Genomic DNA, 57,671 nt, shown 5'->3' on the forward strand with positions numbered 1-57,671 from the left:
TTTGTACGTCAATTCACGAATCGGATCGGGTGCCACGGCACGTCTATATCTGCCGAGATGAATGTCGATCCTCGCGGATACCTCTTCAACATCAAAAGGTTTTGTAATATAATCGTCCGCTCCCATACGTAAAACAGAGACCTTCGTTTGCTGTTCCCCTTTGGCAGAGATAATGATTACGGGGAGCTGACGATTCGGCCCTAACTGCTGAAGCATTTCTTCGCCGCTAAGCCCGGGCAGCATCAGATCGAGCAATACCATGCTCCATTCCTGCTCCGTGGCTAAATACAACAACGCTTCCGTGCCGGAATAGGCTGGTTGCGGTACATATCCGCTATGGGTTATAATTTCGCACAGTAATTTATTAATTTCATTATCATCTTCAACGACCAATATTTTTACGTGGCGGTCATCCAATTATTTCACCCCACTTGTTCAATCTAATGGTTCACACTCATAAAAATATAGTATCAACACATAGTCGTCACTAGCCATCACAGACTATCTTCTCTTTCGACAATTCTCCTGTAATTTCCTGCCCAAAAAATGGTGCAAGCACTAGAGTGTGAGATAGATGGCTCACGCAATACTCCGGAACACCCAATGCCCGCAGCTCTCGGATGCGAGTTCGCACGCGTTTCCATTGCTTCCACAGGCACATGCGGAGCCTTCGGCGGATCCATTGGTCAAACCTCTCGTAGTGGCCTTTTGCCGCTGCGAGCCGGAAATACCCGATCCAGCCGATGAGATAACAGATTAGTCGCGTAATCCGACTCTCCAGTAACATCGATCGCGTTCGGTTCATTAGCTCGCGCACCTTCTCTTTGAACCGCGAGATGCTTTGCGGGGCTAAACGAATCGTCGCTTTCTTGTCCCTTAGAAAGCTAAATCCAAGGAACTTATGGTTCCAGGGACGGTCCACCTCCAGTATCCACTAGTTAGTTGCACAAGCAAATTTATTACTTGCACAATATTAATTTAATTTATAAAAACGCAAAAGACCGAGACGAAGCTCCCGGCCTTTGATCCCTTCTTCACGGAGAAAGGGCTTTTGCTTTCCGCAAGCAATAAGTCCCCAAACGTTCTACAATCTTGCCTTTACCCGGCCTTCATCAACAACGCCTTTACGGTAAAACCGTCCGTAGGTTAATCTTCGGAGCAGGACCTCGATCCACCCCCGCTTTCCGTACCGATCCATATAATAAGCCGCAATTACGCTTGCGAGCCAAGTGACAACGGCTGTTCCGACCGCAACCAAGGTCAAACGCTCGAAATGCGCTCCTAGATTTAGTGTGAACGGCGATATGACGGCCATCCATACGATCGATTGAAACAGGTAGCCGCTTAACGACCGCTGCCCGAGCGCCGTAATAGCGCGTACGATCCGGCTTTTAACACATGCCGGGTATTGGGACATTGCATATGCGATCAATCCGAACACGGAGACATAGCCCACCCCTCCGAACGCACCGGTCGTTTCATAAAGCAATTTGATCAACGGTGCAGTATCCGCATCGGCGTGAAGAACACCAAGATTAAGCAGCCCCATCGGTAAACCGCCAATTGCAGCCGCTGCGATCCCGACCATGGCACTCCAGCTCAGAATCCGAAGATTGTTTGCGGGGTTTTCCAATATCCGCCGTTTTGCACACCAGGCACCGAGACCAATAATGACAATATTGACGGACATTAAAGCCGTATGCATTGGCCATTCGCTCAGCCTTACAGCGAGGGAGGCGGAGTAAGACGTCGACAAAGACGAAGGAGATGGGCTTGTGGCAGTCACAGCCGCTTCTGCAGACCCGTTGGCGATATTAATGGCAATCCAAATCATCAAGACCAGGCAATAGACGATTAGGACCCCCCAATACCAGAATACCAATCGATAGATACGCTCACTGCGATTCAGCAGCAGGAAGACAAACAGCAACCCTGCTATTCCGTATGCGCCAAGGATATCGCCAGAATAGAGCAATACGCCATGAATGAGACCAAAAATAAGAAGCCAACCATTTCGGCGCAGCAATATCGTGCGCACCTCAAGCGGACTTCTTCCCGCCGCCTGTTGACGCATAGCAAGCTGAATCATCCCATATCCGAACATGAAGGCGAATATGGGGAACGTCCTTGCATGAAGAAACATTAACGTGAATAAATTATAGATTCGCTCCCATCCTTGCGGAATTGGCTCGACGCCGGGAGCGGCGGCAAAGAAGATTCCTGCACAGTTTGCCAAAGCGATAAATAGAAGCATGACTCCTCTCGCCAAATCCGGCGCGAGAGCCCGATCCTGTTTTGGGACAGGTCCTAAGACCGCGTTTTTTGCAAGCAACGACTGTTCGGAGGTTTCGTTTAACATGGTTATTCCCCTTATCAATACGATAATATATTAGATGATTAAATTTTCATTCAATAATAGTTCAAAAAAAGAGCGTCGTCAATTTTAGCCAGCTCCGCCCCACCGGATTTTTATAACCGGCCCGCATACAACGGGTGTTTCCTCCGGTTAGTTCGTATCCATGATCAAATAAGCCGTCAGCATTTCTGCATTTGGGCATACAAATCGATCTTTTAACGAAAGCTTCATCACAGCTAACCCCTGCACCGTCGAGAAGAACAACAGGGTCATTTGATAGGGATCGCCGGGATGTAAATCACCCATTGACTGTCCCCTTCGAATTAGATTCGCCACTCTTTCGAATAGTTCAGAGTTGTACGTTTCTGCTATCTCCGTGTCCAAATCACCCATCAGCAAAGAGTGCGCGACTAGCACTAGATACTGCGCAGACTCCTCATTCTTATTCATTTCACTCATCATAGCGGTAGATAATTGTTTAAAAATGATGGACGGGCGTTCGTCGGCATCCAGCAAGAATTCTATCGCCTTCATTTCATGGATCGCCGTATTGACTAAATCGTAGAACAGATCCTCTTTTGTGTTATAATGCTGATACATCAATCCCGTACTGATGCCGGCTACGGCAGCAATTTCTTGAACGTTCGTCCCCCTCAAACCTTTGTGAGAGAACAACTGCAAACCAGCTGAACGAATTTTGTTTTTCGTGACGGAGCGTAAGTATTCAAACTGCTCTTTTGTTCTTGGCATATTGTCTCCCTTCCTTTTATGATTGAATATTTATTCATTATAAATTGACAACAACCGATTTGCAAACATTATTTCCACGCTGTTTCGAATTTCGGGGTCTTGTATCACCTCCTAAACCATTCTTGAAAATTTCGCCGTCACTTATGATAAGGTTCTCCGTAACACAAGTAAGGCGAAATATATGGGTACCATTCTTTCTAAAACCAATCTGATGTTTCACGTACATACATTATTGCTTCACGCATCATAAGTTTGAATAAAAATTAGAAAGATCGGGTTCATCACTTGCAGAAGAGCTTGTTGAAGGAAACGGTCCATCACGGTCGGAATGCCGAGCAGCCTTACGCCGCCTCCGGGTTTGGGGATTGCCACCCGTTTGACAGGCGTCGGTCTGTACGTTCCCGCAAGAAGTTCGGTTTTCACCGCTTCCCAGTGGGTTTTCAGGTAAGCCTGTAGATCGGCTACGGTTACGCTGTCCACGCCAGGTGCTCCTCCGTTTTGGACCACTCGCTTGTACGCGAGCCGAAGGTTATCTCCTTCGAGCATTCGCTCCAACAGATCATTTTGCCTTCACATTCCGCCTCACAGCGGACACCCTTGCTCTTGGCTAATGGTAGGCGCTTGCCAGCCCCCATTCCGGACTTTCACCGTAGAGATGATGCCCATGCTTGGCGTACATAACGAAAAACACTAAGTTGATTCTTAGTGTTTTTTTTCCTGCCCCTTTGATTTTCCCAAATGAGTTTTACCATTGTGTCTAACGGCGAAAACTCCGCCGTGGTGTTCTTTAATGCCATATTATAAGAATAAATGATCCAGGCTGGTCATGAATCTCTGGCTTTTCAGTAGCCGTTACCTTAATAAACCAAAATCCCCCTATCAAGGACAGACTTATTTTGCACTTGATTCCCTAAAATATATAACTTCTTTAAGTTTGGCAGGTTCACTAGAGGCTCTACATTTGAAATAGCATTATTCTCTAAATGAAGCTCCTCAATTTTTTGCCAATTTTTCATGAAATCTAACGACTGAAGTGAACTGTCCTGCATCGTAAAAGAGCGTAAGGCTGTCAAATTAGAAAAATAAGGCATCACCTTATCCATTTCATGCAACCAGTCACCATTACCTATTCGAAAAGATGCTTGATTCAAAGTTAAATGTTCCAACATGTTATTTGCAAATGGATTCTGATTATTTATTTGGAACCAACATTCATTACAATTTAACGTTTTTACATGCTGCAAATGGAATAATGCACTCGGTTCATCGTAAAAAGTCGTCTCATTTAAATTTAATGTTTGCAGACTTGGCAGATGATTCAAAGAACGGATACCTGTAAAGCTTCCATGCTCTATTACTGATAGTTGTTCTAACCGCGGGTGTTTCACTAAATCTGCTCCATCCAAATCTGTCCCGCCTACGTAAACAGTTAAAGATTTTAAAGCTGGCGCCTTTAACTTTGGTATGAAAGAACCAATTAATTCAGCTTTCTTTAAATTTGGCGCTACGATCGGTGATACAGTACCATTATAACCCGTTATCGCCAATTCGGTCAGTGAAGTCAAACTATTCACAGCCTCAACGGATTCCAACTTATAAAGAGAAGATAAATGCAGCTTCGTCAATGATGACTTATTCCTAAGGATCTCCAAATTCGTGATGTCAGCAGAATCAATATCGAGCGTTTGTAAGTTGGGCATATTTTGTATAAAATCCAGTGTTTTTAAATTTCTTACCAACGTAAGCTTCAGCTCTTGTAATTGACTCAGCGAATAAAACGCGCTGAAATCTGTCGCTTCATTATTGTCTATGGTTAATGACTTTAAACCAGTTAAAGAAGACAACCACTTCAAATCATTGATCATACTTAAGGACAATGATTTCAAGGACAGTTGATTCAGTAGATGAAAATCCGTGACAGACTCGTCTACATAAGTAATTTGAAGCGATTGCAGATTCGGAAACTCTAATAATAAAGCCAATTCCGAATTACTTCGAATTTGTGTGGAGAGTTCTACGATTTTAGTTTTATCGGCAAAATAATGCGCAAATGTACCAAATGATTCGTTAAAACCGCCTTTATAGCTTTTTAACCCTTGCAAATGTCGAAAGCTAACTTTCTCACTTTGAGAAACTTCGTATTCTTCCATCAGATCTAACACCGATAGTCCACTGAATGCCTCAAAGTCTTTTTGTTCTATTCTTTGTGTATTCAATATCTTATCCATCATCACATAATCGGAAATTTCAGCCTGCTTATTCGTAAATGGGTCGTCAAAGCTGTATTCAAAGTGCCACTGATCCTCACTATAGTGAGTAGACAAATAACGGATACTGGCGATTTCTTCTTCCGAAGGCATCGCTTCGCCTTTATTAAAAATATCTTTCAAAAAGAATAGAAGGACTTCGCTCTCAGGCACTGTTCGAATAGATAATGGTACATCGTCGCTGTCTTTGAATTGATTGCTGTTCAACATGAAATAGCTAACAAATGCACAAATGAGTACGAGCGGCAAAATGAACAGCAGCTTTAAATTCGGTTTGGGTTGTATTGTTGTAGGAGCTGGAGATGTTCCGTAATAATTATTAATCGTTTGGTCGACATAAAAGACGTTATTCTCCTTCAACAATAATTCCGTTCCACAATAACGACATTTGAGTGTTTGCCCTTCTTTATATTCAATTTCCGCATTACAATTTGGACAATTTAATTTAATTAATTCCACTGGCCAACTCTCCTAATATCCTTATCTGTTAAGGAAAAATCCCCCACCATACCAACAATGAATTTTTCGCCGTCACTTATAATACGGTTTTTCGTATCATCTCTAAGGCGAAATTTTGTTTCCTGCAATGCTTACCGATTGACGTATTGTCACTACTAGATCATGTACATGTAACATGCTTAAGTTATTGTATTATATTTCACCCTAAGTTTTATCAAAACTGGATCGTCTACACTAAGTTAGACAGAAAAAATAAGGGCTAGTAGAATGAAGGGAACAGATAGAGGAGCGAATCTACGATGCCAAAACCAAGACGTACCTTTACAGCCGAGTTTAAGAAGCAGATGGTCCAGCTCTACGAGAGTGGAAAATCAAGAGCGAACATCATCAAGGAATATGATCTGAGTGCTTCTGCATTTGACCGTTGGATTACACAAAGTCAGAAAACAGGTTCCTTTAAAGAAAAAAATAATCGCACAGAGGAAGAGAATGAACTCCTAGCTTTACGTAAAGAAAATCAGCGTTTGAAAATGGAGAACGATATTTTAAAGCAAGCCGCGCTGATCATGGGACGAAAGTAAATGTGATTCGCAATAATGCACAACAAGTACTCGGTATCAGCAATGTGCGAAGTCCTTTAACTACCACTAAGCAGTCTGAGCCCGCCGCTAACGAAGAAGAACAGCGGTTAGAGGATGCGATTCTAGACATCTTCGCAGCTAGTCGAAACAACTACGGAACACAAAAAATCAAGGTGGAACTAGGAAAGGGAGCCCTACTAGCCTCGCGTCGTAAGATCGGTCAGATCATGAGCAAACATGGTATGGTATCTACTTACACGGTAGCGCAGTACAAGCCTGTTAAGAGCGATTCTAATGAGGCCGTCGTAAAGAATGCGCTGCAACGCGAATTTGATCAAGACGAGCCATACGCTGTTGTCGTCAGCGATTTGACGTACGTACGAGTAGCCGGTAGTTGGCATTACGTATGCTTGTTTGTCGACCTCTTTAATCGTGAAATTATTGGGTGCAGCAGCGGTCCCAACAAGACAGCAGAGCTTGTTTACAAAGCCATAGCAAGCATCTCGGTGAGGTTAGATCGCATTCAAATGTTTCATACCGATCGTGGCAGAGAATTTGATAACAAGCTCATTTCTGAAGCGTTGACAACGTTTGGCGTTACACGTTTGCTTAGCCGAAAGGGCTGTCCCTACGATAATGCCGTTGCAGAAGCAACCCTTAAAATCTTCAAGACGGAATTCGCTAACCAAGCGCATTTCCTCACGGAGGAGCGGCTTGACGTCGAACTCCATGATTATGTCCATTGGTTTAATTACCATCGGATTCACGGAACACTAGATGATCTGACTCCTGTTCAAGCCAGGAGGATGCCCTTATAAAAGTTGTTCAGTTTTGTGTTGACAATCCATTTTTGTCCTACAGAAAAAAATTTACTGTTTTACTTTATCTCTCTGCTCGAAAATTCTTATTTTATCGTTATCCTTATGTCTTTTACTAAATTCACTTAAATACAGCATAATATTTTCTTTAAGCGGGAATTCATATATTTCCTCATCATAAGGGAGAGGTGTATCTAAGTTTAAATTATTAAACTGATGGATTTGAAAATGATATTTATGTTTTTGGGAAAGAGACATTCCCAAATCAAACCACTCTGTTGATTTTACAGAGTTTATTTTCTTTAAGTGAATTACATAGAAATAAACCGCTTCTACTTGGTAATAACTGATATGCTCCAGCCTATTAATTGCCGATTCATATAATTCGCTGGCTTTATCATCATCTGTTTCCAAAAATGCTTGCATGACTAATTTCAATCCTTGGGTATAAGGATTAGTTACTACCAGTTTATTTATTTGTTCTTTATTTATACGTCCGAGTTTAGCTTTTAAATAATTTGCTTGCAAAATTTGTAGATACTGTTTTTGATAAAGTCCATTAATATATTCATCTAATTCACTTACTTCTAATTCACCAAGATTATATGACATCTCAAAATAATAGAAAGCTTTCCTCGTAATAAATAACCTTGATAAGTTATACTGTCCAATTAAAAATAACAAATTATCATGTAATGGTGTAGTGTTATATTTATAAAAATCAACATCAAGAAGATATTCTATTATTTCAAATGCATTTTTGTATTTATAGACACTTATTACATCCAACATTAAATTCTTACCGAATTTTGTTTCCAAATTTATATTCTTAAGATTCTCCATAGGCAAAAGTGAATTTAGCTTGTTATAGGACTCCTCAAACCGGCCTTCGTAATACATTGAACTGGTAATCAGTATATCTATAAACAACTCTCCGTACTCAACATCGGTAAATCGCCCTTTTAATTTCTTTAAAGCGATATAAAAATTGGTTCTTTGTTCTAACCTTGAAAAGAAATTCTCAACAACTAAAATATATTCAAGTTTATCAGCTTTATCCGACTCTACATCCGAAATGTAGTGCATACTTTTCAGAAAATTCTCAGAATTTTTATCAAAAATATGTAAACTTTCAGTCACGGCTTCTTGGCTAAGAGTATGCAAGAAAAATATCAGTTCATAATTAAACTGATATGCTCTTTTATAATACCAAGCTTTTTCATTTGAAGTTCTATTATTAAATTGATATTCTGCAAATCTACCTAATATTGATTGCAGTCTTATAAAACCTTTATTGATTTCTATTAGAGATTTATTTTCTAGTCCATTTATCTCCTTATCAGTAATTTTATTTATATCTTTTTTATATTGGTCTTTTGCAAAGAAGGCTTTAATACTATGCATATGAATGCCATCAGGAAAAAGTGAAAGTGTCTCAAAAAGTATTTTTTCCTTAGGAGTCAACTTTTTAAATGAATATGATATTGATTGATATAATGATCTCGATCTCTCAATATTTTTATCAACTGCTCCATCAAAAATATCGCTGTAATCAGTATCAATTGTGTTAAAAAAGTCCGTTGCAAGTTCCTCTCTAAGTATGGATAGGCTCTTCCCTTTTGGAAGATTTCTTGCAACTATCTTAATTGCTAATGGGTTATTATTTAGCAAATCCTCTAGTATATCTTCTTTTAATATTTTCATATCAGTATCTTTAATTGATGTTGTATAAAATGTTTGAAAAAGCCCAAGCGCTTCCTCAGAAATAAAAGATCTTAGTTCATGCCTTTGCTCATACTCAAAACCAATCCATTCCCTTGATGTTACTACAACGGTAGAGAACTCACAAATAAAATGAATTATTTCTCTGATTTCTTCTGCATGTTCGATATAAAGCATTGGCTCGAAATTGTCCAATATAATTAGGGAGTTTGTCTTCATATTATTTTGTATGATATGCTCTTTAAAATTAATCGAGCTATCTAAACCAAAACATTGAGTGATTTTGTATTCAAATGTTTTATAGTTGTCAATAAATTCACAATCAATAAAATATACTCCATCAGGGAAATACCCCCTATTATACATCTCTAAAGCAGCTTTTTTTACTATGGTTGTCTTGCCAATTCCCCCAGATCCCTTAATTGTTAGAATTTTTTCATTCGTTTCCAAAATTTTACGAACAATATCTTCTAAATCCGTCGTTCGTCCTACAAAACTCGATAGATTTTTTGCATCAATAGATTCAGATAGCTTACTTTTGTCTTGTCGGTTAATTACTTTAATGTCTGCATTTCCTTTTTCCACCTTTTGGAGAACGAGTTTATCAGCATTATATATTATTGAATCTTGAAATTCGTCTATCTTTCCTTTACGAAAAATTTTAAACACTAGGCTATTTAAGTCAATATCCCATACATTTACTAAAGGTATCGAAATATTCTCTTGATTCCATTTTGCAACTTTATCAGTAACTACAAATAACCCCTTTAGACCTTCTTGATAAGCTAAGTTTTGCTCTAGATATAATAATGTTACAAGTTTACTTTTTAGATAATAATCCTCAATTACTATTTTGTTTTGAATTAATTTGGTAAATATAAATATATAATTATACCCTTCTAATTCCCGAAGATTCTCTTCTGAAAAATAATATAAATCAATGACTAGTGCATTTCTATTAAAACCATTAATAATTTTATCGAAATAATAATTAACTTCAGCGTCAATTGGTGAAGCAATTAATATGGCAACTTTACTTTTTTCTATACGAATGGGATCACTCTGTATATATTGACTGGCTACCACTGTATTTCCCACACTTACTTCTTGGAAAGAAAGCTTATGTTCATAAAGGCTGTCTAAAAAACCAGATAACCCCTCATCCCAATCAGTAATTATGATTGGTTCTAGATCATATTCTTGTGACATCGTTTTATCAGTAGTTACAATATAGTGTTTTTCAGATAGCCCTTTATAAACATTATTTATATATTCAAATTCACGTCTTACATATGGGTCAGTGAAACTAAAACCAATAAAAACTATTGTTTGATCAGCTATTATAGACTTTAATCTTTCTATTGCTGCACTATCATTTTTATACAGATTATGATAATCTTCTGCAAATAACACGCATTTTCGAGGATCTTCAATACAGCCATGTAGTTTTAGAATGTAATTATTATGACTTGGTAAATTAGCAATATGGAATGTGTTATCAAACTGGATTTTTTTGAATCCAGTTGCTGTTTCTAGTGCTTTATCATAATTAGTAGTGATAATTTTAGAAGATACTTTACCTAGCTTCTTATGTAAGAGTAATTTCTCACTATCATTTAATTGAACATCTATAACACGGTCTAACACCCGGTAAACATCAGCCTTTTTATGTTTAATTTTCTCTAATATCTCAATTTCCGAAAAAAAACGCATATCTAGTATTTCAATCATATTTGCGTAACTGGGCTCTTCTTTAGACAATTCCATTAAGATCTCTCTAACTAGTTCAGTCCAATTAGGAAAACCAAGAGGTCGAGAAAAACCAGAACCAATAAAGAACACTAATTTGTCGTTTTGAATAGCTTCAACAATTTTTGTCTTAATCTCCAAGTGTAGCATCCCCCTTTATGGAACTTTCTACATATTATATCAAAATCTAATTTATTATCATATGTTTCTCCATCACTTATGATACGGTTCAGCTTAACGGGGCTTTCGGCGAAAGATGCACCGCCGCGTACTACGGCCCATCTTTCCCACTAAACTAAAGCTATGTCAAAGCTTAATAGTATAGCTAAAGGCTGTCGAAGTAATCGGCAGCCTCTCTGGTGATTCATTTCTTATTAAGTTCACTATAAAGCCGAATATATTCAAATTTCATTTGCTCTACAACATATTTTTTGCTTACAAATGCGTCCTTAATGTTCAGTAAATACAAACACCTTAAATAGAAAGAAAAACATCTGTATTCATCAAACATCACAACAATTGCATCCTTATCTCGTCTCCCCCACACTGCCTTCATCACTGGTGGCTCGCTATCCCTATCTAGTCTTAGGGTGAAATATGAATCATTTACGCTTTCTCCATCCTTGTTGTACAGGTTTCTCTCATCAGTGGATAGAACAATGATTGCCGTCTCCAGATTATATATAAAGGCTAATACTAAATCGAAGTAGAGATCCAACTCTATGATTTGGGGAATGGAGTATTCATGCTCCATTTTGTTTCTTATTGTATTTAACTTTGCTAGCGATTTCGGGCTAAAAATCCCAATTGCTCCCAAGAACTCAAGCTTTTTTTCAAACTTTAGATTTCTCTTTTTTAATACGACATTTAGCCCTAATGTATAGAAAAATATATCGATCTGACAATCGACCGCTCTCTTTAAATTGGATATGCAGTTAATTAGCGACTCTATTGTTCCTATTTGGAGTTGGTTTTCAGCAAACTTTAAGTAGTCTCTAGCATACATATCTTGCTCAGGGAGATTAAACATTGACCCCCAAGAAGCGTCATCATCAAGGAACTCAATTTGTTCCTCTAGAAATCGATACAACTTATCTATTTTGTTTAATTCGTCCATAGTATCATCCCTATTCACTTTTAGTTAGTTGAGTCAGTATATGATGCGCAATTATTTACGAAGCGTATGTGTAGATAGAAATTCATGAGGTAATGGTAGAAAAATGGAGCAAGCTGCAGGTTTATCGCATGTAGCTAAAATGATTTAGTCAAACTTATGTTAGCTCCTGCAGGACTAAGAGCCGAACGACCCAAAGTGTTAATACACTGTTAGGCAAGGTTCATTAAATAAGGTGGAAATATTCGGTTATTTTATTGTATAGTTTCTTCTTAGTGAGCAATTGATTTATCACAAAAGATCGGAATTTCATTGCACTGTTTATTGATTTTTCAGCTTCTTCAAAAACTGGTGGATATCCAGCATGTGCTACCCTGTTTCTAAGTTGATATGTGTTTTTATACCATTCACCAATTGGAGTTAACGGGTTATCAGAATTCCAAACCCCTCCGATTCTACCGTGAAACTCCTTCTTTACCATTCCCATAAAAGACACATCTTCTAATTTCTTTGTAATTTCTTCTTCAGTTTTCCCTTCTGTTTCTAGTAGTTGATGAAACAATGCATGTAAGAAGGTTTCAATAAAACTTTGACTGAACAATACCGCTTCTTTATAAAATCCGTACCTAAAATTATGTCTTGCAGTCAATAAGAAGTCTTCAGATACAATAAAGGGGTTGTTCTCTTTATAAATAACACTTGTGTATCGTATTACTTCATATTGGTCTTCCTCCGAAAGTTTCTCTTTCCTATATTTAATGTTGGTATTAGTGAGGAATAAGGCTGCACTATATTCCCAAGAGTCTATAGTGATTACTCTACTTATGCTAGCAAATTCAAACATTTCTCTTGAGACTTCATGAACGTGGACGTCCTTTTTATGAAGTTTGTACGCTACAATCATCCAATTTAAACAATCTACCAAGGTATCAAAAATATTACTTAAAAATTCTTCTTCGGTTGGTAAATCACTTGAAAGTACATAAGTCATTTCAACCCGAGTCTTACAAACTTCCACGGACATAGCTTTTTTTGAGATAATGCCAGCATGGATATGCTCTGTAGTTAGCACATCTGAATAGTGAAGCGTACAAGCATCACCGTTGTCCAAGAAGATGGTGTTACATAATCCATTCTGAAAAGGCAATTCAAACGGTAGTAAAACTGGAAATTGGATTAGATATTTTGGTGTGATACCTAGGTGCAAGTACACTGGTAAAAAATCATCTGGGTAACTATTTTTATTTAGTACAAACGATGAGTCTAATTCTTGATCATTCATTCCACTCATCGGCTTTTCCCCTTTCTATGATTCGGATACCTTCCCGCCTTTGTTTCGCAACGAATGCGCTTCAAAAGTAATTGTCATCTAATATTGAGACTGGAAACAGGGCGAATGTATGGCGAACCAAACTTTCTACACTACAATTTTTCGCCGTCACTTATGGTACGGTTCCCCCCGATTTATCCGCATCGCCCGATAAATCTGCTCCACCAGCACCAGCCGCATCAGCTGGTGCGGCAGCGTCATGCGGCCAAAAGACAGCCGCATATCCGCGCGGCGCAGCAGCTCGCTCGACAGTCCGAGCGAGCCACCAATGACGAAGGCCACCTGGTTCCGCCCGTAGGTGGCCAACTTATCGAGCGAGCCCGCCAGCTGCTCGCTTGTCCACATCTCGCCGTCGATAGCCAGCGCCACGACGTACACATCCGCGCCGAGCTTGGCCAGCAGCCGCTCGCCCTCTTTCTCCCGCACCTGCTGCTCCTCAGCAGGGCTCATGTTCTCCGGTGCCTTCTCATCCGGCACCTCAATCATTTGCAGCTTGGCATACGGGCCAAGCCGCTTCACGTACTCGGCGATTCCGTCCACGAGATAGCGCTCTTTTAATTTTCCAACGGTCAATATTTGTATGTGCATGACGCGCTCCATTTCATTTTCTTCCCATCATACCATTCGATGTATAGGCATACCAATGGCGCTCGTTCTCTTTTTATCAGTCAAGGATCACCGCCACTACGGATCTTTTATACTTTTGCCTAACCTGCATATATGTTGAAAAAGCCGATCCTTAAACAGATTTCTCTGCTAAAAATCGACCTTTTATTCACCCAATCCTACAGGTAGTTTACTGATTTTCCGTACATATGCTTCCAACTCATGAAAAGAAAATCGATAAAACGATAATTGATTTACGGCTTGTTGTGTAGAATCCGGCAAATCAAGGAATTTGGAGAAGAGTCTCCCTAGTCCTTCCTGATCAGCGGAGACCCAGAATTGCACCTGCTCAATTGCGGGTTCACCGGATTTCATTAATGCGGTCAGCGCCTGCAATCCTCGTTGGAACAGTAACGTGCCTCGATACTCTTTTCGAAGAAAGGCAATCTCGATCTGACAAACATGACGGTCCTCGTAATTGTTGGCACCCGTACCATAAACAAATCCAGCTGCACCCACAATCTCGTAAGGATCATCGTTGAAGATGAGCATTGCCTTGCCGAATAGCAGCGGGCTCCCGATAAAACTAAGTTTCATGGCAAAAGAATACGGCAAATTCAGCTCTTCTTGGTACCGCAGCAGAAACTTCATATAAGCTTCATAATCCATTTCCAGTTCGCAAGGACGGAATTCGAAAGACATTATTTGAGTTGCGCTCTTAAAGAATCGTTCGCGATAATGATTTTACCTAAGCCGCTGCCTTTTTGGTTCTTGTCTATTGATGGTTTTGGTGGGATCATTCGATACTCCTCCTTTTATCCGAAAATTGGTAATCTACCACCTATTATACGATATCATATTTTTTTAGGGTATCCCTTATTTGGAATATTCCCTCAGAAAAAACCATTTCCTGTCCTATATTGCCGTCGCGCATATAGCTAAAGGCAGCGAATTTGGCATATAACCTGCACAGATACGTATTTTCCCCCAATGCGGCAAAACGCAGTTCTTTTACCTCCGGATGTTTCTCGATGATCGTATCTACGAGGCTCATCAGACTGGAGACAAACAGCCGGGTTCCCCTCCGCGGTTTATCCATAATGGCCAAGTCTATGAACGCAACGTCTTTATCCATAAAATCTCGTTCGGGCGTCCCATGATAGTAGGCTGATGCTCCCAGGATTTCGTTGTCGTCGTCCGTCACGATAAACAAATGCCCTTGCGTCAGATAGGTATAAAGCATAGACACGATGTCCAGCGTCATAAAGGAGAGATGCAGATCCCGTTTGCGCTCAAGAATGAATAAACTCACTTTACCGAACTCTTCGTCGTTATCGCAGCATTTGAACCGCTTCATCGTTAGTACTCCCTCCCGCCCCAGTGGCCTTACATTCTCTTCTCCAATGCGCGTTCTAAGGTGTTAAGAAGGGATGGATGTTCTTCTGTTAGTTGACGGAAAGCCTCCCGCCTTATGGATAACAGCATCGATGGGCCCATCGCCTTAATAGTCGCGGTTCGCGGAATACCTCTCAACAAGGCGATTTCACCGAAGTAATCACCGTCTTGCAGGATCGCTACCCGCTTATCCCCGCCCTCGGGGGAATGCTTTAACACTTCAAATTTGCCGCGGACAATAATATAAAATTTATTTCCTTCTTCCTTCTCCTGTACGATCACGTCACCTTCCTGGCACGTTTCCGTTGAAAATAGCGCAGCAACGTCTTCCAAAAGCGCAGCGGCAATCCCTTCGAAGAATGGCAGCTTAGAGAGCCTATCCGCATCGATTGTCGCATACAGCCCGTCTTGGGATAGTTGGAAACCGTTCTGTTTCTCCCATAAGCTGCGGTAGAGCCCTTGCTGATTTAATAACTCCTCGTGGTTTCCGGATTCAACGATTCGACCTGCTTGGAAAACATAGATGATATCGACGTTCACGACCGATGCCAAGCGATGGGTGACCGAAATAATCGTTTTACTGTGACGAATTTCCTGGAGCAGCTGGTTAATGTCGGCTTCCGTGGCCGGATCCAGAGCAGACGTCACCTCATCGAGCAGAAGCAGCTGCGGGTTTCTTAGTATCGCTCTTGCGATCGATAAACGCTGCCGTTCGCCTCCCGATAGAGATGCGCCTTCATGGTGAATCATCGTTTCATACCCCGCGGGCCAGCTGGCAATCGCATCATGAATTCTCGCCTGCTTGGCCGCTGCAACGACATCCTCATCCGTCAACGCTTCATTGTCCAGCCTTAAATTATCCTTTATTGTCCCGTTAAATAAGAAGGTATCCTGACTGACCAGCGTAGACAGCCTTCGAAGGGAAACCTCGCTTACGGTCCGCAGATCATGGTCATCTATCCTGACAGTCCCCTGTATGGGATCATAAAATCGGGAAAGCAGCTGCAGCATGGTGCTTTTACCTGAACCGCTTGGACCTACGAAAGCCACATACATGCCTTTTTCAATGCGCAGGCTGACGTCTTGCAATTGATAAGCTTCCGCAGTAAAGCCGAAGGTTACACCTTCCATTTGGACCGTGTTGAAGGTTGAGGGAAGCTCTTTGGGATCGGACGATTCAGGAACGTCTGGCTTGTGGCCAAATATCTCTTCGATGCGCTGGAAGCTTATTTTCGACTCGATCAGATTTGGAATTAAGAACGATAAATTGGAGCCCGCCTGGCCTATACTCATAAACAACGTGAAGAAAGCCATAAATCCGCCGACCGTCATTTGGTCATGGAATATCAAATAGCCGCCGAAGCCAATCATCGTGCCGTTCAGAATGAGCAATGCGGTTAAGGGCAATCGCTCCATCAAGGAATTGTTGACATGCAGCTTCATTCCGAATGAAAACAGATTTTGAATTTGTTTCCCTGCCCGTTCCCGGAATCGGAGCTGTTGATTGAGGCCTTTCATGGTTTTGTGCCCTTTGACCATTTCATCGATTGTATTGGAGAAGCGCTCCTGGGCTTCTTTGTAGTTCACATTCACGGCTTCGGCCCGTCCTTGCAGCAGCCATGGACCTATGAACATCAACGTAGAGCCAGCTATCATGGCTAACGTGAGCTTCCATTCGATGACGAATAACATACTGAGTCCGAGCAGGATACTAAGAGATTCTTTCAGGAACATCGGACTTGCAAAACGAATCACCCGCTCAATGGAGGACATATCCAGAGAGAAACGGGTAACGAGATCGCCAACTCTGTACCGCTCGTAGAAGGGAAGAGACTGCCGCTGCAAATGAACGAACAGCTCACCCCTGAGCTTCCGAATCACTTCACCGCTCAGCTTCCCTATTGTGTGATCTCCGAAGGCACTAACGACTATGTTTAACAATCCCCCGCTGAACAAAATAGTTAATATGAAAAGGAACGCCTGAAAATCCTTCGGCGTAAACGCATCGTCCACCAAATATTTCAGGCTTAATGGCGAAGCTACGGCATACGCGACCTCGAAACAAACACTAAATATAAAGACCACGCACATAAATCTATAGGGAGTAAAATGCCGCAGCAATTGCCGTACGAAATGCAAGGTTATCGCGCCTCCTGGGACTATGAAGATAATCGCCTTCCAGACTCCAAAACTAGTCTATCTTCTGAGCCTTTTTTACTAATTATATCAGAGCCAGGGAAGAAAGAATCAAGATTTTGTCGTATTTTTCCATGCACAGGATAACGGCAATCCCCGAAGGTATCATGCTAAAAAAACCCGGAGTTGTATCAACTCCAGGCTGCTTTCACTGATTATTTGGATTAGGCCTGCGTCATGTCACAGTAAAATCAACCGCATCGTTGATCGGCGATTCCCATCGCCAGGTAGCGCTCCTTCAGCTTCCCACCGCTACCCTCTGAATCCGCATCGGCTATACCACCAAATACTCGGCTGGCCGCTCGCACAGATCGCAGGTATCCGGTTTGGTCCACTCCGAGAACGTCGTGATCGTCAGATCGACAATATCCGGCGCATCCTCATAATCATCGACAAATTTATCAATCGCCAGCTCCACATGCTCTTTGCATACACAATACATTTACTGCTTGTCCTCCCATGGTAGATTCGGTCTTCTTCCCTGCATACGAAAGGATCAGCTTACCCATATACAGGTATCCCCGATATGGAGGACACCTTCACTGGAACTGATCCGCTTCTCGCCTATCTTCTATTTTTCCGTATTTTCACCAAGATTAAACGTGGCTGTCTTCTTCTTGCCGTCCCGGTAATACGTAATCTCAATTTCATCGCCAATCGATTTCTTCCCGTACAAGTATTTGCGAAGATCCATCGTGCTTCCGATCGCCGTCTTATCCAGCTTCACGATGACATCGTTAAACTTCAGGCCCGCTTTCTCCGCCGGTCCCACCGCCTCCAGCACAATAACGCCCGCCGTCACATCTTTGGGAAGCTTGAGATCCGCGGCCGTTGCCGGCACTTGATCCTCATCCGCAGAGGAATCTCCGTCATCAAGACCGGTATCGCCGTTTGCGTCCGGATCATCTTCTTCACTGTCACCGGTATCGCCCTGATTCCCTTTGCCCATCGATTGTTGAGCCAAATATTGATCCAGGTCCATCGTATAGACACCCAGATACGGGCGATTCACTTTGCCGTTCTCCAGCAAACTTTTTACAATCGGCAGCGCGGCATGCGTCGGAATCGCAAACCCGACCCCTTCAACGCCAAAATCGGCAACCTTCATACTGTTGATACCAACCACTTTGCCATCGAGATTGATAAGCGGTCCGCCGCTGTTGCCCTGGTTGATCGAGGCATCAATCTGTATGACCTCCTGCTCCCAATCGTAGACGCCATCCTGGCTGAGCGAGACCGGGATAATCCGTTTGGTTTTGCTGACAATACCCAGGGACAAGGAGTCGCTCAGCCCAAGCGGATTGCCGATAGCCATCACCCATTGACCGGCCTGCAGGTCATCGGATTCGCCAAACTCCGCAACCGTATCAATGTCTTTGCCGTCGATTTCCAGTACCGCCAGATCGGTAATCTGGTCTTTGCCGATAACCTTCGCATCAAGAGTCCTGCCGTCGCTCAGCACCGCTTTAAGCGCTTCGGCATCCGCCACCACATGATTATTCGTAATAATATGAGCTTTGCCCTTCACTTTCTCAAAAATAAATCCGGAACCGAGAGCAGCCTGAGCCAGCTCATTCTCGGTATCCTCATCATTCGAAGCATCACCGCTTGTATTATTTCTGAAATCAGGCAGCGACTGCTCATTGATAATGCTCACGACCGCAGGCCGGACCTTGGCCGCGGCCTGGATGGTCTTATCCATGGGATCGATGGCATTCAACGATGTAACGGGAGCGGAAGCGCCGTTCGCACCGTCCCCGGACCGGTGAAAGCCGGTCACAAGACCGAACACCAACACCACGGCAAGAGCACTAATCAGCGACGACGTTAGAGCAATACCGGTGTTGGACCAGTTCATGCCCTTCATGCCCCTTCCCTTGCGGGACGAGAAGGACTTATCTTCCCGTTTGGCCTGGCGGGTACGACGGGAGATGCGTGTGGAATAGAAATCGTCGTCGAACAAGCTCATCTATAATCGCTCCTCTCGATGCCTTCGACATCAAGATTTTTTTTCAAAGCTGGGAATGATATTGGAAGAATAGACTACAATAGATATATAGAAGTACGAATGGTTATCACGCTCTAGTAGTACAAGCGATGACGGCTAAGGTGGATATTACATCCTTCGTTATGCACGCACAATTGGTGACTATGCGTCATGTGCCGCACGACCATAACGGCTTGCGCGATGCATATACATATGCATCCCATACTCCGTTATTACCCTGTATGTACAATTAAAATCTTGAAAGGAGCGAAAAAATGATGACAAGCCCATCATTCGCAGCAAAGGAACATCTGAATCTCGCAGCCAAGCTCGCCGATCTCAAGGATGATCATTACCGCATTCTGCTTGCGCTTGGCGCTCTATCCGAGCTGCTGATCGAGAAAGGCCTGATGACAGAAGAGGAGCTTGAGCAGAAAACCGCAATGCTCGACGTTCAGCTTGATGCTCTTATCGACGCTTCACTTCATCCCATGGCGTAGGTTTATTATGATAGGTTTCCCGCAGGGGATATTCATCCTGCCGAAAGAAGAACCCGTTGCTCTCTAATATGTTATTCACCGTAAGCTTGGCCAAATCCATCAAGTTATGATCAAGGCTTAAATGAGCCAGATAGACGCGTTTCGTCCGGTCTGTGAGCAGCTGGCATAACGCTTCCCCCGCCGCTTCATTCGACAAATGTCCGATGTCGCTCAGAATCCGCCGCTTGATATTCCAGGGATAGCGCCCCATCCGCAGCATGTTGACGTCATGATTCGACTCCAGCACCAGGACATCGGAATCCTCCAGCACGAGCCTCACCTTATCGCTGACATAACCCAAATCCGTGGCCAGACCCAGCTTCTCGCCTTCATAATCGAAGGTATAGCCTACCGGCTCGGCCGCATCATGCGAGATGGCGTACGAGGTCGTTTTCATCGATCCGAAGGTTACCGACTCGCCCGTCTCGATCACGACCCGCTTCTCCGCCGCAATCTGCCCGACGTGGCGCTCCAACGCTTCCCATGTCGCCTGATTGGCGTATATCGGCAGATTGAATTTTCGCGCAAATGCGCCTAATCCTTTAATATGATCAGAATGCTCATGCGTGACGAGAATGGCATCCAGATGATGCCCGGCAACACCGCGCTCGCGCATGAGCTCCTCCATTTTCTTCGCGCTCAATCCGACATCGACCAGTACAGTCGCACTATCGCTCTGCACAATCGTTGCGTTCCCCGTTGAACCGCTGGCTAGCACTGTAAATCGAAGTCCCATAGCTTATTAAACCTGTCCTTTCCCCTGCTCCCCATCCTTCACAACGACCAAACCGCGCCTCATGTTGCATCTGAAGCACAATTTTTCACATTTCTCATCCCACTACCCTGCTCAAACCTTCGAAAATAGCAATTACCCGGACTGTGAAACGGTTTCGACTTCGGCGCTCACAGCATCCACATAATAATAGACACTATTATCCTCCAGGAGCACCCGCCAGGATGGCGACCAGAACTGCGTCTCGGAATCAAAAGGCTGCCCGTGATAGCCAAGCTTGATCTCCCGAATTACCGCCCCGTTGTGGAGGTGATTCTCAATCAGGCTGCCCAGTGCTTTCGTAGCCGGGAGCACAACCTGTTCCCGCGAATCCTCTCCGGCTACGAGCTCGATCACATCCTGCCGGTAAGCCGTGATCTTCTGGTTGCTGTAGAACAACTCCAGCTTCACATCGAACATCGGACGTCCATCCACCATCCGGTTAAATACAAATTCGATATCCTTGTCCGAGTCGAAGCCGTATAGATTCAACTCCGGAATGATGGAGCCCAAATCTTCCTGAAGCTCCTTCTTGTTGAACACAATCTTACTCTCTACCGGCTCTTCCAGCTCATGGCGCTCACCGATACCCAGCTTGTTCGTGACCCGGAATGTCAAATCCCGCAGCTTGGGCGTCTCCGATGGAATCCGTATATTCGCAGCAAATGAAATATTCTTCTGCTGCATAATAGCCAGCGTATCCGGGGGCAGAGAGCCTGCATCCGCATTCGCGCTTTGCCTTTCCTGGATGTTCAGCCACAGCTGGTACCCCAGTATGACGTTCAGCATCAAAAATGCGAATATGAGCACGCTCTTTGCCCTGCCCCAATCCATCGGTTTACCCCCTTTGCGTATCTGTTTTGTTTTTGCCTTCTTCTGCCTCACCGCTATCTGCTCCGCCAACGGGCAGTGCAGCCCCGCCCGGCTCGCCGGGCTCCGGCTTCTCGCCCAGCGATTTCATGAGCACCTCCTGGGTGCCGTCCCGCAGACGAACCACCCATACCGGCTCCAGCTTCAGCCTGTCCTCTTCCTCCGGCGAAGCCAGCATGGCAGGGTACAGGGCATTCACTTCACCCCGCCTGCTATAACGGGCCAGCTCGCTCTTCAACGTCTCTCCGCCAGGCAGCCACCTGACCTCCTGCGATTCCGCCTTCTTATCCAGTGTGATGAGCGACCTCGCATATTCAGAGACTACGCCCTGCTGCAGCCGCAGCTTCATCTCGCCAAAAATAAATGGGGAGTTAGGCACAATGGGGTAGGAGCCGTAGAACTGCGTGCTGTAATATTGCTGATAGCGGACGGTCTGCCTGTCCAGCGTTTCCGTATGCAGCAGGCGGTTCAGCCCGTCCCATCCGCCATGCTGATTGACAAACCTGATCGACTCATATACATTTTCGCTTTCACTATTGCTCTCGCCTTGGCCTGCTACGGGATCGGTATAGCTGATCCATTTGCCGTTCTGTTCTATCTGCAGGCCGCGCTTGCCGTCGGTGAAAATTTGCGAGCCGCTGCGGTCGACAATCGCCCTTGTTACGCCCGGATCGAAGAAGAGATTACGCTGCATCTGCTCCGGTGCATAAGTCTGATAGTTCACTATGGCCAACTGGGACTCAATCGGCCCGCTCGGAGTGTAAATGTCATCCTCAATCGGCTCATACGACGTTTGAAATTCCCCATAGCCGACATACATCTGAACATCCTGCGCAGTCAGGTCCGCTTTAACCGATTCATAGACCGTCATGCCATTGGCGCTGAAGAAATAGGTCCGCACCTCTTCCCGGTCGCTGTTCTTAAAGATCCAGATCCGGTTGATCACATCACCCAGAAACTGCAGATCTCCTTCGAGCTTCAGAACCTTCCCAAGCAGCTCCACCGGAACGCCGGTTCCGAAGCGCAGCTCCACGCCCAGATCGCGATCGCGCACCTCATCCCAGTTGAGCACGGAGAACGTGTTGCGCTGAAATCCTTTAAATTCCCGGCTCTGAATTTTGGTGTAGATCAGATTATAGAAATTCATCGAAGGATAAAGAACCGTATGTTTTTCTTTGCCCAGATGAAGCACAATATCTTCCGGAAAAATGAGATTCTCAAGCTTTCCTTCCTGTCCCATCGACTCTGTCGACACATAGTCCTGCTTCGATGAGGTCGTGACCCCAAGACCCGGCATACTGTAGGCCAGCAGATAGCTTTGCAGCAGACTGATCACAACAAGCGCGGCGAGCAGAGCGGTTTTGGTTTTCTCCATCATACCGGCTCACCGTCCTCTATAAGAGCCGGCAGCAATACCGTCACCGTCGTTCCCTCGTTCAGTTCGGAATCGAGCGATATCGAGCCTCCATGCGCCTTTACAATTTCCCGGGCAATAGACAGCCCAAGACCGGTACCGCCCATATTGCGTGAACGCGCCTTATCCACCCGGTAGAAACGTTCGAATATCCGGTTCAAATCCTTCTTCGGAATGCCGATTCCTGTATCCTTGACGCTGATCGCAATTGCAGCCGTATCAAGTCTGCGTGCCGAAATCACAATCTTCCCGCCATCAAGCGTATATTTTATCGCATTGGAAACCAGATTGTCGAACACCTGATCGATCTGATCCCGGTCCAGCAGAATGGTGTCGATCCCTTTTTCGACATGGACTTCCGCACGAATCGACTTGCTCCGCAGCTGAAAAGAAAACCGGTCCGCCACTTCCTCCAGCATCTCGTGAACCCCGGTCTGCTGCCGGCGCAGCGGCGCCTGATTGGAATCCAGCCGCGACAGATGCAGCAGATCGGTGACAAGGCGGATCATCCGCTCCGTCTCGTTGCGAATGACCCCGACGAACCGCTGACCCAGCTCCTGCTCCTCCATAGCCCCGTCATCCAGCGCTTCGGTATAGCTCTTGATCGTGGTCAGCGGTGTCCGCAGCTCATGCGATACATTGGCTACGAACTCGCGTCTGGACTGTTCGAGCCGCTCCTGCTCCGTCACATCCTGCAGCACCGCTATCGTGCCGGATATGCCTTTGTCGCGCCTGCGGATCGGGGTAAACGTGACACGCATCAGCTCGTCCTCATCCTCACTGCCCGGATGGATATGATGATGAATCACCGCAGCTTTTTCATTGCCGTTCAGCAGACCAGCCAGCTTCTCCTCTTCCATGCCGAACAGTTCATTCAGCCGGCAGCCCTGGCATGAATCTTCACGCAGCATTTCCTCGGCCCGCCGATTGGTGATCATCACGATCCCATGCTCGTCAGCGGCGACAACGCCGTCGCTCATATTAGCCAGAATGGAAGAGATCTTATCCTTCTCCTCTTCATTGGCCGAGAGCGCATCGCGCAGCCGCATCGTCATATCGTTGAACACCTCGGAGAGCCGTCCGATCTCGTCGTCGCCGAGCACCGGAACCTGCTGGTTGAAACGCCCCTCAGCGACCGCCGCTGCTTGACGAGTCAAACCCTTGATAGGGTTCGTAATCGTGTGCGCCAGCAGAACGCCCAAGACGCCAGTAAGCCCCAGCGCGAAGATCATGCCGGACATAAAGATCCGGTTGATGCGGTCTACCGTCTGATACAAGTCCTTCATGGAGGCCACCAGATAAACGGCCCCCACAATCTTATCGCCGTTGATTACCGGCTTGGCGATAATTTTTTTGCGGACGTTGTCTTCGTCAATAACATCCTCTTCATTGTCGCGGATCCCCTGCAGCGCCCGGCTGACGGCAAGCGAAGTGTTCTTCTTACCGATATACGACTGATGAGCCTGAACCGAGGTGGCCAATACTTTTCCCGCAGCATCCAGCACTTGAATTTCCGCTTCATTGATGCTGAACAAGCTGCGGACCAGCATATTGAGGTCTTCTTCCGTCGTCTGCTGGCCGCTTGCATCAGCTGTCTTGTCGGGCTTGCTCGCTAACGTCTGGGCCGCGAACTCCGAGAGCAGGTTAGCCTGTTCATTCATGTTCTTGGTGAAGGTACTCGTCAGCGACGTCTTCATCGTGCTGATGAAATACACGCCGATCAACTGCATCGCGATTAGAATGAGCAGCACATAAATGATAATGAGCTTCACCTGGATACTGCGGAAGAAACGTATCCCTTTCATCCGTACCCGAATCCCCCGGACTTGGGATTGCGCATCAGATAGCCCAGACCCCGCCTTGTGAGAATATAGGCCGGACGGCTCGGATCGTCCTCGATTTTCTCCCTTAGCCTTCTGATCGTGACATCGACAGTCCGCACATCCCCGAAATATTCAAATCCCCATACCGCCTGCAGCAGATGCTCCCGGGTCATCACTTTTCCGCTGTTGCGGGCCAGATAGTAGACCAGCTCATATTCGCGGTGGGTCAGATCCAAGGGCTCGTCATCCTTGTACACCACATACATATCGGTATCGATGAACAGGTTGAAAATACCCAGCCCCTGCTTCTCGTCTTCCGCAGCATGTCCGCCGGCAGTATTCCCGGATACCGTTACCTCCGCCTTCTGCCTGCGCAGATGGGCCTTCACGCGCGCCAGCAGTTCCCTTGTGCTGAACGGCTTCGTCACATAATCGTCTGCGCCCAGCTCCAGACCCAGGACCTTGTCAAGCTCCGTGTCCTTGGCGGTCAGCATGATAATGGGGGTCTGAAGACGGCTCCGCACCTCGCGGCAGACATCCATGCCGTCCTTCACCGGCAGCATCAAATCCAGCAGGATCAGATCCGGCTGTTCCTCAAAAGCCAACCGCACCGCTTCACCGCCGTCGAAAGCACAAATGACCTGGTAGCCTTCTTTCTCCAAGTTAAACTTCAGAATATCCGCTATCGGCTGTTCGTCGTCCACGACCAAAATTTTACCGTGCATTGTCACACCGCCCGTCACTATTGCTAGCCTTCTATATCGAGGGTACCAGGTTGCCCTGTGAACATTATTGTAAACTCCTTTCTATTCTATCATAGGATAGACCCCGTTCCCAAATGAAAGTTCCCTCAGGGCCACTATCCATTTACCGGGAAAAAATCAGAAAAAAAAAGCACCTCTGCGGCGTAAGAAGCCGAGGGTGCCGATGACAAAATTTCTATAAATATTTAATCGGGTTTTGCAGATTGCCGTCCTTTACGAGCTGGAAATGCAGATGCGTCCCGAAGGAGTGGCCCGTATTGCCCATAATGCCGAGCACATCGCCCTTCTCCAGCGTTTCGCCTTTTTTGACAGTGATTTTACTTAAATGTCCGTAAGTGGTTTCAAATCCGTTTTTATGGTTAATAATTACAGCATAGCCTAATCCGTTCTTCTTCCCGGCAAAGCTGACTACGCCGGTGTCGGCAGCCATAATATTCTTGCCGCCGATCATATCGATACCCTTGTGCATGCGTCCCCAACGACCGCCGAAGCTGCTGGTGACCTTATGGCCGCTAACCGGCCAAGAGAAGTTTCCGGTTCCTTCGCCGACGACCTTGGTGCCTTTCATAATAATGGCGGGGATCGTTTTCTCGAGCACCTGTTCACTGACGAGCACCTCTTTCATGAGGTACCCGTTTTGTTTGACGAGCTGATAAACCAGCGCTTTCCTGCCGCTTTTCCCTTCGCGGATCACTTTCGATTCGCCAATCTTCATATTGCTGTTCTTCTGTACTACGGTAGTCGGCTCGATCACAATGGTTTCCGTTACATTTTCGACCGTTTCTACCGTCACCTGAGGTTTGAGAACCGTCAGATCCAGTACATCCCCTTCACGGATCATATCATCCTCTATCCAAGGATTGCGCTCATAAATGACTTGGGGAGAAATATCAAATTTTGTCGCAATACAGCTGACGCAATCGCCCTTCTGGACCGTATATTTGGTGGGCGCAACAACGCCTTTGACAAGCTTCAAGTACAAGGCATTGGGGTCTGCAATCTCATCAGGCTGCACGTCCGTCTCTACCGTCGCCACCTTCTCGATAAACTTTACCGACTTCAGTGATGTGGCCGACTTTGGTGCCTCTGCGGTTTGTTTGGTGCTGAGCGAAAGTGCCTTCACTTCAAGCGTTTTGTTTTTAACTGTGTCCGGGGGCGCGTACTTGTTCTCCACCCGCTGGAGCAGCGAGTCCGCCGTGGCCTGATCTTTTACGATGCCGACGACTTTTCCGTTAACCTTGAGCTCCACCCCCACAGCATGGCTGGTAAGCAAACTCTCCAGCTTGGCTAAAGTAGCTGCCGTTTGCGGCTTAGCTTTGTAAGCGCTCTTACGTTCATAAGTGACTTCACCGGTTTCTACAACCATTTGGGCTTTGGGGTTGGCAGCCTCTATTTCAGCCTGTTTACGGCTGAGAAGCGCCTCTGCCTGATCCTGGGAGCTTAAATCGCCTATAAGCTGGCCGTCCCTGTATACTTGAACAAAATCAACGGTATTTGTTTTTATGTATTGGCTGCCGCTAAATCCTGCTAGAATCAGCAAAACCAGGGCACCTCCAATAAGTGCGAGTGGTTTTTTGTGCTTCAAAACGGTCATGATTGGCTCCTTTTCACGTTCTCGCTTTAGTCAAACGACCAAATCCGACATTGAAGTTGGTGCATGGATGGCTACGCATTACTTTACCACACGCCATGCAGGAGGATCAATCAAACCACTCTTTATCAAAAATTAATATTTTTTCAGAATATCCATCATCCGGTCGTATTCGGTCCGATCCAGATTTTGCGCAATCAGCTGCTGGAGCTCTGTCATTTCCTCGGAAGTAAGTCCACCCTCGATCAACGCTGATATCCGCTGCCACGAATCCGTCGGCAGTTTCTTCATAATGACATTAAACAGCTCCTGCTTGTCCGCGTCGCTCAGGCTGTTCTTGGCCGCATTCAATTGGTCCGTGGTCATCGCCAAGCCCTCTTTTTCCGCTTCACCCGTTTGGCCGCTGGAAGCGCCGCTGTTGCCTTTGGGACCTGTTCCGCCGCCAATGTCGGACAACGCACCGGGCTCAGATCCGAAGGCATCCACCGCAAGCGGCGTTTCTTCCTCGCCCTGGCTGCTGCCTGCCTCATTATCCGCTTCCGACTGGCTGCCACTCCCTGCGTTATCCCCTGCTCCGGCATTGCTGCTGCTGTTGCCGGTCTCAGCAACTCCTCCTGTATCACTGCCCTCATCCGTACCCGATCCGGAATCGCTGCTTGCCCCGGATCCATTCGCTGACGGATCCCCGTTCTTGCCGGTTCCTACCGGGTTATCGTTGTCCGGGCTTTGATTGCCTGATGCCGTCGTTTTCTTGGGATCCTGGTCAGCTCCCCACAATCCTCCCCATACCCCGCTCATCGCAAAAGGCGTTTGCTCCAAAGGAATACCGTACTGCTTCAGCAGGGTTTCGACATAACTATTGACGACATACCCGGTTGTCCAAATGGACAGGAAACTGACGATTAATCCCGCCGCCACCGTCCTGCCCAGCCATCCGGCCATTTTCCACATGTTTATCATCCTTCCATACATCCCGCTTTCCTATCGGAAACTAACTATGCTGGACTCTAGCGTTCCAACCTCTACTCTCCATTATGGGCAGTCCCAATAGGAACCATTCAATATGAGTGGAAAATTATTCATAATATCTTGCCTGCCAGCCGCGCTTGAACAGCCGAAACCCTGCTGCCTTCACCCGGTTGTGCGTGCATGACAGTTTGTAAGATGCTGTCAATATCCATATCATTGACGAAGTAAGAAGTATACAATTCCGTTCTTACAGTTTACTTACGGCCTCAACTAAAAGAGAAAAGAGCATGCGCTGATATTCGTTCAGCGCACGCTGTTTCTTTAATCTCCATAATTTTATTCCGAAGCAGCGTGGAGCGTTTACGTCCCTCTCGGGACACACTTCCATGTTCCGCTCGCGTGCCAACTGTCGACTTCGTCCCTGACTTACATAAGCCCATTCAACCTCCATAAGGAGTCGAATGGACTTGTTTGTTAGTTTTCTTCGATTTTCTTCAACGGTTAAACCGCCGGGCTTTCTATGACCCCACCTTCGATATCGAATCGGGAACTATGACAGTTCTTCAACCCTCTGCTACTCCTATCGGCTCACAACAAAAAGGACAGCGCCCGCAGACGTTGTCCTTTTGTTATTCGCCGTATGTTATTTTATAAATAAATGGGCTGCACTTGATTGGTTTGCTCGCGGTTGCGGCCAACCGAGAAGATCGAGATCGGAATACCGGTCAGCTCCGACACACGCTCCACATAACGGCGCGTATTCTCAGGCAGATCGGCAAGGGTTTTCACATCGGAAATATCCTCGCTCCATCCCGGAAGCTCCTCATATACCGCTTCGCACTCGGATATCAGCTTCAGACTGGCCGGATACGTGTCAATCACTTCGCCGCGCAGCTTGTAGCCGGTGCAGATTTTGACCGTTTGCAGACCCGACAGCACGTCAAGCGAGTTCAGCGAAAGGCCGGTGATGCCGCTGACGCGGCGGGCATGGCGAACCACAACGCTGTCGAACCAGCCGACACGGCGCGGACGGCCTGTTACTGTACCGTACTCATGGCCCCGCTCACGGATCCACTCGCCTGTTTCATTGTTCAGCTCAGTTGGGAACGGACCGTCGCCTACACGTGTCGTGTACGCTTTGGCTACCCCGATAACCTGCTGAATCTTCGAAGGACCAACGCCAGAGCCGATGCACACGCCGCCGGCCGTAGGGTTAGACGAAGTCACGAACGGATAGGTCCCTTGGTCGATATCCAGCATAACGCCCTGCGCGCCTTCAAACAGAATACGTTTGCCGGCATCAATGGCGTCGTTGAGCACAACCGAGGTATCCGTTACATAATGGCGGAGAATCTCGGCATAGCCCAAGTATTCCTGCAGGATGGCCTCACAGTCGAGTGGCTCGCCGCCGTATACCTGCTGAATCACCTGATTTTTCTCTTTTACAATATGGCGGAGCCGGCTCTCGAACTCCTCGGGATCCATCAGATCCGCAATTCGGATACCTGCCCGCGCTGCTTTATCCATATAACACGGACCGATCCCTTTACGGGTCGTTCCGATTTTATTATCGCCTTTGCGCTCTTCTTCCAGGCCGTCGAGTACCAGATGATAAGGCATAATGACATGGGCACGGTCGCTGATTTTCAGGTTCTCCGTGTTGAAGCCGTTTTCCTGAATATATTTAATTTCCTCAATGAGAGCAGATGGATTGATGACCATTCCGTTACCAATGACGCTCACTTTGTTTTCATTGAAAATTCCCGATGGAATCATCGTCAGCTTATATTTTTTATTGCCGATAAGAATCGTATGTCCGGCGTTGTTTCCCCCTTGATAGCGGGCAACGACGTCCGCGCCTTCCGCCAGAAAGTCAGTGATTTTCCCCTTGCCTTCGTCTCCCCACTGCGTTCCGACCACAACTACTGTTGACATAGATATACCCCCATTCGACGTAAAGCGCACATCGAAAATTACCGCCGTTGCAGGCAGCATGTTAAGTTTAGCAGGCGACTCCATCAAAGTCAATAAAATAACGAACGATTGCAGGGTTGCCTATCTGATTGTTCGGAATTGCCTCTTCTTATTCCCATAACCATCCTGTTAGGATGCCTGGCCCGGTTCCTGATGCGAACGGTCCAGACCCACGAATTTATTGTAATTTTTCAGGAACGCCAGCTCCACCGTGCCCACCGGTCCGTTCCGCTGTTTGGCGATTATAATTTCAATAATATTCTTCTTCTCGGATTCCTTATCGTAATAATCATCCCGATAGAGGAAAGCAACAATATCGGCATCCTGCTCAATCGAGCCGGATTCCCGAAGGTCAGACATCATCGGGCGCTTGTCCTGCCGCTGCTCCACGCCCCGGCTAAGCTGCGAGAGCGCGATAACCGGCACCTCCAGCTCACGGGCGATCTGCTTCAGCGTACGGGAGATTTCGGAAACCTCCTGTTGACGGTTCTCACCGGCTTTGCCGCGGCCCTGTATGAGCTGCAGGTAGTCGATCAGAATCATCCCGAGGCCCCGCTCCTTCTTCAGACGGCGGCATTTGGCGCGGATATCGGCCACGGTAATGCCTGGCGTATCATCGATAAAGATCTGAGCCTCTGACAGCGAACCAATCGCCATCGTCAGCTTCTCCCAATCGTCGCCTTCGAGAAAGCCTGTCCGCATCCGTCCCGCGTCCACATTGGCTTCTGCGCAAATCATCCGCTGAACCAGCTGCGCCGCCGACATCTCCAGACTGAAGATCGCGACCGTCTCGCGTGCCCGGACGCCTACGTTCTGTGCGATATTAAGCGCGAAGGCCGTTTTACCTACTGAGGGACGAGCCGCCACGATGATCAGATCATTCCGCTGAAAACCGGACGTCATCTTGTCCAAATCGCTGAAACCCGAGGGGATTCCGCTTGGTCCGCCTTTATTGGTGTACAGATGCTCCACTCGTTCGAACACTTCCATCAGCACATCGCGAATGGAGATGAAGCCCGTACTTGAGCGGCGATTGGACAACTCCATAATCCGCTGCTCGGCTTCATTAAGCAGCAGGCCAACATCGTCTGCCGCCGCATAGCCGTTGGATACAATCTGTGTGGCCGTCCGGATAAGCCGCCGCAGCATGGATTTCTCTTCCACAATCTGCGCGTAATAATCAACATTCGCCGCCGTTGGAACCGAATTGGCCACCTTCGACAGGTAACTGACGCCACCCATCTCCTCCAGCTGCTGCCGATCCTGCAAATAAGCCGTCAGCGTTACAAGGTCAATCGGCTGGTTCGCTTCGCCAATTTCCACCATCGCCTCATAAATGATCTGGTGCGCCGGCGAATAGAAGTCTTCACTGCGCAGCCGCTCCATGGACGTGATCAAAGCTTCCGCATTCAGCAGAATAGCGCCGATTACAGCCTGTTCCGCTTCAATATTCTGCGGCGGTACACGGTCAAACATCAGCTCATTGCTCATCTGCTTGTTGAACCCCTTTACCTGTTATTATTCCTCTGCCGCCTGAACCTTCAGCTTCGCCTTCACTTCAGGATGCACTTTAATCATCACCTGGGTTACGCCAAGCGTACGAATTGGCTCATCCAACTCGATTTTCCGTTTATCGACCTTGATGCCGTGACCGGCTTCCAGCGCTTCGGCGATTTGTTTGCTTGTAATGGCGCCAAACAACCTGCCGCCCTCGCCCGCTTTTGTTTTCACAACGACAATTAGTTCCTCCAGCTTAGCTGAAAGCGCCTTGGCATCCTCTTTTTCCTTCTCTTTGCGTTTTTGCTCCGAAGCCGTTTGCAGCTCCAACGTCTTCAGATTACCGTCCGATGCCAGCTTGGCTAGTCCCTGCGGGAGGAGAAAATTGCGTACATACCCTTCTGATAGATCTTTAACATCGCCTTTTTTGCCCTGTCCCTTAACGTCTTTCAACAAAATAATTTTCATTCGAATAACCCCTCTTCCTTATCGATATCTTGCAAGACCTGTTTGAGCCGTGCCGCCACTTCGGCAACGGTGCCTTCCTGCTGCGCCGCGGCATTGGTGAGATGACCGCCGCCGCCCATCCGCTCCATGACCACCTGAACATTCATATGCCCAAGCGACCTGGCGCTGATGCCGATCAGACCGTCCTGCCGCTGACCGATGACGAACGATGCCAGCACATCCGTCATGTTAAGCAGCGTATCCGCCGATTGGGCGATCAGCAGCTGGGAATACTGCCGGTCCTGCTCCGTGATGGCAATGGCAATATGCTCGTGCACAATCTCCGCATGTTTGATGATTTCGGCTTTCTTGATGTATTCGGCCAGATCCTCCTTCAGCATGCGCTGAACCAGCATCGAGTCGGCCCCATTTCGCCTCAGGAACGAAGCCGCCTCGAACGTCCTGGATCCCGTCCGGAGCGAGAAGCTTTTGGTATCCACCGTAATGCCTGCAAGCAGCGCGGTGGATTCGCGAACGTCCAGCATGACCCGGTCATGAATGTATTGCAGCAGCTCTGTTACCAGCTCGCAGGTGGAGGATGCGTACGGCTCCATATACACCAGAATCGCATTGTTGATAAATTCCTCGCCTCTGCGGTGATGATCGACAACGACGATCTTGTCCGTCAAGGTGAGCAGCTTGGGCTCCTTGACCATAGAGGACTTATGCGTGTCGACCACAACGGCAAGGGTGCCCCTATCCATCAGCCCCATGGCCTGCTCCGGCGTAATAAACCGTTTATAAATCCGTTCTTCTTCCTTGAGCATTTCCATCATCTTCTGAACCGCCGGATTAACGCCCTCCAGCACAATAAACGCTTCTTTGTTGAACATTTGAGCTGCTTTCAATACGCCGACAGCCGCGCCAATCGAGTCCATATCCGGCATCTTGTGACCCATGATGACGACATTTTCACTTTCCTTGATCAAATCCCGCAGCGCATGGGCCACGACCCGCGCACGAACGCGCGTCCGCTTCTCGACCGCATTGGACTTGCCGCCATAAAAGGATTGCCGCTGCCCCACCTTAACGGCAGCCTGGTCGCCGCCGCGACCAAGAGCAAAGTCCAGACTCGTCTGGGCCCACTGGCCAAGCTCCACAATACTTTCCGCACCTGCGGCGAACCCGATGCTCAGCGTCATCGGAATCTTGATTTCCGCTGACATCTCACGTACCTCGTCAAGCAGAACAAAACGCGAAAGCTCCAGCTGCTTCAAGGTCTTCTGATCGGTAATAATCAGATACCGGTCGGAGGTCAGCCGTTTCAAATACAGATGAAACTTGCTTGCCCACTCCGTAATCTCGGCTGTTGCCTTGGAGAGAAGCAGGCTGCGTTGCTGATCATCCATGCCCTGGGTAACCTCTTCCAGGTTATCCATCATGACAATCCCGAGTGCAAGCTTCTCTTCCTCATAACGTTTGGCCAGCTGCCAGCGCTGGGTGATATCGCGGATATAAAGCAAACGCTCGTCGAAGCGGAACATCAGCTCATAAACGGAGCCCCCGATCGCTGCATCAAGCGTGCCTTCCCGCTCTTTGGCCTGCGAGAGGGCGGGAAAGAATTCATCCATCGATTCGCCAATGACCGATTCCTTCTCCAGCATCCGGCTGACGAAGCTGTTATGCCATTCCACTTTATTGTCTTCGGTGTATAAAATAATCCCAAACGGCAGCTCGCTGGTGATCTCTCTGCCCGCCTTCTTGACCCTGTACGACATCGTGCCCAAATATTTTTTCAGATCCCGGCGGAAAGCCCGTTCGGCCAGCAAGGAATAGACGCCGACCCCAGCCGCAAAAACAAGACCAAGCAGGCCCCATATCCAGTCGTACCAAGCAAGCGCAATCGTGAGCACAATAATCAGCACAAATGCCCATAGCTGGTGCATTCCGTGCCATCTTTTAATTAGAAACTTCGGCATTTCATCATTCGCCCCTGTTGTCAAGGTTTCTTAAACGCTTTGCGGATCGGAAAACCGGCATCGATCACACCAATCAGACTAAGCGGCGGGAAAATAACAACTAGCGCCGACAGCAGCAGCGGCACCGCCTTGTTCCATTTGCGCTGATGGGCAACAAAGAAGAAGAAGCCAATCGCTTGAACGGAAAAGGCCAGACGCATAAGCGGAACCAAGTTAAGCAGTGTTACCGTCAGGAAGGAATCTCCTTTGTCCGGTGTAGCCATATCGAGAATGAGAACGATAAGGTAATAGAAAACAAAAATCCGCGGCAGCATCCAATCCTTGGCCGGCTGCAGCTTTGCGACCGACATCCCCATAGAGCGCAGCACCGGTCCTGCGATAGCATGTGCAATAACCGCCAGCAGGAAAGAAACCGTAATAAAGGCCATCGGAATGGAATGGATCAGCATTTGAATGTACGACTCGGTAAGCTCCGCATTCCAGCCTGCCGGAAGCAGACCCTTCGAGCTCAATTCACCTACCGTGTCCATGATCAATTGCCGGATTTCCCGCAGCAGCGAGAAGTCAAGCAGCAGATCAAACAGGATCAGCTCTAATAAGAACAACCCCAGCAGCGTCAGCAATGTCGACGTCAGCACCTTGCGGGCAGTCGCCCGTTTCAGATACATATGTCCCATGACGATAGCCGGCACAAGAAAGAACAAGCCTACAATCAGCGCCGCTGGCCCAATAATCGCAACGGCCAATGCATATACAACCAGCATATGCAGCACAAATGCGCGCCTAGACAATGTTGCATACAAAATAACTGTCGGTACCATCATTACAGCAATAATCAGCGCATTGAACAGCGGAACTGCGATCGCTAGTAATAAGAGAAGCGCCGCTGCACTCCATAAAATCGATTTTATGCCGGTTCTCAAAACCGTTCACCTCATGCTCTATGTTACTTGCATACTGCCTGAACTTTACTCCCCATTATAGCACATAACCCCAGACAACACAGAGTACTGTTGACTGGGGTCTTGCCTTTTCTTCATTCAGAGCCGCTTCTGGATGGCTGTTATGCCTATTTTCCTTACGATTCAACCGTCCAGGTATCCCCGTCATTCTCTGCCTTCAGACCCAACGATTCAAGGAAGGACAACGGCACAAATGCCCGCGTACCGATGGAAAGGAGCTCTGCTTGGGCTTTGTCTGATTTTGCGACGTAACCGCGGCTTAGCATCAGCTCTCCCTTGGCCGGCGCTTTCGCCGGATCCGCTCCGGCCGCCTTTTCATCGCTGCCTTTGACAACGTTGAACGTATGCAGTACCTTGTCCCACGTGATGCCGTATTGATGTTCGCCCAAGGCCGCCAAATCCAGATAGGTTGCATCATTAAATCGGACAAGCGGATAGCTTTGGTCCCCCCACTGAAGGGCGCCTGCCGTTTCCGTGACCCGTTCGAAGTGGCTGCGAATCGGCTCACCGAGATAGATTTGCTTATTCAGCTTGCCGTTATCCAGAGCAACTTGCCCGGCAACCAGCACGTAATTAATGCCCGCGGACATGAGATCGGGATGCTCCACCGTAGACTTGTCATTAATTGTATTGTAATCAAAAACCACGATATCCGCATCCATGCCTTTGGCGATCCGGCCTTTCTTGAGCAGCGCCGGTGCCTGCTTCTCCAGACGCTGGGCCGGTAGAAGGCTCAGTTTGGCAATACCGTCCATCAGGGACATCACATTCTGCTCGCGCACATACATACCGATGGTCCGGGCAAAAGCCCCTGATGCACGCGGATGATTGTTGAATCCGGGCTCCAGAATGGCATCGCTGCCAATCATCACATATGGCGCCTTGAACGCATCGACTATCGCCTCAGGAGGAATGGCGTATGCAACGGCCAGCTTGCCCTGCTTCTGGTACATACTGAAGGATTCTTTCGTCAGACGCTCCGTTGTACCGGCAATCTGCAGATCATTGTACGTGATCCGGAACCGTTCCTGCCAGCCCTGATCAAAACGGGCGGAGTTCAAATAGGTGCCCCAATAATTATAAGGATAGGTGCAGGCCGTAATATCGTAGCCCTGTTCCCTGGCTTTATCGATAATGGCCAGCGCTTGCGGCATCGTAAAAGTGCCGCCGGTGCTGTTGATATGATCGATATGTACGGCTGCGCCTGTTTTAATGGCATAATCAACAAGCTCCTGTGTACCCTCAAGCTCTGTCCCCGGCTCCTCCATATCGGAGTACCGGCCATGGAAATAGACCGGCACATTATATTCCTTGGCCAGTTCCATCAGCGGAATCACTTCCTCCGCCGAAATACCAGGCACATATTCCAGGCTGAAGGAAATGCCCAGCGCCCCGTCATTAAGCGCCTTCTCCGCCTGCTTGCGGATTTCCTGCACCTGGTCCGGCTGCGCTGCCACGTAACGACTCAGCTTGAACTGATTGCGCGCCTGTGTATAAAAGAAAGAAGCGCCGAAATGAACCGGCGTATGGTTCCGTTCATAATAGCTGTACCACTGCTTCGGCGTTAATGTTCCCCCATGCATGGCAATATTCGCCGTTACGCCATCCCCGATCTTCTGCCAAACCCCCAGCGGATTAGGGTCATAGGAAAGATTATCGATGAATCCGGGAGAAACGACCAGCCCCTTGGCATCGATAACCTGCTTCCCTTGGAGCGGCTTCGAGGTGACAACTCCGATTTTGCCGTCCTTGATCCCTACATTCAACCCTTCCTGATCCAGTTTGGTTTCAGGGTTGATCACACGGCCCCCGGAGATGACCGTATCATATTGGGTGCTCAAATCAGCCTCCGTCACGCCCAGCTCAAGAGCTTGCGCGGGGGTTTGCTCCTCCCCGGGCTTGCCTTCCCCCTTATTATTATCCTTATCCGTACCGCCTTTATTCCCATCCCCATTCCCGTTCTGTCCGCCGCCCTGGCTCGTCCCATCTGCCACATTGCCCGGTTTGCCTGGCGCATCCCCTTCAGACTGGACATAGGAATAAACCAAATAGCCTGCCAGGCCGATAATCAGAATCGCCGCGATGATCATAAATGCGCGGATTGGCCCCTTACTGCTCCGCCTTTGTCGATAACTCCTGCTCATTCCATTATCCTCCTGCTATATTTGCATCGTAAAAGCGCCGTCCCCCCAAGAGGACGGCGCTCGTTTACCAACTGTTTCCTCTATCCTACTATGGTTCCCGCCCCAACGCAATCGAAGGTCCTGCTGTCAGCCGGCCGCCATTTCCTCTTCATCCACCGATTTGCCGCTAACAATCACTTTCTCGCAATAATCAATAATGTCGCTGCGTCTTACGATGCCGATAAACCGGTTCATATCGTCGATGACCGGCACAAAGTTCTGTACCTTGGCCAAAGAGACCAAATCCTCCATGTTCGCATCGATGCTTACCGCTTTATTGGCCAGCCTCATTTCTACGTCGGCAAGCTTCACTTTATGTGTTTGGTCAAATGACACATTGGGATTGTTTTTCATAAACCATAACAGATCGCCTTCAGTAAGTGTGCCTGCATATCCGCCGTTGTGATCGAGAATAGGGACCGCTGTATACCGGTGATGCTCCATTCGCTCAAGCGTTTGGCGCAGTGTGGCTTCCAGCGTCATACATACAACCTCTTGCTTTGGCAGTAAGAAAAATGCGATATTCATTCGATCATTCGCCCACTTTCGTTCTTGTAAGTCTAAGACTACGGATCGATCGATCCTGGGCACTTGTAAGCCAACTTCCCTCATTATCTCTCATCTGCCGATGGTGACGCGGATGATTCCTTTGACGTCGATGAAGCTGATAACGACTCCACCGGCTTGGTTGTCTTATTCTGATATTCTTCAGGAAGAGGCAGCTGTTCCTTGTTCGTTGCCGGATTCAGCCAAGCTTGGATCAATCCAATACTGCTTGTGAGATCATCTTCATCTGCAAAAAAATACCATGTTCCGTGCTCAGCCAACCGGTGTCCTTCCCCTTTAAGCGTGTGGCTGTAAATCGTGCGATTGCCGGACTGAAGCATGTTTTTAGCTAAATCGATCATATGCTCCGGCGTCAGGTCTGTGCTGAAGTTCTGTCCCATAATATCAATGAGTTCAGGTATTTCACTCCACTGCCCTACTTGTGCGGCCTTGTTCATAATAGCATTCAAAAAAACCTGATGGCGCCCGGCCCGGCTCGTATCGCCGCCGGCATCTTCCCGGTATCTCACATAGTTCAGCGCATCCTTGCCGTTGTACGAATCCTGGCCGGCTTTAACAATAAACTTCTCATGGTCGGCTTCCTTATTTACAAGGTCTTCTGCAATCGGCAGCGAGATACCACCCATCGCATCTATGACGTCGCGGAAGCCTGTAAAGTTTATTGTAGCATAATGATCCACCTTGGCGTCAAACAACTTCTCCACGGTTTCCACGGACATCTTGGCTCCGCCAAATGCGAAAGCATGCGTGATTTTATCCTTGTACTCATTGCCGGATTTGGTTTCCTTGCCCACGATTTCCGTGTACGTGTCACGTGGAATCGAGATCATCAGAATAGCCCCGTCCGCCGGCCGGATCACGGTATAAATCATGGTATCCGAACGTCCGATTTCTTGATCGCGCTGGTCAACCCCCAGCAAGAGGAGGGAGAATGGATCTTCTTGCTTATAGACAACCGGCTCCGGTACGGGCCGCCCTTCCAACGGTTTGTAGGAAATTTCCAGTTTTTTCTCCACTTTATCGGAAAGAAAAACGTCAAACCCCCACAATGCCAGGGCCGTCCGGTTATAATAGCCGGCAATCCCGGCAACCACGACAAAAGCAAGAATGGCGATGAGCCACTTTTTTTTACGGGATTTAATTGGTTGTGTCATGTGCTTTAAGCACTCCTATTCTTTAATCTAATGAGGCCGACCGCCTGCAGGAATACTTACACCCTGGTCCGCGAGAAGAAACGGCTAGTGTTGCCCAATGCGAAAAGCTCTGGTGCTTCCTCATGAACAATAAGCAAAGGGCTGAGAAAAGTGGATTCTTATATTTTAAAGATAAACGGTTTCTTCAATATTTTAAACGATTATTTTCGACTGAAAGTTACAATTCATTTACGATTTATGAATATCTGCCTTTTTTTTCCGGGTGCTTGGCATAGTTTTGGTAGTACTAGAATACATATACACTGAGATTTTAATCGGGAAGGATGATTCATCATGTCACCGGACTCCTCTTCAACCGGGCTTGATCCAAAAATTGCCGGCCTGCTTTGTTATCTCGGCTGGTTCGTTACCGGTATATTATTTCTCATTCTCGAGAAAAAAAGCCGCTTTGTTAAATTTCATGCGATGCAATCGATTTTTATTTCTGTTGTTCTTATCGTAATCAATATTGTTCTCGGTTTTATTCCTGTACTGGGATGGCTGATCGGCCTGCTGCTTACGCCGGCAAGCCTTATATTGTGGATCGTCCTGATGCTGCTGGCTCTGCAGGGACGCTGGTTTAAACTTCCTGTTATCGGGGATTATGCAGAGGACCAGGCCGCGCGGTTTTAAGTAGCGCCACAGACGTTCATTGGGCTCTTGAAGACCGCAGTGCTATTTCCTGGGGTCGAAATGAGATCAACCTTTGCCTGGCCCTCCGTGCCCCCTTGCACCGCCTCACCTGACACTTGGCAACGAAGAGGAGCTATATAAACAAACAAAGACAGCCGCCATGAGCGACTGTCTTTGTTCAACCTATACGTTAGAGCCGGTTTCCAATCTATTCCGTTGTGTAAGGCAGCAAAGCTACTTGACGCGAACGTTTGATGGAAATTGTCAGCAGACGCTGGTACTTCGCACTTGTTCCCGTTACACGACGAGGCAGGATTTTACCGCGCTCGCTGATAAATTTACGAAGCAGATCCGTATCTTTATAGTCAATGTGTGTAATTTTGTTAGCAGTGAAGTAACATACTTTACGGCGTTTGTTACGGCCTTTGCGGCCGCCGAATTTGCGTTCTGGACGCTCATCGCCACCACTATCTCTTTGTTTGAAACTCATTGTCATCCGTCCTTTCGTTTAAAATGGCAAATCATCTTCCGATATATCGATCGGGCGTCCGTCATCTGAGAACGGATCGCGATTGTCGTTCCTCGGTGTTCCTCCGGAACGGCCTCCACCGCCTTGCGAACCGCCTCCGCCGTAGCCGCCGCCTTGATTGCCGCTACCTTGCGAGCTTCCTCCACCTTGGCTGCCGTAATTGCCGCCTCCACCGCCATCTTCGCGTGCATTTCCGCCATCCCGGTTAGGAGATTCCAGAAAACGAACGTTATCGGCAATAACTTCCGTCATATAGACGCGTTTGCCTTCGTTGTTCTCGTAGTTCCTGACTTGAATGCGGCCTTCGACCGCCGTTAAACGGCCTTTACGCAAATAATTGGCACAAGTTTCGGCCAGCTGACGCCACGTAACGATCGGGATAAAATCCGCTTCCCTCTCGCCTTGTCCACCGCTGGTAAAAGGACGATCCACTGCAAGCGTGAATTGCGTTACCGCAACTCCTGCTGGTGTATAACGCATTTCGGGGTCCTTTGTTAATCTGCCTATGAGAACAACTCGGTTCAACATCGTTTATCGCCTCCAATCGAAACAATCCTTACGCTGACGTATCGCTTAATTAGGCGACGTCTTTGACGATCAAATAACGGATAACTTCATCCGTAATCTTCATGACGCGGTCGATTTCAGCAATAACTTCAGAAGTTGCGTTGAAATGTACCAGTACATAGATACCGTCACGAATCTTATTGATCTCATACGCAAGTCGGCGTTTGCCCATCACGTCATGCTTTGTGACTTCTCCGCCGTTTCCGATGATGCCTTGGAACTTATCAGTGACTGCTTGAACAGCCTCTTGTTCCAATTCCGGACGAATGATATACATCACTTCATATTTGCGCATTTGTTTCACCTCCTCTTGGACTAGCGGCCCCCTCAACGGGAGCAAGGAGCGAGTATTAACTCGCATACCGGAGTATTATATCAAATTCAATAGGCTTCTGGCAAGCAAGCATTTGGACATTGCATTCTCCCGTATTCTTCCGTTCATGTTCTGCATGCAACATTCACACACTAATGATGTTCCGGGCACTTCACAAGAGAACGTCCGGCAAATCATGCAAGGGTGGTGCGAATGAAATGGGCGAATGGACAGAGTTCAGACCGGGTGACCGCGCTCCCAACGAAGGCACGTATATAGAGGTGGGGGAAGCATCCTTTCATATGGGGGTCAACAACCCGAAGAAGGTACATCTGGATAAAGGCGAGAAGTTTCCAGGCACTTCGAACAGTGACCGCAAGTGGAAAAGACTGCATCATTAATTGAAGCAAAAAATATCTCTAAGCCATGCATAAGAACCAGCCATGCGGAGCATTATAAGTTTTGACGGTGTAAAGAGAGGTGTGGTTCCGTTGGACCATTTGGAGCAAGGGCCGCAAGGGAATATTATCACTGAGGCTTAGAAGCAGTGGGTTGTGCCAAAGACTTTTGTCTGTAACACACATATGCCGGCTAAATACCGGCATGCCGATGTTTCTTACCAAAGCACGAAGTGCAGACGTATAACCTATTCAATGAACCACCGTCAAGGAAGAGCTCGCAAGAGCTCTTCCTTTTATGTATCTGTATAGAAAAACAAAAAAGACGATTCATCATGAACCGTCATCTGATGGTAAAGTTATGGCGGAGAGGGTGGGATTCGAACCCACGCACGCTGTGACACGCCTAACTGATTTCGAGTCAGCCCCCTTGGGCCTCTTGGGTACCTCTCCATTTGCGTCAGCGAGAATTATCATAACATGATGCACGTCCAATTGCAAGAGGTTATGTTAGCCCTTTTGATCCTCGACCGGACCGTCCTGAACCGCTGCGGACCGCAGCACTTTCTTCATGTTTTTTTCAAACTTCGACCGTGGAATTAATACGCTGTGCTTGCAGCCTACACATTTGATTCGAATATCCATCCCCATCCGGATAATCTCCATCTCATTGGTTCCGCAAGGATGCTGTTTCTTCATTTGTACAACATCGCCAAGCTCAAACTGTTTTCTCTCCATTCTCAATCTCTCCACTCTTTTTCCTTTTCGGCAGCTCATCTATGCACTTGATTATAACCGCCTTCCACCTGCTCGAACAATCCTCTTATTTCCACCTGCTCCGTCTTAAGAATCCGGCTAACCTGCATCAGTTCGTCATCGGGAAAATGAATGCACAGCGCACAGCCGGCAGTAATTTCCTTCGGGGTTGGAAACAGATCTATCTCGATATCCGCGTATTCTAGCAGCATTTCCGCTCTTAAAGCTTGTTGTGTGGAATCAAACGCAATCAGCATGACGCTGCCGCCTCCCCCGCCTAATGTTTTTCGTATTTCGCAACCCTTCGGCAAGTATAAAATGGTTGTCCCGTCCATATACTAGTAACACAGATAGACGGGAGGAGATTCTATGAAGTTAGCAGGAATGAAAGATACCCCTTTGAAGGTCCCTTATACCGAGCCGAACGTCTCCGTCATGCTCGTCAATCGATTGATGTATCTGCTTGACCGCGTTCCTTCAGACCGCAGAATGGTTGTTGTATGCGTAGGCACCGACCGCTCCACAGGGGACGCTCTGGGCCCGCTTGTCGGCGCTTCCCTAAGTAAATACCACAGCCCCTATTTCGACCTCTACGGCACGCTTGAAGAGCCGGTACATGCGATGAATCTCGATGAGACGCTTCAGGGCATAAACCGGTTTGTCCGCAAGCCTTTTATCATTGGCATTGATGCCTGCCTGGGCCAATCCGCCAGCGTTGGCTGCATTCAGGTGGGCAATGGGCCTGTTCGTCCAGGAGCCGGCGTAAATAAAGAATTGCCGCCAGTCGGTGACATCCATATTACAGGTATAGTCAACGTGGGCGGCTTCATGGAATACTTTGTCCTGCAAAACACCCGTTTGCATCTGGTTGTCCGTATGGCTGATATCATTGCGCAATGCCTGTTTTCGGCTATTGTTAAGTCCGTCCGCACCGCTTCTATTCCGGCCGCGACGCCAGACTGATCGCCTTCAGCTCCTCAGGTGTAAGCGGATAAGGAGATTCTCCCCGCTTTAAGGGCTTCACATACATATACGTCTGTTCGCGGCTGTGAAGTCCAGACATGACCATCCCGTCCTCCTGCTCATTCACGATGGCAAGCGAGAAGCTGAGATCATTGCCCCTTTCCGCAAAGGCATTATATCTGTGAAGACCGATATTGCCCTTTTTCAATTTAAGCCCCTGTTCAAAAGTCTGGAGCGCCGCTTGCAAGGCTGCGCTATGTTGCTCCTGCCGGTCCACTCTTTCCTTTATCCCTGCAATCACCTGCTCGAGATCGCTCACTCCTGTTTCTCCCATAAATTGAGTATAGCTGGCTCTGAGTTTCTTCAATCTGCCCCCGAGCCTTATCGTCACTATAAAAAGAACAAGTACGGCAAGGACCAACAAGACCGTGACTAGATCCAGCGGCCCTTGTATGATATCTTCCATCTAATCTTCGCTCCCCATCTGTCTGCCCGGCAAGAGCTAACCTGTCAGCTGTATTGCTGTCTGATTTCCTTGACCGCCTGAATGAATGTATCTACCTCATGCTTCGCTGTGAAGCAGCCTACACTTGCTCGCACAGCTCCCGTCTCTAAAGTGCCGGCAGCCTGATGCGCCAGAGGCGTGCAATGATAGCCGGAGCGAACCGCGATGTTATAGTGCTGATCCAGGACGAACGCCATCTCAGAGGGATCAATGCCCTCAAGGACAAAAGAAACAATCCCTGTCCTGGGTTCCCCTTGCCCAGGCCCCAGTATCCTTATCCGATCGACACCCTTTAGCCCCTCAATCATCTGCTGAGCCAACTGCCATTCTCTGCTGTAAATATTCGCAACTGTCTCCTGCTGAAGGTATTGCAAACCTGCTCTTAGCCCTGCCAGCCCCGGGGTGTTTTGTGTTCCAGCCTCGTAACGATCCGGCCTGACTCTCGGCTGTTCAATAGATTCCGATTGACTGCCTGTACCGCCGTGCAGCAAAGGCACCAGGTCCAAGTCATGGTGGATATACAACCCCCCGGTCCCCTGAGGCCCCAACAGCCCTTTATGGCCCGGAAACGCGAGCATGTCAATCCCCATTGCGGCAACATCAATCTCCACCAACCCGGCTGTCTGTGCTGCATCCACAAGCAGCTTCACGCCTTTTCTCCGGGTCACTTCTCCGATTTCCGCAACCGGCAGCATCGCCCCGGTGAGATTGGAGCTGTGATTGACAATGACCAATTTTGTGCGCGGCCCAATCGCCTGCTCCACTTGTTTGGCATCCAGTCCGCCCTGCTCGTCAGCTTCGATATAAGTAACCGTAATACCGCGCGTTTTCTTAAGCATCTCCAGCGGCCGCCGCACCGAATTATGCTCCACGCTGGTAGCAATAACATGATCGCCTTCTTCAACAAAGCCTTTTATCGCCGTATTCAATGCCATTGTTGTATTCATGGCAAAAGCGATATCATTCGGATTGGCAACATGAAACAACCTGGCAATCGCTTTTCGTGTATCGAATAATACTCTACTGGCTCTCACAGCCATCCCATGGCTGCCCCGCCCCGGATTTGCCGCATCATTTTCCATCGCATGGATAACGGCTTTTATGACTTCCGGCGGCTTCGGCCAAGAGGTTGCGGCGTGATCCAGGTAAATAAAAGCAGGCGTATCATTTGCAACCATCGTTGGCGTCACTCCCTCAGCATAATTGCGCGCTTTAGCCCCATCTTTCACCATTCCAGGAAGGGTCGCGCTTTTTCAATAATAGAAGCGGCAGCAGCCGTCAAAAAAGACAGCGAAAACCGCACTCCTCGGTATGTTTAATAATAGCATACTTGAGCGACCACCTCAGCCCTCAAGGTCATCGCTCAAGTATGCTATGAAGTTCAAGCTATTTTGATTATTGAAGCAATTCCAGCAGACGCTCCAGATCTTGTTTATTGTAATACAACAATTCGATTTTACCTCTGTCTTTCTGCTGCTTGATCTTCACCGTTGTTTTGAACTGTTCCCTCAACGTCTCTTCCAACTGTTCAATGTATGGATCCCGCTTGCTGGCTGCCGGTTTGGCTTTGACCTGGCTTTTCTCATCCAGCGCCTGAATCGATGCCTCCAACTCCCTTACACTCCACTCATTTGCAATTGAAAGCTTGGCCAGTTCTTTTTTACGCTCATCATTTTTTACGCCAACCAACGCTCTTGCATGGCCCATGGATAATGTTCCACGTGAAACATTTTGTTTTATTTCCTCCGGCAAAGAAAGCAGACGCAAAAAGTTGGCAATATGCGATCTGGACTTTCCAACCTTCATGGAAAGTTCTTCCTGAGTGAGACTGAACTTTTCCATTAACGCCTGATAGGCTAGCGATAGTTCAATAGCATTCAAGTCTTCACGCTGAAGATTCTCGATAAGAGCGATCTCCATAACTTGTTGATCGGAGAAATTCCTTACAACTGCAGGTATAGTGGCATTGCCGCATAGCTGGGATGCTCGGAATCGCCGCTCTCCGGCTATTATTTCGTAACCTTTAAGCACTGTCCTGACAATAATCGGTTGTATGATGCCATGCTGTTTAATGGATTCGGCAAGTTCCTTGATGGCTTCCTCATCGAATGTTTTACGGGGCTGATAGGGATTGGGACGTAGATGGGACAAAGAAATTTCAATTACTTTATCATCTTCATTAACAGAAAGCGATGGGATAAGAGCATCAAGTCCTCTACCTAGCCGCTTGCTCATACATAATCACTTCCTTCGCAAGTTCGAGATAAACCTCGGCTCCTTTGGATCTTGGATCATAAGTTATGATAGATTGTCCGTGGGAAGGAGCTTCACTCAATCTGACATTTCGCGGGATAATCGTTTGATATACCTTCTGCTGAAAATATTTCTTCACTTCTTCAATGACCTGTATGCCAAGATTTGTCCTTGCATCAAACATTGTGAGCAGCACCCCTTCGATTTGAAGCGAAGTGTTCAGATGCTTCTGGACAAGTCTCACTGTATTGAGCAGTTGGCTTAAACCCTCAAGCGCGTAATATTCACATTGTATAGGAATAATAACGGAATCAGAGGCGGTCAGCGAGTTAATGGTCAGTATCCCCAGGGATGGCGGACAATCGATCAGTATATAATCATACTGTTTCTTCACCTGAGCGAGGGATTTCTTCAGTCTCAGTTCGCGCGATATCGTTGGCACCAGTTCGATCTCCGCCCCGGCAAGTTGAATAGTAGCCGGAATAATATTCAAACCATCTATATTTGTAGGTAAAGTCGCTTCGTTAGGATGGATATCATTGATAAGCACATCATAAATACAATACGCTACATCACCTTTATTGATTCCAATTCCGCTGGTCGTATTGCCCTGGGGATCTATATCCACGAGCAAAACTCTCTTGCCGAGCGAAGCTAGACATGCACCCAAATTAACAGACGTTGTCGTCTTACCGACACCGCCCTTCTGGTTCGTTATCGCAATCGTTTTAGACAAACCTTTCACCTCTATATGGTTAGCTTGATCTTTCTTCTCAAACCCTATGCAAGTCTAGTCAACTGGACTGGTTCCGGGTTTTCGTTCTGTATAAATAGAGTAGATGTTTTTTTGAAATATCAGAAAGTATAAAATTCAGCCTATTCTTTTCTTATATTTCTGTGGGAATGTTGCGCCGCTAAAGACGGTTTTAGCCGTTTCTTCTTGTTTAGACAAAAAGGCGATGCCGCCCGATAGACACGGACGGCCATGAAACCACAATATGAATTTCATTAAACAAAAGCTGCTCAACATCAGTACAAAGTTTACCTGAAAACACACCAGTGACATTCTCATCCACTGGTAATGACATCCGTTAAGTTTCATACTCCGCAAAAAATAATTTGAACACGATCAGCGTTTCGGTATTTTTATGACAATCTCGTAATGGTCTTCATAATCTTTCTCATTGGTCTTGATTTGGAGTCCTGAGCCCGAAACCATATCGATCGATTGCCGGATTGTATTCAGAGCTAGGCGCACATCCTTGGTGAAGGAGACGCGTTTCGTCTTCCCTGCTTTCGTCACTTCCTTATAGAAAGCGACTCGTGCTTCAGTCTGTTTCACATTCAACTCTTTGGAAAGCACATCGCTCAGCACTTTCTCCTGCAATTCTTCCGTTTCAAGACCTAACATGGCTCTGGCGTGTCTTTCCGTGATTTTCCGTTCCATCAATGCAGCTTTAATCGTTTCACCAAGCCCCAGCAGCCTGATTTTGTTTGCAATCGTGGATTGGCTCTTCCCTAACCGCTGGGCTAAGCTTTCCTGGGTCAGATTATGAAGATCAATCAGCTTCTGATAGGCAATGGCTTCTTCAATAGCTGAAAGGCCTTCACGCTGAAGATTCTCTATTAATGCGATGGATGCAGCTTGAGAGTCATTAAATTCACGGACAATTGCCGGAATCGTCTCAAGACCAAGTCTTTTGACAGCGCGAAAACGGCGTTCACCCGCAATGATCTCATAGCGTTTATTGCGCACTCTCACAACAATAGGCTGGATAACCCCATGCGTCTTGATGGTCTGACTCAACTCATCAATCCGTTCATCGTCAAACACAGTCCGCGGTTGATAAGGACTGGCATCGATTTCACCAATGGCTAAATGTTTCACTTCATCCTGATTGGTGCTTTTTGAATCGGCTAAGCCGAATAATCTGGAAAATTGTTCTTTCATCGCTTCAACTACCACCCGAATTCAAAGTGCCGAGTATTGTCGTTATTTATAATTCGTCGGCTGAAAGTCGATTTCCTGCTTGACATAAGGATATTGTGATAAAAACCAACGTTAATGTTTCACGTGGAACATTATTTATACTAATGGCTGCTTGAGCGGTGTGCCGGCTTTTCGCGGATATTGTCCGGGAGTGGTTCCCTTTTTTTCGAAAATAATAATGTTCCGGTCCGCTTGCTCAAAGGGCAGCTTAAGTTGATGCGTTTCTCTCCATTGGCCCTTCAGCAAGACCAAGCTTTTCCCTGCTTCCTGAAGCTCGGCATCAGAGTTTGCGCCTTTCATCGCAGCGAACAGACCGCCGCTTCGAACAAAAGGCAAACAGAGCTCATTCAGAGCACTTAACCTGGCGACCGCTCTGGCTGTTGCCAGGTCGTAAGCGTCTCGCTGACCCGGCATGCGTGCCACATCCTCTGCCCTGCCATGAATACAGGTGAAATCCTGTAATTCAAGCTGTTCCACAACATGCTGCAAGAAATGAATGCGTTTTTTTAAAGAATCGACTATCGTCACCTTTAAATGAGGGAAACAAATTTTAAGCGGAATACTGGGGAACCCTGCTCCTGATCCAATATCCGCCAGATTGTTCATTTTGTTCATATCAAGAAAGAAAGAAAGAGTAAGCGAGTCATAAAAATGCTTCTCATACACCGCTTCTCTTTCTGTTATTCCTGTTAAATTCATTTTCTCGTTCCACTCGATGAGCAGCCGGTAATACCGGTCAAACTGCTCCAACTGACGGGCCGTGATAGATAGGCCGTTGTCATGCAGCAGCTCTGAAAACCATTTTTCCGTTTGATCCATAATTACCCCCGTGCAGCTGTTACCCTATTATAGTGTTCGAGATAGACCAGAAGAATAGAAAGGTCAGCAGGAGTTACACCCGATATCCTCGAAGCTTGCCCCAGAGAAAGCGGACGGATCTGGCTAAGCCTTTGTTTCGCTTCATTGGCGATTCCGTATACGAGAGAATAATCAATATCCTCAGGTATCCGCTTCTTTTCCATCTTTCCAAGACGCTCAACCTGGACCAACTGTTTCTCGATGTACCCGGCATATTTGATCTGAATTTCAACCTGCTCCTTCATCTCCTCCGTCAGTTCGAACGGAGATGGATTTAAGGATTCAATATGGGCATAGGTCACTTCGGGGCGCCGAATCAGCGTCAATCCGTCCGTAGCAAACTGCAAAAGCGTTGAGCCTAACCCGGTGAGTATAGGTTCAATTTCCTCCGGTTTAATTTTTACAGTTTTCAACCGTTCAATCTCTTGTTCAACCAACGCTTTCTTGCGCAGAAAACGCTCATGACGCGCTTCCGGGATCAATCCGATTTCATAACCGAGCGGTGTTAGCCGCAAATCGGCATTATCATGTCGAAGCAGCAGGCGGTACTCTGCGCGTGATGTCAGCAGACGGTACGGCTCGCTGGTTCCTTTGGTAACCAAATCATCAATGAGTACGCCGATATAACCCTGTTCGCGCCCTATGATGACCGGCTCCAGATTCTGAACTTTGCGCGCTGCGTTAATACCCGCCATTACCCCTTGCCCTGCCGCTTCCTCATATCCGGAGGTGCCGTTAATTTGCCCTGCCGTAAACAACCCTGGCACTACCTTGGTTTCAAGTGAAGGCCACAACTGGGTAGGAACAACGGCATCATATTCGATAGCGTATCCGGTACGCATCATCTCTGCCTTTTCCAGACCCGGGACCGAACGCAAAATATCCAGCTGCACATCCTCTGGCATGCTTGTCGACAGACCCTGTACATAATACTCCGATGTATTCTTCCCTTCCGGTTCCAGGAAAATCTGATGTTTCGGTTTATCCGCGAAACGAACAATTTTATCTTCAATTGATGGACAATAACGCGGCCCGGTTCCTTCAATCTTGCCGGAGAACATAGGTGCACGATGGAGATTGGCATTAATGATCCGGTGTGTTTCCTCTGAGGTATACGTCAACCAGCATGGCAGCTGCTCATTGTCGGACGATTCTGTATCGTAAGAGAAAAATTTCGGTTTCTCGTCACCTGGTTGAATTTCTGTTTTGCTAAAATCAATCGTGTCTCCATGCACCCGAGGCGGTGTACCTGTCTTGAATCTGACAAGTTCAAGGCCAAGCTCCTTCAGGCTGGTGGATAGTTTGACGGAAGGCTGCTGGTTATTAGGACCGCTCTCGTACATCAGCTCCCCCATAATAACCTTGCCGCGCAAATAGGTCCCTGTAGTTATCACAACGGCTTTTGCCCGGTAGACGGCACCTGTCTTCGAAACCACACCCACGCATGCGCCATCCTCAATAACCAATTCCTCCGCCATCCCTTGACGGAGTGTCAGACGATCGGTCTCTTCGATCGTTTTCTTCATAAAATGCTGGTACTGAAACTTATCGGCCTGCGCACGCAGTGCATGAACAGCCGGGCCCTTTCCGGTATTAAGCATCCGCATTTGGATAAATGTTTTATCAATATTGCGGCCCATTTCTCCGCCTAGCGCATCAATTTCACGAACCACATGACCTTTTGCCGGTCCGCCAATAGACGGATTGCACGGCATGAACGCCACCATATCCAGATTGATCGTCAGCAGCAGCGTCTCACAGCCCATCCGGGCGGACGCAAGTGCCGCTTCACATCCAGCATGGCCCGCTCCTACAACAATGACATCATATTGTCCTGCATCGTACCCCATCCTTGTAACCTCCTTTTTACAAAATTTATTTACCTAAACAGAACTGGGAGAATATTTGGTCAATCAGGGATTCGGATACCGAATCTCCCAGCAATTCGCCTAATTGCTCCCATGCTATTCGAACATCTATTTGCACAATATCAATCGGAATTCCGATCTCAGTCGCATTCATGGCATCAAGAAGTGATTGCTTCGCATGGCCAAGCAGAGTAATATGCCGGACATTGCTTACATAGGTTAAATCCGCCGATTCCAGCTGTCCGCTGAAAAACATGCGGCTGATCACCTGTTCAAGCTGATCCAATCCGGTTTCCTGCAGAACTGATAAACGTATAATAGAGTCCGATGGAAACAGCCTTTCAATTTCCTCCGTGTCCATCGCCTGGGGCAGGTCCGTTTTGTTCAATAGAATAACCACCTGACGGCCGCGGAGCTGCTCCATCAACAGCCGGTCATCCTCTTGCAGCGGTTCGCTTACATTGAGCATCAATAGAATCAAATCTGCATCGGCCAGCGCCGATCTTGAACGTTCCACACCAATCTTCTCGACAACATCCTCGGTTTCACGGATCCCTGCCGTATCAAGCAGCCTCAGCGGAATACCGCCGATCGTCACAAATTCCTCAATCACATCGCGGGTGGTGCCGGCGATTTCCGTTACAATAGCTTTATTCTCCTGCACCAGCGCATTGAGCAGCGAGGATTTTCCGACATTCGGTCTTCCGACAATAGCTGTCACAATGCCTTCTCTTAATATTTTGCCTTCTGCAGCGGTTTTTAGCAACAGGTTGATTTCGTCAATTGCTTCATTACTGCGTTGGCAAATATAAGCATTGGTCATCTCCGTCACGTCATGCTCCGGATAATCGATATTAACTTCAATATGCGCAAGCAGCTCCACAAGCGAGTGACGCAGAGCTTTGACCTTTCTGGAAAGGGCACCTTCCGCTTGCTTCATCGCAACGCTAAAAGCACGGTCGGACTTCGAGCGTATCAGATCGATGACCGCCTCAGCCTGCGTTAAATCAATCCGCCCGTTCAGGAAGGCCCGTTTGGTAAATTCACCGGGCTCTGCGATCCTCACGGTTCCTTCCTTGAGCAGTAGCTCCAGGACCCGCTTGACTGCCACGACCCCCCCGTGCGTGCTCAGTTCCACGACATCCTCGGCTGTAAAGGAGCGTGGTCCCCGCATCACGGTTACTAACAGCTCCTCAATGATCTCTCCGCTTGACGGATTCACTATATGTCCATAATGAACAGTATGGGAAGGAACTTCTTCAATATTCGATTTAGATCGGAACAGCTTCGCTGTTTCACGCACAGCTTCGCTTCCGCTTACCCGTATAACGGCAATGCCGCCCTCCCCGACAGCTGTCGAAATGGCGGCAATAGTATCTTCATTCATCATGGCGTATAAAGCCTCCAACTGAAACTTCTTAATCGTATCGATTGAGGAATATCGTATATAGCAAAATAAAACGAGCAATGACCGTGTGAGAGCCATTGCTGGGAATAGGATGCGTATACGGATTATTTTAGGGCAATTACAACACGTCTGTTAGGTTCATCGCCTTTACTGAACGTCTTTATTTTTGCATGATTCTGAAGCTGCGAATGAATAATTTTCCGTTCATGCGGAGACATTGGCTCAAGAACAACTTCTTTTCTTGACCGAATGACCTGCCCCGCCAAACGATCGGATAAGTCCTCCAACGTTTTGCGTCGGCGTTCCCGAAAGTCCTCGGCATCGAGTACGATACGAAGATGGTTGTCGGAGTAACGGTTAGCTACGATATTGACCAAATATTGCAAAGCATCAAGCGTTTGACCCCGGCGGCCAATGAGCATGCCCAGATCCCCGCTACCGGATAGCGAGAGGACAAGTCCATCCTTCGAATCATGACGGGCAATTTGAACAGCAAGTCCCATCGTCTCCGCCACTTCGATGACGAACCGCTGCGCTTCCGCAAGCGGATCCGTGGTTTGCTCTTTTGGCTCAGGCTCTACTACAGGCTCAGGCAGCAAAGTAAGCTCTACCCTGGCTTTTCGCACGCCAATCAATCCGAACAACCCCCTGGAGGGCTGTTCAAGTACGGACACATTCACACGGTCCGCCGTAACTTTCAATTCCGTTAATCCGTTTTGTACAGCATCTTCGATCGTTTTGCCCGATGCTACGGTTTTTTTCATTTTGCAGGTACACTCTCCTTACCCTTGGATGAGGTGCGTACGTACAGAAAATAGTTTTGCACGATCGTGTAAATGTTACTGAAAATCCAGTATAGCGGCAGCGCAGCCGGGAATGACAGCGCCATGACAAAGATCAGAACAGGGAAAATCATCATAATCCCCTGCATCATCGGCATTGCTTTTTGCTGGGATTGCATCATTTTGGACTGAACGAAAGTCGTTATGGCCGCAAGTACAGGCAGCACGTAATAAGGATCCTTCTGCCCAAGCTCCAACCACAAAAAAGTGTGTTCCCGTATGTTTTCATTCATATAGATCGAGTTATAGAGCGCAATAAAAATAGGCATCTGGACAAGCAGCGGCAAACAGCCGGCAAGCGGATTTACCTTGTGCTGCTGGAAGAGCTTCATTGTTTCTTCCTGCTGCTTTTGCGGGTTATCCTTGTTTTTTTCTTTGATTTTGGCAAGCTCAGGCTGGAGTGCCTGCATCGCTTTGGAACTGCGGTACTGCTTCAGGGTCAGTGGCAGAATGAGAGTCCGGACAATGATAACCATCAACAAAATGGAAATGCCGTATTCGCCGCCGAACCAATCGGCGAAAGTCTCAAGTGTCAGTGAAAAGTAATAAACGACATTTCGCTGCCAGAAATTCCCGTGAGCCAGCTGATCCATAGACACCGGAGTTGTGGCGGAGGAACAGCCGCTCAGCAGCAGCATCACTGCAGCTAAAGCAAAAAAGGTAAACCAAGTACGTTTCGAAATACGGGACAACATGTAAAACTCCTCTCTGAGCACCATCAAGCACGATGAACGGGCAGGTTCATCCAGCTAATTCTTTATCGTAAACTATATCACATTTTATGGCACAAAGAAACAAGCATGGCCGCTCGTAATAAAGCGATTACAACCCCTAGCGGGATATCTTGAGAAGTCCTGCCTTCTTGAGGATATGAAGCATGCTTTTCTCCAGCTCCTTTATCTTCATTCCGACAGCCGGCTTGCGGACAATAATGATGAAATCAAGCTGGACAATGAGCTTGTCCGAATTTTGTCGGACGATTTCTTTTACAAGCCTTCGCATGCGGTTGCGGACAACAGCATTGCCTATTTTTTTGCTGGCCGATACTCCAAGACGGAAAGGATCCGACTTGTATTGGCGGGACCAATAAACGACAAACTGACTATTGGCGAACGATTTGCCGTGTCGATAAATCCGGCTGAAATCTTCGCGGTTTCGTAAACGCAGCTTTCTTTGCACGGTTCTTCTTCACCGAACCTTTATGTTCAATTATTACCTATTAGAGGTCATTCTAAAAGTCCTGCCGGGCAGGACGTGTCTGTATAGAGGCTGACGGCCATCCAGCTCATAAAAACAACCGGTGATGCAAAAAAATAAAGAAACAGGGGCTCGCAATTAAAAAAAGACCACGGTAGTGGTCTTAGGCTTAGGCACTCAATACTTTTCTGCCTCTTTGACGGCGGGCGCTCAGCACTTTACGTCCATTTTTGGAAGCCATGCGTTTACGGAATCCGTGAACTTTCTTGCGCTTGCTAACATTCGGTCTAAATGTCGGTCTCATTTCTTGCACCTCCTGTTTCCTTACTCCATCAACCAGCGAAAATCTATTCCTCGCCGTTTCCACGAGCGCTGTTATCACATTCACAAGCATGAACGGCATTACAGTCGATATGAACAGAACCACGCTCATCTTTAAAAAACGCCTTTTTCAATTAAACCATGACGTCAGCCTTATGTCAATCGTTCCATGCTTGTTATATAGAAGGTTCCCGAAAACCCGGCGAAGATCGTTCTTCTTTCCGCGATATTCTTCAATATTTTACCCATGACGGCAACGGTGGACAAGCGAACGATAGGAAATCTTTTGTTGCTCGATTAATGTGGATAATTGGGAAAATAGCCCGCACATTGGAAAAAGTTAATAACATGTGGATGAAATTTTCGGGTAAATCTCGGGATATGTCGAATTCTTAACATGATATTAACAATATCTTGTGTTGTCCATAACTTTTATACACAACCTATAGAATTTGTGGATAAATTCAGCCAACTCGTTGAAAAACAAGGGTTCATTTGCTATGATAGACTTGTTTTCTGTGTGGATGACTCCATATACCCCTCAGCTTTATCAACAGCCTGTGGATAACAATGTGAACAACATTCATTCCCTTCTGATAAAATTCTTGTGTCCATCCTTCATAATGTGGACGACTGGTTCCCAATACCCGGAATTTCGACATCTTTCTGCACAGCCATGCCGACTTTCGGCGAATTGGATAAGGAGTGACAATCTGTGGATAGCCATACGCACGAAATGTGGCAACAGGTGCTGTCGATTATACAAACGAAGCTAAGCAAGCCGAGTTTTGATACTTGGTTTAAGGCAACAAAGGCTTCGTTCAGCGGCGATTCTATGGTCGTTGTGACAGCACCGACGACTTTTGCGGCCGAATGGCTCGAAAGCCGCTATACGAAGCTTGTGCGGACAACGCTGCAAGAATTTCTCGGCCGCCAGTACGACATCAAATTTGTGATTGAAGAGAATAAACCGCCGGAACCTGCCGTCGAACAGCCGCAGATCTTTCCTACCGTTCATGTCGGCCCGGAAGAAACCTTCTCTTATATGCTCAATCCCAAGTATACCTTTGATACTTTTGTAATCGGGGCAAACAACCGGTTCGCGCACGCAGCTTCCCTGGCTGTAGCCGAAGCGCCCGCCAAAGCCTATAATCCGCTTTTTCTCTACGGAGGCGTAGGACTTGGCAAAACGCATCTGATGCATGCCATCGGCCATTATATTCTGGAGCATGTTCCGAGCACCCGGGTCCTTTATTTGTCTTCAGAGAAATTCACCAATGAATTTATTAATGCGATCCGCGACAACCGCGGTGAAAGCTTCCGAACGAAATACCGCAACATTGATGTTTTGCTGATTGATGATATTCAGTTTTTGGCCGGAAAGGAACAGACCCAGGAAGAATTTTTCCACACTTTTAATGCCCTTCATGAGGAACGCAAACAAATCGTCATTTCCAGCGACCGGCCGCCCAAGGAGATTCCGACGCTTGAAGAGCGGCTTCGCTCGCGGTTTGAATGGGGATTGATAACAGATATACAACCGCCTGACCTGGAGACACGGATTGCTATATTAAGAAAAAAAGCCAAAGCGGAGCACCTTGATATCCCAAATGAGGCGATGGTCTACATTGCCAGCCAGATCGATACGAACATTCGGGAGCTTGAGGGGGCACTTATCCGTGTTGTGGCTTATTCGTCCCTAATTAACGAAGATATTTCCTCGCATCTGGCAGCAGAGGCGCTAAAGGATATTATTCCTTCCAGTCGTCCAAGGATGATCACGATGCATGATATTCAGCAGAAGGTCGGCGAGCTGTACGGGCTTAAATTGGAGGAGTTCAAGGCGCGCAAACGGACCAAGGCTGTCGCTTTTCCCCGTCAGGTGGCCATGTATCTATCTCGGGAGCTGACCGATTTCTCGCTTCCCAAGATTGGCGAAGCTTTTGGAGGACGGGACCATACAACGGTTATTCACGCCCATGAGAAAATAACGCAGCAGCTCAAAATCGATCAGGACTTGTACAAAATCGTTCAAACGCTGTCCGAAAAAATCAAGAATCACATGTAAATTTATACACAAGTGGATACTGAATTCCGCCAAGCCTATGCACAGCCTGTACACATGTGGATAGGCTTGCTTTATCAGCGCTTTGCCTACTTATCCACATATTCTTGGCCCCTACTACGACTACGACTAATAAAATAATTAAATAAACATCATCAATTAACAGCAAAAACGGAGTCTTCGACCCCCATCAAATCTGCGGATGTCCCTTTATTCCGAGGAAGCTATATTAGGAGTGAAACCAGAATGAAATTAATGATCAGAAAAGACCAGCTCAATGATGCCATCCAGCAAGTATCCAAAGCCTCTTCGGCAAGGCCTGCTATTCCTATTCTTGGAGGGATCAAATTCGACGTTGATCATCAGGGCGTCACCTTGACAGCAAGCGACACCGATATTTCGATACAAAGCTTCATTCCTGTAGAAAATGGGGAATTTGTCGTCGCTCGAATCGACAAGCCTGGCAGCGTCGTGCTGCCCGCCAAATTCTTCGTCGAAATTGTCAAAAAGCTGCCGTCGGATGAACTCGAAATCGAAGTGAAAGACAATCATCAAACGATGATCCGTTCCGGTTCTACGGATATTCAAATGATTGGGCTGGATCCGGAGGAATTTCCTGTTCTTCCGACGATCGAAGAGAAAGACACCATCTCTGTTCCCGGCGATCTGCTGAAGATGATGATCCGTCAAACGGTATTCGCTACTTCCACCAGTGAGCAAACGCCTATTCTAACGGGAACTTTATGGAATCTTGTTGAAGGACAGTTGAAATTTGTTGCGACCGACCGCCATCGTTTGGCCAGCCGTACGGCAAATGTGGAAACGGAAGCTGACTACCGCTTCTCCAATGTCGTCATCGCCGGCAAGACGCTTAACGAGCTGTCCAGGCTGATTCCCGACGATAACAGCCATGTGAATATCTTCGTCGCCGACAATCAGGTCTTGTTCAAAATTGGACATGTCCTGTTTTATTCGCGTATATTGGATGGGACTTATCCGGATACTTCTAAAATTATTCCGCAGCAGTTCAAAACAGAACTGGTTCTTAATACAAAAAAATTAACGGACTCGATTGATCGGGCCTATTTGATGTCAAGGGAAGAGAAAACGAATATCGTTCGGCTGATGACCCAGGAGGACGGCACCATCGAAGTTTCCTCCAGTTCGGCTGAACTCGGGCGTGTTACCGAACAGCTCGAAGTTAAGGAAATGAACGGCGAGCCGCTGCGTATCGCTTTCAACTCCAAATACGTGCTGGATGCCCTCAAGGTGATCGACAGCGAGTTTCTGTTCATTGGATTTAACGGAGCGATGAGCCCGATTATTTTCAA

General features: G+C 47.3%; 51 protein-coding genes, 1 tRNA gene and 3 pseudogenes (1 of these 55 running past the window's edge). 7 read left to right on the plus strand and 48 right to left on the minus strand.

The window, feature by feature from the left end; all coding sequences use genetic code 11:
* The 6 genes and pseudogenes from IEY46_RS34045 to IEY46_RS34070 form a co-directional block, all read right to left on the minus strand.
* Positions 1 to 417, minus strand: a 417-nt coding sequence (locus IEY46_RS34045; RefSeq protein ID WP_229750733.1) for a response regulator transcription factor, incomplete at its 3' end; no start/stop codon positions are given.
* Between the two features lie 169 nt (positions 418 to 586).
* A pseudogene (locus IEY46_RS34050) lies at positions 587 to 922 on the minus strand (group II intron maturase-specific domain-containing protein); the annotation flags it as partial.
* Between the two features lie 162 nt (positions 923 to 1,084).
* The gene (locus IEY46_RS34055) at positions 1,085 to 2,359 is read right to left on the minus strand and encodes a DUF418 domain-containing protein (protein ID WP_189000239.1); all 1,275 of its coding nucleotides are present in this window, start codon (positions 2,357 to 2,359) and stop codon (positions 1,085 to 1,087) included.
* 147 nt (positions 2,360 to 2,506) lie between these two features.
* Positions 2,507 to 3,106, minus strand: a complete 600-nt coding sequence (locus tag IEY46_RS34060) for a TetR/AcrR family transcriptional regulator (protein WP_189000241.1) — start codon at positions 3,104 to 3,106, stop codon at positions 2,507 to 2,509.
* A gap of 267 nt (positions 3,107 to 3,373) precedes the next feature.
* Positions 3,374 to 3,652, minus strand: a pseudogene (locus IEY46_RS34065) (group II intron reverse transcriptase/maturase); the annotation flags it as partial.
* A gap of 311 nt (positions 3,653 to 3,963) precedes the next feature.
* Positions 3,964 to 5,832, minus strand: coding sequence for a leucine-rich repeat domain-containing protein (locus IEY46_RS34070; protein WP_189000243.1), 1,869 nt, complete (start codon positions 5,830 to 5,832; stop codon positions 3,964 to 3,966).
* A 299-nt stretch (positions 5,833 to 6,131) separates the two neighbouring features.
* On the opposite strand from IEY46_RS34070, the pseudogene IEY46_RS34075 reads away from it, so the two are divergent.
* A pseudogene (locus IEY46_RS34075) lies at positions 6,132 to 7,231 on the plus strand (IS3 family transposase).
* Positions 7,232 to 7,282: 51 nt separating this feature from the next.
* Here the strand turns inward: IEY46_RS34075 and IEY46_RS34080 are convergent.
* The 9 genes from IEY46_RS34080 to IEY46_RS34120 form a co-directional block, all read right to left on the minus strand.
* The gene (locus tag IEY46_RS34080) at positions 7,283 to 10,843 is read right to left on the minus strand and encodes an SIR2 family protein (RefSeq protein WP_189000245.1); all 3,561 of its coding nucleotides are present in this window, start codon (positions 10,841 to 10,843) and stop codon (positions 7,283 to 7,285) included.
* Positions 10,844 to 11,066: 223 nt separating this feature from the next.
* A complete protein-coding gene (locus tag IEY46_RS34085; RefSeq protein WP_189000247.1) occupies positions 11,067 to 11,819 on the minus strand; it encodes a hypothetical protein in 753 nt (250 codons plus the stop codon).
* Between the two features lie 223 nt (positions 11,820 to 12,042).
* Positions 12,043 to 13,107 carry a hypothetical protein gene (locus tag IEY46_RS34090; RefSeq protein WP_189000249.1) on the minus strand — a complete coding sequence of 355 codons (1,065 nt, stop codon included), beginning with the start codon at positions 13,105 to 13,107 and terminating at the stop codon, positions 12,043 to 12,045.
* 147 nt (positions 13,108 to 13,254) lie between these two features.
* Positions 13,255 to 13,734 carry a 23S rRNA (pseudouridine(1915)-N(3))-methyltransferase RlmH gene (gene rlmH / locus IEY46_RS34095; protein WP_189000382.1) on the minus strand — a complete coding sequence of 160 codons (480 nt, stop codon included), beginning with the start codon at positions 13,732 to 13,734 and terminating at the stop codon, positions 13,255 to 13,257.
* A 183-nt stretch (positions 13,735 to 13,917) separates the two neighbouring features.
* The gene (locus IEY46_RS34100) at positions 13,918 to 14,421 is read right to left on the minus strand and encodes a hypothetical protein (RefSeq protein ID WP_229750735.1); all 504 of its coding nucleotides are present in this window, start codon (positions 14,419 to 14,421) and stop codon (positions 13,918 to 13,920) included.
* 175 nt (positions 14,422 to 14,596) lie between these two features.
* On the minus strand, positions 14,597 to 15,109 hold the full coding sequence (locus tag IEY46_RS34105) for a hypothetical protein (protein ID WP_189000254.1): 513 nt from the start codon (positions 15,107 to 15,109) through the stop codon (positions 14,597 to 14,599).
* 29 nt (positions 15,110 to 15,138) lie between these two features.
* Positions 15,139 to 17,286, minus strand: a complete 2,148-nt coding sequence (locus tag IEY46_RS34110) for an ABC transporter transmembrane domain-containing protein (RefSeq protein WP_189000257.1) — start codon at positions 17,284 to 17,286, stop codon at positions 15,139 to 15,141.
* Positions 17,287 to 17,617: 331 nt separating this feature from the next.
* Complete coding sequence (locus IEY46_RS34115; protein ID WP_189000260.1) at positions 17,618 to 17,785, minus strand: CxxH/CxxC protein; 168 nt, start codon at positions 17,783 to 17,785, stop codon at positions 17,618 to 17,620.
* 129 nt (positions 17,786 to 17,914) lie between these two features.
* Positions 17,915 to 19,312, minus strand: a complete 1,398-nt coding sequence (locus IEY46_RS34120) for a S1C family serine protease (RefSeq protein WP_189000264.1) — start codon at positions 19,310 to 19,312, stop codon at positions 17,915 to 17,917.
* Positions 19,313 to 19,608: 296 nt separating this feature from the next.
* On the opposite strand from IEY46_RS34120, the gene IEY46_RS34125 reads away from it, so the two are divergent.
* Positions 19,609 to 19,830 (plus strand): hypothetical protein, encoded by a 222-nt coding sequence (locus IEY46_RS34125; RefSeq protein WP_373288940.1) that lies wholly within the window; start codon positions 19,609 to 19,611, stop codon positions 19,828 to 19,830.
* Here the strand turns inward: IEY46_RS34125 and IEY46_RS34130 are convergent.
* The 15 genes from IEY46_RS34130 to IEY46_RS34200 all read right to left on the minus strand — a co-directional run bounded on the left by IEY46_RS34130 (position 19,799) and on the right by IEY46_RS34200 (position 38,835).
* On the minus strand, positions 19,799 to 20,605 hold the full coding sequence (locus IEY46_RS34130; RefSeq protein WP_189000270.1) for an MBL fold metallo-hydrolase: 807 nt from the start codon (positions 20,603 to 20,605) through the stop codon (positions 19,799 to 19,801). The genes IEY46_RS34125 and IEY46_RS34130 overlap by 32 nt on opposite strands.
* 132 nt (positions 20,606 to 20,737) lie before the next feature.
* Positions 20,738 to 21,475: a two-component system regulatory protein YycI gene (gene yycI / locus IEY46_RS34135; protein WP_189000273.1), complete on the minus strand. Its 738-nt coding sequence runs from the start codon at positions 21,473 to 21,475 to the stop codon at positions 20,738 to 20,740.
* A 4-nt stretch (positions 21,476 to 21,479) separates the two neighbouring features.
* Entirely contained in the window at positions 21,480 to 22,889 is a 1,410-nt protein-coding gene (locus IEY46_RS34140; protein ID WP_189000276.1) for a YycH family regulatory protein, read from the minus strand.
* Complete coding sequence (walK, locus tag IEY46_RS34145; protein ID WP_189000278.1) at positions 22,886 to 24,730, minus strand: cell wall metabolism sensor histidine kinase WalK; 1,845 nt, start codon at positions 24,728 to 24,730, stop codon at positions 22,886 to 22,888. Before walK ends, IEY46_RS34140 begins: the two co-directional genes overlap by 4 nt.
* Complete coding sequence (gene yycF / locus IEY46_RS34150) at positions 24,727 to 25,473, minus strand: response regulator YycF (protein WP_189000281.1); 747 nt, start codon at positions 25,471 to 25,473, stop codon at positions 24,727 to 24,729. Before yycF ends, walK begins: the two co-directional genes overlap by 4 nt.
* A gap of 214 nt (positions 25,474 to 25,687) precedes the next feature.
* Entirely contained in the window at positions 25,688 to 27,106 is a 1,419-nt protein-coding gene (locus IEY46_RS34155; RefSeq protein WP_189000284.1) for a M23 family metallopeptidase, read from the minus strand.
* 132 nt (positions 27,107 to 27,238) lie between these two features.
* The gene (locus IEY46_RS34160; RefSeq protein WP_189000287.1) at positions 27,239 to 28,063 is read right to left on the minus strand and encodes a hypothetical protein; all 825 of its coding nucleotides are present in this window, start codon (positions 28,061 to 28,063) and stop codon (positions 27,239 to 27,241) included.
* A 657-nt stretch (positions 28,064 to 28,720) separates the two neighbouring features.
* Entirely contained in the window at positions 28,721 to 30,007 is a 1,287-nt protein-coding gene (locus IEY46_RS34165) for an adenylosuccinate synthase (protein WP_189000290.1), read from the minus strand.
* Between the two features lie 168 nt (positions 30,008 to 30,175).
* On the minus strand, positions 30,176 to 31,537 hold the full coding sequence (gene dnaB / locus IEY46_RS34170; protein WP_189000292.1) for a replicative DNA helicase: 1,362 nt from the start codon (positions 31,535 to 31,537) through the stop codon (positions 30,176 to 30,178).
* 27 nt (positions 31,538 to 31,564) lie between these two features.
* Complete coding sequence (gene rplI, locus IEY46_RS34175; RefSeq protein WP_189000295.1) at positions 31,565 to 32,011, minus strand: 50S ribosomal protein L9; 447 nt, start codon at positions 32,009 to 32,011, stop codon at positions 31,565 to 31,567.
* A complete protein-coding gene (locus IEY46_RS34180) occupies positions 32,008 to 33,969 on the minus strand; it encodes a DHH family phosphoesterase (RefSeq protein ID WP_189000298.1) in 1,962 nt (653 codons plus the stop codon). The genes rplI and IEY46_RS34180 overlap by 4 nt, the downstream gene beginning before the upstream one ends.
* Positions 33,970 to 33,989: 20 nt before the next feature.
* Positions 33,990 to 34,892, minus strand: coding sequence for a DUF2232 domain-containing protein (locus tag IEY46_RS34185; RefSeq protein WP_189000301.1), 903 nt, complete (start codon positions 34,890 to 34,892; stop codon positions 33,990 to 33,992).
* Positions 34,893 to 35,047: 155 nt separating this feature from the next.
* Positions 35,048 to 37,075: an amidohydrolase family protein gene (locus IEY46_RS34190; RefSeq protein WP_229750736.1), complete on the minus strand. Its 2,028-nt coding sequence runs from the start codon at positions 37,073 to 37,075 to the stop codon at positions 35,048 to 35,050.
* Between the two features lie 126 nt (positions 37,076 to 37,201).
* Complete coding sequence (locus IEY46_RS34195) at positions 37,202 to 37,642, minus strand: CBS domain-containing protein (RefSeq protein WP_189000303.1); 441 nt, start codon at positions 37,640 to 37,642, stop codon at positions 37,202 to 37,204.
* 83 nt (positions 37,643 to 37,725) lie between these two features.
* Positions 37,726 to 38,835: an LCP family protein gene (locus tag IEY46_RS34200; RefSeq protein WP_229750737.1), complete on the minus strand. Its 1,110-nt coding sequence runs from the start codon at positions 38,833 to 38,835 to the stop codon at positions 37,726 to 37,728.
* A gap of 333 nt (positions 38,836 to 39,168) precedes the next feature.
* Between IEY46_RS34200 and IEY46_RS34205 the strand changes: the two genes are divergently transcribed.
* Positions 39,169 to 39,507, plus strand: coding sequence for a DUF4870 domain-containing protein (locus IEY46_RS34205; protein WP_189000306.1), 339 nt, complete (start codon positions 39,169 to 39,171; stop codon positions 39,505 to 39,507).
* 208 nt (positions 39,508 to 39,715) lie between these two features.
* Here the strand turns inward: IEY46_RS34205 and rpsR are convergent, their stop codons facing one another.
* From rpsR to rpsF, 3 genes are read right to left on the minus strand one after another with little or no spacing between them, the layout of a single operon-like run.
* A complete protein-coding gene (gene rpsR, locus IEY46_RS34210) occupies positions 39,716 to 39,997 on the minus strand; it encodes a 30S ribosomal protein S18 (RefSeq protein WP_189000309.1) in 282 nt (93 codons plus the stop codon).
* An 18-nt stretch (positions 39,998 to 40,015) separates the two neighbouring features.
* On the minus strand, positions 40,016 to 40,564 hold the full coding sequence (ssb, locus tag IEY46_RS34215; RefSeq protein WP_189000312.1) for a single-stranded DNA-binding protein: 549 nt from the start codon (positions 40,562 to 40,564) through the stop codon (positions 40,016 to 40,018).
* A 49-nt stretch (positions 40,565 to 40,613) separates the two neighbouring features.
* Complete coding sequence (gene rpsF / locus IEY46_RS34220) at positions 40,614 to 40,898, minus strand: 30S ribosomal protein S6 (protein ID WP_189000315.1); 285 nt, start codon at positions 40,896 to 40,898, stop codon at positions 40,614 to 40,616.
* 236 nt (positions 40,899 to 41,134) lie between these two features.
* On the opposite strand from rpsF, the gene IEY46_RS34225 reads away from it, so the two are divergent.
* Positions 41,135 to 41,317 (plus strand): YjzC family protein, encoded by a 183-nt coding sequence (locus IEY46_RS34225; protein WP_189000319.1) that lies wholly within the window; start codon positions 41,135 to 41,137, stop codon positions 41,315 to 41,317.
* Positions 41,318 to 41,676: 359 nt separating this feature from the next.
* Here IEY46_RS34225 and IEY46_RS34230 read toward each other — a convergent pair.
* The 3 genes from IEY46_RS34230 to IEY46_RS34240 form a co-directional block, all read right to left on the minus strand.
* A tRNA-Ser gene (locus IEY46_RS34230) sits at positions 41,677 to 41,767 on the minus strand.
* A 57-nt stretch (positions 41,768 to 41,824) separates the two neighbouring features.
* Positions 41,825 to 42,052, minus strand: coding sequence for a DUF951 domain-containing protein (locus IEY46_RS34235; protein ID WP_189000322.1), 228 nt, complete (start codon positions 42,050 to 42,052; stop codon positions 41,825 to 41,827).
* Between the two features lie 35 nt (positions 42,053 to 42,087).
* Positions 42,088 to 42,327, minus strand: coding sequence for a putative Se/S carrier protein (locus tag IEY46_RS34240; protein WP_189000324.1), 240 nt, complete (start codon positions 42,325 to 42,327; stop codon positions 42,088 to 42,090).
* Between the two features lie 112 nt (positions 42,328 to 42,439).
* On the opposite strand from IEY46_RS34240, the gene yyaC reads away from it, so the two are divergent.
* Complete coding sequence (yyaC, locus tag IEY46_RS34245; RefSeq protein WP_189000327.1) at positions 42,440 to 43,033, plus strand: spore protease YyaC; 594 nt, start codon at positions 42,440 to 42,442, stop codon at positions 43,031 to 43,033.
* Here yyaC and IEY46_RS34250 read toward each other — a convergent pair.
* The 12 genes from IEY46_RS34250 to rpmH form a co-directional block, all read right to left on the minus strand.
* A complete protein-coding gene (locus IEY46_RS34250; RefSeq protein WP_189000330.1) occupies positions 43,008 to 43,499 on the minus strand; it encodes a DUF4446 family protein in 492 nt (163 codons plus the stop codon). The two genes, yyaC and IEY46_RS34250, sit on opposite strands and share 26 nt — an antisense overlap.
* 44 nt (positions 43,500 to 43,543) lie before the next feature.
* A complete protein-coding gene (locus IEY46_RS34255) occupies positions 43,544 to 44,716 on the minus strand; it encodes an aminotransferase class V-fold PLP-dependent enzyme (protein WP_189000391.1) in 1,173 nt (390 codons plus the stop codon).
* A 217-nt stretch (positions 44,717 to 44,933) separates the two neighbouring features.
* Positions 44,934 to 45,773, minus strand: a complete 840-nt coding sequence (locus tag IEY46_RS34260) for a ParB/RepB/Spo0J family partition protein (protein WP_189000332.1) — start codon at positions 45,771 to 45,773, stop codon at positions 44,934 to 44,936.
* A complete protein-coding gene (locus tag IEY46_RS34265; RefSeq protein WP_189000334.1) occupies positions 45,754 to 46,527 on the minus strand; it encodes a ParA family protein in 774 nt (257 codons plus the stop codon). Before IEY46_RS34265 ends, IEY46_RS34260 begins: the two co-directional genes overlap by 20 nt.
* 393 nt (positions 46,528 to 46,920) lie before the next feature.
* The gene (gene noc / locus IEY46_RS34270) at positions 46,921 to 47,742 is read right to left on the minus strand and encodes a nucleoid occlusion protein (protein WP_189000337.1); all 822 of its coding nucleotides are present in this window, start codon (positions 47,740 to 47,742) and stop codon (positions 46,921 to 46,923) included.
* A gap of 135 nt (positions 47,743 to 47,877) precedes the next feature.
* The gene (rsmG, locus tag IEY46_RS34275) at positions 47,878 to 48,600 is read right to left on the minus strand and encodes a 16S rRNA (guanine(527)-N(7))-methyltransferase RsmG (RefSeq protein WP_189000341.1); all 723 of its coding nucleotides are present in this window, start codon (positions 48,598 to 48,600) and stop codon (positions 47,878 to 47,880) included.
* A gap of 2 nt (positions 48,601 to 48,602) precedes the next feature.
* Positions 48,603 to 50,489 carry a tRNA uridine-5-carboxymethylaminomethyl(34) synthesis enzyme MnmG gene (mnmG, locus tag IEY46_RS34280; protein ID WP_189000343.1) on the minus strand — a complete coding sequence of 629 codons (1,887 nt, stop codon included), beginning with the start codon at positions 50,487 to 50,489 and terminating at the stop codon, positions 48,603 to 48,605.
* Between the two features lie 25 nt (positions 50,490 to 50,514).
* On the minus strand, positions 50,515 to 51,894 hold the full coding sequence (gene mnmE, locus IEY46_RS34285; RefSeq protein ID WP_189000394.1) for a tRNA uridine-5-carboxymethylaminomethyl(34) synthesis GTPase MnmE: 1,380 nt from the start codon (positions 51,892 to 51,894) through the stop codon (positions 50,515 to 50,517).
* Between the two features lie 125 nt (positions 51,895 to 52,019).
* On the minus strand, positions 52,020 to 52,679 hold the full coding sequence (gene jag / locus IEY46_RS34290; RefSeq protein WP_189000345.1) for an RNA-binding cell elongation regulator Jag/EloR: 660 nt from the start codon (positions 52,677 to 52,679) through the stop codon (positions 52,020 to 52,022).
* Positions 52,676 to 53,452 (minus strand): YidC/Oxa1 family membrane protein insertase, encoded by a 777-nt coding sequence (locus IEY46_RS34295; RefSeq protein WP_189000347.1) that lies wholly within the window; start codon positions 53,450 to 53,452, stop codon positions 52,676 to 52,678. The genes jag and IEY46_RS34295 overlap by 4 nt, the downstream gene beginning before the upstream one ends.
* Before the next feature lie 136 nt (positions 53,453 to 53,588).
* Positions 53,589 to 53,936 carry a ribonuclease P protein component gene (gene rnpA / locus IEY46_RS34300; protein WP_189000349.1) on the minus strand — a complete coding sequence of 116 codons (348 nt, stop codon included), beginning with the start codon at positions 53,934 to 53,936 and terminating at the stop codon, positions 53,589 to 53,591.
* Positions 53,937 to 54,123: 187 nt separating this feature from the next.
* On the minus strand, positions 54,124 to 54,258 hold the full coding sequence (rpmH, locus tag IEY46_RS34305) for a 50S ribosomal protein L34 (protein ID WP_189000351.1): 135 nt from the start codon (positions 54,256 to 54,258) through the stop codon (positions 54,124 to 54,126).
* A 732-nt stretch (positions 54,259 to 54,990) separates the two neighbouring features.
* On the opposite strand from rpmH, the gene dnaA reads away from it, so the two are divergent.
* Together dnaA and dnaN are read left to right on the plus strand one after the other, a co-directional pair.
* Positions 54,991 to 56,343, plus strand: a complete 1,353-nt coding sequence (dnaA, locus tag IEY46_RS34310) for a chromosomal replication initiator protein DnaA (protein WP_189000353.1) — start codon at positions 54,991 to 54,993, stop codon at positions 56,341 to 56,343.
* Positions 56,344 to 56,586: 243 nt separating this feature from the next.
* Positions 56,587 to 57,671 carry the 5' portion of a DNA polymerase III subunit beta gene (gene dnaN / locus IEY46_RS34315; RefSeq protein ID WP_189000355.1) on the plus strand. Its footprint extends 58 nt past the window's final position, so the window shows 1,085 of its 1,143 coding nt (coding positions 1-1,085); the start codon lies at positions 56,587 to 56,589; its stop codon lies beyond the right edge, outside the window.

This window comes from Paenibacillus nasutitermitis, assembly GCF_014641075.1.
Lineage (GTDB): Bacteria > Bacillota > Bacilli > Paenibacillales > Paenibacillaceae > Paenibacillus_Z > Paenibacillus_Z nasutitermitis.

What these genes read in the sequence shown, in the direction of transcription:
- IEY46_RS34055 (WP_189000239.1), bottom strand. Translation starts at nt 2,359, where the DNA reads ATGTTAAACGAAACCTCCGAACAGTCGTTGCTTGCAAAAAACGCGGTC.
- IEY46_RS34060 (WP_189000241.1), bottom strand. Translation starts at nt 3,106, where the DNA reads ATGCCAAGAACAAAAGAGCAGTTTGAATACTTACGCTCCGTCACGAAA.
- IEY46_RS34085 (WP_189000247.1), bottom strand. Translation starts at nt 11,819, where the DNA reads ATGGACGAATTAAACAAAATAGATAAGTTGTATCGATTTCTAGAGGAA.
- IEY46_RS34090 (WP_189000249.1), bottom strand. Translation starts at nt 13,107, where the DNA reads ATGAGTGGAATGAATGATCAAGAATTAGACTCATCGTTTGTACTAAAT.
- rlmH (WP_189000382.1), bottom strand. Translation starts at nt 13,734, where the DNA reads ATGCACATACAAATATTGACCGTTGGAAAATTAAAAGAGCGCTATCTC.
- IEY46_RS34100 (WP_229750735.1), bottom strand. Translation starts at nt 14,421, where the DNA reads ATGGATTATGAAGCTTATATGAAGTTTCTGCTGCGGTACCAAGAAGAG.
- IEY46_RS34105 (WP_189000254.1), bottom strand. Translation starts at nt 15,109, where the DNA reads ATGAAGCGGTTCAAATGCTGCGATAACGACGAAGAGTTCGGTAAAGTG.
- IEY46_RS34115 (WP_189000260.1), bottom strand. Translation starts at nt 17,785, where the DNA reads ATGTATTGTGTATGCAAAGAGCATGTGGAGCTGGCGATTGATAAATTT.
- IEY46_RS34120 (WP_189000264.1), bottom strand. Translation starts at nt 19,312, where the DNA reads ATGAGCTTGTTCGACGACGATTTCTATTCCACACGCATCTCCCGTCGT.
- IEY46_RS34125 (WP_373288940.1), top strand. Translation starts at nt 19,609, where the DNA reads ATGACAAGCCCATCATTCGCAGCAAAGGAACATCTGAATCTCGCAGCC.
- IEY46_RS34130 (WP_189000270.1), bottom strand. Translation starts at nt 20,605, where the DNA reads ATGGGACTTCGATTTACAGTGCTAGCCAGCGGTTCAACGGGGAACGCA.
- yycI (WP_189000273.1), bottom strand. Translation starts at nt 21,475, where the DNA reads ATGGATTGGGGCAGGGCAAAGAGCGTGCTCATATTCGCATTTTTGATG.
- IEY46_RS34140 (WP_189000276.1), bottom strand. Translation starts at nt 22,889, where the DNA reads ATGATGGAGAAAACCAAAACCGCTCTGCTCGCCGCGCTTGTTGTGATC.
- walK (WP_189000278.1), bottom strand. Translation starts at nt 24,730, where the DNA reads ATGAAAGGGATACGTTTCTTCCGCAGTATCCAGGTGAAGCTCATTATC.
- yycF (WP_189000281.1), bottom strand. Translation starts at nt 25,473, where the DNA reads ATGCACGGTAAAATTTTGGTCGTGGACGACGAACAGCCGATAGCGGAT.
- IEY46_RS34155 (WP_189000284.1), bottom strand. Translation starts at nt 27,106, where the DNA reads ATGACCGTTTTGAAGCACAAAAAACCACTCGCACTTATTGGAGGTGCC.
- IEY46_RS34160 (WP_189000287.1), bottom strand. Translation starts at nt 28,063, where the DNA reads ATGATAAACATGTGGAAAATGGCCGGATGGCTGGGCAGGACGGTGGCG.
- IEY46_RS34165 (WP_189000290.1), bottom strand. Translation starts at nt 30,007, where the DNA reads ATGTCAACAGTAGTTGTGGTCGGAACGCAGTGGGGAGACGAAGGCAAG.
- dnaB (WP_189000292.1), bottom strand. Translation starts at nt 31,537, where the DNA reads ATGAGCAATGAGCTGATGTTTGACCGTGTACCGCCGCAGAATATTGAA.
- rplI (WP_189000295.1), bottom strand. Translation starts at nt 32,011, where the DNA reads ATGAAAATTATTTTGTTGAAAGACGTTAAGGGACAGGGCAAAAAAGGC.
- IEY46_RS34180 (WP_189000298.1), bottom strand. Translation starts at nt 33,969, where the DNA reads ATGCCGAAGTTTCTAATTAAAAGATGGCACGGAATGCACCAGCTATGG.
- IEY46_RS34190 (WP_229750736.1), bottom strand. Translation starts at nt 37,075, where the DNA reads ATGAGCAGGAGTTATCGACAAAGGCGGAGCAGTAAGGGGCCAATCCGC.
- IEY46_RS34195 (WP_189000303.1), bottom strand. Translation starts at nt 37,642, where the DNA reads ATGAATATCGCATTTTTCTTACTGCCAAAGCAAGAGGTTGTATGTATG.
- IEY46_RS34200 (WP_229750737.1), bottom strand. Translation starts at nt 38,835, where the DNA reads ATGACACAACCAATTAAATCCCGTAAAAAAAAGTGGCTCATCGCCATT.
- IEY46_RS34205 (WP_189000306.1), top strand. Translation starts at nt 39,169, where the DNA reads ATGTCACCGGACTCCTCTTCAACCGGGCTTGATCCAAAAATTGCCGGC.
- rpsR (WP_189000309.1), bottom strand. Translation starts at nt 39,997, where the DNA reads ATGAGTTTCAAACAAAGAGATAGTGGTGGCGATGAGCGTCCAGAACGC.
- ssb (WP_189000312.1), bottom strand. Translation starts at nt 40,564, where the DNA reads ATGTTGAACCGAGTTGTTCTCATAGGCAGATTAACAAAGGACCCCGAA.
- rpsF (WP_189000315.1), bottom strand. Translation starts at nt 40,898, where the DNA reads ATGCGCAAATATGAAGTGATGTATATCATTCGTCCGGAATTGGAACAA.
- IEY46_RS34225 (WP_189000319.1), top strand. Translation starts at nt 41,135, where the DNA reads ATGGGCGAATGGACAGAGTTCAGACCGGGTGACCGCGCTCCCAACGAA.
- IEY46_RS34235 (WP_189000322.1), bottom strand. Translation starts at nt 42,052, where the DNA reads ATGGAGAGAAAACAGTTTGAGCTTGGCGATGTTGTACAAATGAAGAAA.
- IEY46_RS34240 (WP_189000324.1), bottom strand. Translation starts at nt 42,327, where the DNA reads ATGCTGATTGCGTTTGATTCCACACAACAAGCTTTAAGAGCGGAAATG.
- yyaC (WP_189000327.1), top strand. Translation starts at nt 42,440, where the DNA reads ATGAAGTTAGCAGGAATGAAAGATACCCCTTTGAAGGTCCCTTATACC.
- IEY46_RS34250 (WP_189000330.1), bottom strand. Translation starts at nt 43,499, where the DNA reads ATGGAAGATATCATACAAGGGCCGCTGGATCTAGTCACGGTCTTGTTG.
- IEY46_RS34255 (WP_189000391.1), bottom strand. Translation starts at nt 44,716, where the DNA reads ATGGTTGCAAATGATACGCCTGCTTTTATTTACCTGGATCACGCCGCA.
- IEY46_RS34260 (WP_189000332.1), bottom strand. Translation starts at nt 45,773, where the DNA reads ATGAGCAAGCGGCTAGGTAGAGGACTTGATGCTCTTATCCCATCGCTT.
- noc (WP_189000337.1), bottom strand. Translation starts at nt 47,742, where the DNA reads ATGAAAGAACAATTTTCCAGATTATTCGGCTTAGCCGATTCAAAAAGC.
- rsmG (WP_189000341.1), bottom strand. Translation starts at nt 48,600, where the DNA reads ATGGATCAAACGGAAAAATGGTTTTCAGAGCTGCTGCATGACAACGGC.
- mnmG (WP_189000343.1), bottom strand. Translation starts at nt 50,489, where the DNA reads ATGGGGTACGATGCAGGACAATATGATGTCATTGTTGTAGGAGCGGGC.
- mnmE (WP_189000394.1), bottom strand. Translation starts at nt 51,894, where the DNA reads ATGAATGAAGATACTATTGCCGCCATTTCGACAGCTGTCGGGGAGGGC.
- jag (WP_189000345.1), bottom strand. Translation starts at nt 52,679, where the DNA reads ATGAAAAAAACCGTAGCATCGGGCAAAACGATCGAAGATGCTGTACAA.
- IEY46_RS34295 (WP_189000347.1), bottom strand. Translation starts at nt 53,452, where the DNA reads ATGTTGTCCCGTATTTCGAAACGTACTTGGTTTACCTTTTTTGCTTTA.
- rpmH (WP_189000351.1), bottom strand. Translation starts at nt 54,258, where the DNA reads ATGAGACCGACATTTAGACCGAATGTTAGCAAGCGCAAGAAAGTTCAC.